At 71.1% G+C, this 55,554-nt stretch carries 53 protein-coding genes, 2 tRNA genes and 1 riboswitch (1 of these 56 only partly in view); of the genes, 28 read left to right on the forward strand and 27 right to left on the reverse strand.

The genetic code is table 11. The features are described from left to right. Positions 1 to 78: 78 nt before the first annotated feature. Genes treZ through glgX form a run of 3 tightly spaced genes read right to left on the reverse strand, consistent with a single transcriptional unit; the run spans position 79 to position 6,559 of the window. Positions 79 to 1,833, reverse strand: coding sequence for a malto-oligosyltrehalose trehalohydrolase (treZ, locus tag ITJ56_RS09045; protein ID WP_194629926.1), 1,755 nt, complete (start codon positions 1,831 to 1,833; stop codon positions 79 to 81). Continuing rightward, on the reverse strand, positions 1,830 to 4,331 hold the full coding sequence (treY, locus tag ITJ56_RS09050) for a malto-oligosyltrehalose synthase (RefSeq protein ID WP_194629928.1): 2,502 nt from the start codon (positions 4,329 to 4,331) through the stop codon (positions 1,830 to 1,832). The genes treZ and treY overlap by 4 nt, the downstream gene beginning before the upstream one ends. Next, positions 4,328 to 6,559, reverse strand: a complete 2,232-nt coding sequence (glgX, locus tag ITJ56_RS09055) for a glycogen debranching protein GlgX (RefSeq protein WP_194629930.1) — start codon at positions 6,557 to 6,559, stop codon at positions 4,328 to 4,330. Before glgX ends, treY begins: the two co-directional genes overlap by 4 nt. Positions 6,560 to 6,686: 127 nt before the next feature. On the opposite strand from glgX, the gene ITJ56_RS09060 reads away from it, so the two are divergent. The 4 genes from ITJ56_RS09060 (at position 6,687) to ITJ56_RS09075 (ending at position 11,142) form a co-directional block, all read left to right on the forward strand. Further along, positions 6,687 to 7,007 (forward strand): hypothetical protein, encoded by a 321-nt coding sequence (locus ITJ56_RS09060; RefSeq protein ID WP_194629932.1) that lies wholly within the window; start codon positions 6,687 to 6,689, stop codon positions 7,005 to 7,007. An 81-nt stretch (positions 7,008 to 7,088) separates the two neighbouring features. Then, a riboswitch (TPP riboswitch) is annotated at positions 7,089 to 7,200 on the forward strand. After that, on the forward strand, positions 7,195 to 7,833 hold the full coding sequence (locus ITJ56_RS09065) for an ECF transporter S component (RefSeq protein ID WP_027464637.1): 639 nt from the start codon (positions 7,195 to 7,197) through the stop codon (positions 7,831 to 7,833). (Overlaps the previous riboswitch by 6 nt.) Positions 7,834 to 7,850: 17 nt before the next feature. Beyond that, entirely contained in the window at positions 7,851 to 10,538 is a 2,688-nt protein-coding gene (locus tag ITJ56_RS18935; protein ID WP_323749768.1) for an ATP-binding cassette domain-containing protein, read from the forward strand. 4 nt (positions 10,539 to 10,542) lie between these two features. Further along, positions 10,543 to 11,142 (forward strand): ATP-binding protein, encoded by a 600-nt coding sequence (locus tag ITJ56_RS09075; protein WP_323749769.1) that lies wholly within the window; start codon positions 10,543 to 10,545, stop codon positions 11,140 to 11,142. A 77-nt stretch (positions 11,143 to 11,219) separates the two neighbouring features. Here ITJ56_RS09075 and ITJ56_RS09080 read toward each other — a convergent pair whose 3' ends face one another. Continuing rightward, a complete protein-coding gene (locus tag ITJ56_RS09080) occupies positions 11,220 to 12,641 on the reverse strand; it encodes an MFS transporter (RefSeq protein WP_194629945.1) in 1,422 nt (473 codons plus the stop codon). A gap of 102 nt (positions 12,642 to 12,743) precedes the next feature. Between ITJ56_RS09080 and ITJ56_RS09085 the strand changes: the two genes are divergently transcribed. Together ITJ56_RS09085 and ITJ56_RS09090 are read left to right on the forward strand one after the other, a co-directional pair. Further along, positions 12,744 to 14,183, forward strand: coding sequence for an LLM class flavin-dependent oxidoreductase (locus ITJ56_RS09085; protein WP_194629947.1), 1,440 nt, complete (start codon positions 12,744 to 12,746; stop codon positions 14,181 to 14,183). Next, a complete protein-coding gene (locus tag ITJ56_RS09090) occupies positions 14,180 to 15,448 on the forward strand; it encodes an acyl-CoA dehydrogenase family protein (protein WP_194629949.1) in 1,269 nt (422 codons plus the stop codon). The genes ITJ56_RS09085 and ITJ56_RS09090 overlap by 4 nt, the downstream gene beginning before the upstream one ends. Positions 15,449 to 15,464: 16 nt before the next feature. Here the strand turns inward: ITJ56_RS09090 and ITJ56_RS09095 are convergent, their stop codons facing one another. The 6 genes from ITJ56_RS09095 to ITJ56_RS09120 form a co-directional block, all read right to left on the reverse strand. Next, positions 15,465 to 15,809, reverse strand: coding sequence for a metallopeptidase family protein (locus ITJ56_RS09095; RefSeq protein WP_194630260.1), 345 nt, complete (start codon positions 15,807 to 15,809; stop codon positions 15,465 to 15,467). Between the two features lie 89 nt (positions 15,810 to 15,898). Further along, a tRNA-His gene (locus ITJ56_RS09100) sits at positions 15,899 to 15,974 on the reverse strand. A gap of 75 nt (positions 15,975 to 16,049) precedes the next feature. Next, the gene (gene orn, locus ITJ56_RS09105; protein ID WP_194629951.1) at positions 16,050 to 16,688 is read right to left on the reverse strand and encodes an oligoribonuclease; all 639 of its coding nucleotides are present in this window, start codon (positions 16,686 to 16,688) and stop codon (positions 16,050 to 16,052) included. Between the two features lie 10 nt (positions 16,689 to 16,698). Next, positions 16,699 to 16,860 (reverse strand): hypothetical protein, encoded by a 162-nt coding sequence (locus ITJ56_RS09110; RefSeq protein WP_194629953.1) that lies wholly within the window; start codon positions 16,858 to 16,860, stop codon positions 16,699 to 16,701. Positions 16,861 to 17,396: 536 nt separating this feature from the next. Continuing rightward, the gene (locus ITJ56_RS09115) at positions 17,397 to 18,638 is read right to left on the reverse strand and encodes an MFS transporter (RefSeq protein ID WP_194629955.1); all 1,242 of its coding nucleotides are present in this window, start codon (positions 18,636 to 18,638) and stop codon (positions 17,397 to 17,399) included. Beyond that, a complete protein-coding gene (locus ITJ56_RS09120) occupies positions 18,635 to 19,087 on the reverse strand; it encodes a MarR family winged helix-turn-helix transcriptional regulator (protein ID WP_194629957.1) in 453 nt (150 codons plus the stop codon). The genes ITJ56_RS09115 and ITJ56_RS09120 overlap by 4 nt, the downstream gene beginning before the upstream one ends. 61 nt (positions 19,088 to 19,148) lie before the next feature. Between ITJ56_RS09120 and ITJ56_RS09125 the strand changes: the two genes are divergently transcribed. Next, positions 19,149 to 19,439: a hypothetical protein gene (locus tag ITJ56_RS09125; protein WP_194629959.1), complete on the forward strand. Its 291-nt coding sequence runs from the start codon at positions 19,149 to 19,151 to the stop codon at positions 19,437 to 19,439. 29 nt (positions 19,440 to 19,468) lie between these two features. Next, positions 19,469 to 19,729, forward strand: a complete 261-nt coding sequence (locus ITJ56_RS09130) for a thioredoxin family protein (protein ID WP_194629961.1) — start codon at positions 19,469 to 19,471, stop codon at positions 19,727 to 19,729. On the opposite strand, the gene ITJ56_RS09135 is transcribed toward ITJ56_RS09130, so the two are convergent. From ITJ56_RS09135 to ITJ56_RS09145, 3 genes are read right to left on the reverse strand one after another with little or no spacing between them, the layout of a single operon-like run. Next, entirely contained in the window at positions 19,673 to 21,226 is a 1,554-nt protein-coding gene (locus tag ITJ56_RS09135; RefSeq protein WP_194629963.1) for a DUF6716 putative glycosyltransferase, read from the reverse strand. The genes ITJ56_RS09130 and ITJ56_RS09135 overlap by 57 nt on opposite strands. Beyond that, on the reverse strand, positions 21,223 to 22,095 hold the full coding sequence (locus tag ITJ56_RS09140; RefSeq protein WP_194629965.1) for an N-acetylneuraminate synthase family protein: 873 nt from the start codon (positions 22,093 to 22,095) through the stop codon (positions 21,223 to 21,225). Before ITJ56_RS09140 ends, ITJ56_RS09135 begins: the two co-directional genes overlap by 4 nt. After that, positions 22,092 to 22,922, reverse strand: a complete 831-nt coding sequence (locus ITJ56_RS09145; RefSeq protein WP_194629967.1) for a cytidylyltransferase domain-containing protein — start codon at positions 22,920 to 22,922, stop codon at positions 22,092 to 22,094. The genes ITJ56_RS09140 and ITJ56_RS09145 overlap by 4 nt, the downstream gene beginning before the upstream one ends. A 120-nt stretch (positions 22,923 to 23,042) precedes the next feature. On the opposite strand from ITJ56_RS09145, the gene ITJ56_RS09150 reads away from it, so the two are divergent. Further along, positions 23,043 to 23,115 (forward strand) — tRNA-Arg (locus tag ITJ56_RS09150). Positions 23,116 to 23,193: 78 nt separating this feature from the next. Here ITJ56_RS09150 and ITJ56_RS09155 read toward each other — a convergent pair. Both ITJ56_RS09155 and ITJ56_RS09160 read right to left on the reverse strand, forming a co-directional pair. Next, entirely contained in the window at positions 23,194 to 24,453 is a 1,260-nt protein-coding gene (locus ITJ56_RS09155; RefSeq protein WP_194629969.1) for a hypothetical protein, read from the reverse strand. Positions 24,454 to 24,542: 89 nt separating this feature from the next. Then, a complete protein-coding gene (locus tag ITJ56_RS09160) occupies positions 24,543 to 24,809 on the reverse strand; it encodes a hypothetical protein (RefSeq protein WP_194629970.1) in 267 nt (88 codons plus the stop codon). A 150-nt stretch (positions 24,810 to 24,959) separates the two neighbouring features. Between ITJ56_RS09160 and msrA the strand changes: the two genes are divergently transcribed. The 3 genes from msrA (at position 24,960) to ITJ56_RS09175 (ending at position 26,539) form a co-directional block, all read left to right on the forward strand. Continuing rightward, on the forward strand, positions 24,960 to 25,487 hold the full coding sequence (gene msrA, locus ITJ56_RS09165; protein WP_194629972.1) for a peptide-methionine (S)-S-oxide reductase MsrA: 528 nt from the start codon (positions 24,960 to 24,962) through the stop codon (positions 25,485 to 25,487). A 37-nt stretch (positions 25,488 to 25,524) separates the two neighbouring features. Next, positions 25,525 to 25,728: a methyltransferase gene (locus ITJ56_RS09170; protein ID WP_123294006.1), complete on the forward strand. Its 204-nt coding sequence runs from the start codon at positions 25,525 to 25,527 to the stop codon at positions 25,726 to 25,728. A 124-nt stretch (positions 25,729 to 25,852) separates the two neighbouring features. Beyond that, on the forward strand, positions 25,853 to 26,539 hold the full coding sequence (locus tag ITJ56_RS09175) for a single-stranded DNA-binding protein (RefSeq protein ID WP_194629974.1): 687 nt from the start codon (positions 25,853 to 25,855) through the stop codon (positions 26,537 to 26,539). 73 nt (positions 26,540 to 26,612) lie between these two features. Here ITJ56_RS09175 and ITJ56_RS09180 read toward each other — a convergent pair whose 3' ends face one another. Continuing rightward, the gene (locus ITJ56_RS09180; RefSeq protein ID WP_194629976.1) at positions 26,613 to 27,344 is read right to left on the reverse strand and encodes a hypothetical protein; all 732 of its coding nucleotides are present in this window, start codon (positions 27,342 to 27,344) and stop codon (positions 26,613 to 26,615) included. Between the two features lie 189 nt (positions 27,345 to 27,533). Between ITJ56_RS09180 and ettA the strand changes: the two genes are divergently transcribed. Further along, on the forward strand, positions 27,534 to 29,219 hold the full coding sequence (gene ettA / locus ITJ56_RS09185) for an energy-dependent translational throttle protein EttA (protein WP_194629978.1): 1,686 nt from the start codon (positions 27,534 to 27,536) through the stop codon (positions 29,217 to 29,219). Positions 29,220 to 29,224: 5 nt separating this feature from the next. Further along, positions 29,225 to 29,713, forward strand: coding sequence for an acyl-CoA thioesterase (locus ITJ56_RS09190; protein ID WP_194629980.1), 489 nt, complete (start codon positions 29,225 to 29,227; stop codon positions 29,711 to 29,713). Here the strand turns inward: ITJ56_RS09190 and ITJ56_RS09195 are convergent. Continuing rightward, positions 29,700 to 30,563, reverse strand: a complete 864-nt coding sequence (locus tag ITJ56_RS09195) for an acyl-CoA thioesterase (protein ID WP_194629982.1) — start codon at positions 30,561 to 30,563, stop codon at positions 29,700 to 29,702. The two genes, ITJ56_RS09190 and ITJ56_RS09195, sit on opposite strands and share 14 nt — an antisense overlap. Positions 30,564 to 30,656: 93 nt before the next feature. On the opposite strand from ITJ56_RS09195, the gene ITJ56_RS09200 reads away from it, so the two are divergent. Both ITJ56_RS09200 and ITJ56_RS09205 read left to right on the forward strand, forming a co-directional pair. Beyond that, a complete protein-coding gene (locus ITJ56_RS09200) occupies positions 30,657 to 31,358 on the forward strand; it encodes a hypothetical protein (RefSeq protein ID WP_194629984.1) in 702 nt (233 codons plus the stop codon). A 36-nt stretch (positions 31,359 to 31,394) separates the two neighbouring features. Continuing rightward, positions 31,395 to 32,237, forward strand: coding sequence for an NAD(P)H-binding protein (locus ITJ56_RS09205; RefSeq protein WP_194629986.1), 843 nt, complete (start codon positions 31,395 to 31,397; stop codon positions 32,235 to 32,237). A gap of 125 nt (positions 32,238 to 32,362) precedes the next feature. On the opposite strand, the gene ITJ56_RS09210 is transcribed toward ITJ56_RS09205, so the two are convergent. From ITJ56_RS09210 to pepN, 3 genes are all read right to left on the reverse strand, one after another. Continuing rightward, complete coding sequence (locus ITJ56_RS09210) at positions 32,363 to 32,842, reverse strand: globin (protein ID WP_228517443.1); 480 nt, start codon at positions 32,840 to 32,842, stop codon at positions 32,363 to 32,365. Between the two features lie 29 nt (positions 32,843 to 32,871). After that, entirely contained in the window at positions 32,872 to 33,936 is a 1,065-nt protein-coding gene (locus ITJ56_RS09215; RefSeq protein ID WP_194629988.1) for a mechanosensitive ion channel family protein, read from the reverse strand. A 75-nt stretch (positions 33,937 to 34,011) separates the two neighbouring features. Further along, entirely contained in the window at positions 34,012 to 36,591 is a 2,580-nt protein-coding gene (gene pepN / locus ITJ56_RS09220; protein ID WP_194629990.1) for an aminopeptidase N, read from the reverse strand. Positions 36,592 to 36,804: 213 nt separating this feature from the next. On the opposite strand from pepN, the gene ITJ56_RS09225 reads away from it, so the two are divergent. After that, positions 36,805 to 37,365, forward strand: a complete 561-nt coding sequence (locus ITJ56_RS09225; RefSeq protein ID WP_228517444.1) for a disulfide bond formation protein DsbA — start codon at positions 36,805 to 36,807, stop codon at positions 37,363 to 37,365. Between the two features lie 121 nt (positions 37,366 to 37,486). On the opposite strand, the gene ITJ56_RS09230 is transcribed toward ITJ56_RS09225, so the two are convergent. Then, positions 37,487 to 38,005 carry a GNAT family N-acetyltransferase gene (locus ITJ56_RS09230; protein WP_194629991.1) on the reverse strand — a complete coding sequence of 173 codons (519 nt, stop codon included), beginning with the start codon at positions 38,003 to 38,005 and terminating at the stop codon, positions 37,487 to 37,489. On the opposite strand from ITJ56_RS09230, the gene ITJ56_RS09235 reads away from it, so the two are divergent. The 3 genes from ITJ56_RS09235 to ITJ56_RS09245 are packed head-to-tail and all read left to right on the forward strand — an operon-like array spanning position 38,004 to position 40,224. Then, the gene (locus ITJ56_RS09235; protein WP_194629993.1) at positions 38,004 to 38,648 is read left to right on the forward strand and encodes a helix-turn-helix domain-containing protein; all 645 of its coding nucleotides are present in this window, start codon (positions 38,004 to 38,006) and stop codon (positions 38,646 to 38,648) included. The genes ITJ56_RS09230 and ITJ56_RS09235 overlap by 2 nt on opposite strands. 22 nt (positions 38,649 to 38,670) lie before the next feature. Beyond that, on the forward strand, positions 38,671 to 39,159 hold the full coding sequence (locus ITJ56_RS09240) for a ribose-5-phosphate isomerase (protein WP_194629995.1): 489 nt from the start codon (positions 38,671 to 38,673) through the stop codon (positions 39,157 to 39,159). 36 nt (positions 39,160 to 39,195) lie between these two features. Next, a complete protein-coding gene (locus ITJ56_RS09245; RefSeq protein ID WP_194629997.1) occupies positions 39,196 to 40,224 on the forward strand; it encodes an Fpg/Nei family DNA glycosylase in 1,029 nt (342 codons plus the stop codon). Here the strand turns inward: ITJ56_RS09245 and ITJ56_RS09250 are convergent, their stop codons facing one another. Both ITJ56_RS09250 and ITJ56_RS09255 read right to left on the reverse strand, forming a co-directional pair. Then, positions 40,225 to 41,694 (reverse strand): amidohydrolase, encoded by a 1,470-nt coding sequence (locus ITJ56_RS09250; protein ID WP_194629999.1) that lies wholly within the window; start codon positions 41,692 to 41,694, stop codon positions 40,225 to 40,227. It abuts the gene before it with no gap. Then, positions 41,691 to 42,335 (reverse strand): FMN-binding negative transcriptional regulator, encoded by a 645-nt coding sequence (locus tag ITJ56_RS09255; RefSeq protein ID WP_194630001.1) that lies wholly within the window; start codon positions 42,333 to 42,335, stop codon positions 41,691 to 41,693. Before ITJ56_RS09255 ends, ITJ56_RS09250 begins: the two co-directional genes overlap by 4 nt. A gap of 33 nt (positions 42,336 to 42,368) precedes the next feature. On the opposite strand from ITJ56_RS09255, the gene ITJ56_RS09260 reads away from it, so the two are divergent. From ITJ56_RS09260 to ITJ56_RS09270, 3 genes are all read left to right on the forward strand, one after another. After that, positions 42,369 to 43,772 (forward strand): serine hydrolase domain-containing protein, encoded by a 1,404-nt coding sequence (locus ITJ56_RS09260; protein ID WP_194630003.1) that lies wholly within the window; start codon positions 42,369 to 42,371, stop codon positions 43,770 to 43,772. Between the two features lie 132 nt (positions 43,773 to 43,904). Then, positions 43,905 to 44,237, forward strand: a complete 333-nt coding sequence (locus ITJ56_RS09265; protein ID WP_194630004.1) for a hypothetical protein — start codon at positions 43,905 to 43,907, stop codon at positions 44,235 to 44,237. 102 nt (positions 44,238 to 44,339) lie between these two features. Then, complete coding sequence (locus tag ITJ56_RS09270; protein ID WP_194630006.1) at positions 44,340 to 44,492, forward strand: hypothetical protein; 153 nt, start codon at positions 44,340 to 44,342, stop codon at positions 44,490 to 44,492. 81 nt (positions 44,493 to 44,573) lie between these two features. On the opposite strand, the gene ITJ56_RS09275 is transcribed toward ITJ56_RS09270, so the two are convergent. The 4 genes from ITJ56_RS09275 to ITJ56_RS09290 form a co-directional block, all read right to left on the reverse strand. Further along, positions 44,574 to 45,431 (reverse strand): EamA family transporter, encoded by an 858-nt coding sequence (locus ITJ56_RS09275; RefSeq protein ID WP_194630008.1) that lies wholly within the window; start codon positions 45,429 to 45,431, stop codon positions 44,574 to 44,576. 47 nt (positions 45,432 to 45,478) lie between these two features. Continuing rightward, positions 45,479 to 46,141, reverse strand: coding sequence for a response regulator (locus ITJ56_RS09280; RefSeq protein WP_194630010.1), 663 nt, complete (start codon positions 46,139 to 46,141; stop codon positions 45,479 to 45,481). 39 nt (positions 46,142 to 46,180) lie between these two features. Further along, complete coding sequence (locus tag ITJ56_RS09285) at positions 46,181 to 47,761, reverse strand: sensor histidine kinase (RefSeq protein WP_194630012.1); 1,581 nt, start codon at positions 47,759 to 47,761, stop codon at positions 46,181 to 46,183. A 222-nt stretch (positions 47,762 to 47,983) separates the two neighbouring features. Beyond that, positions 47,984 to 49,015 (reverse strand): LacI family DNA-binding transcriptional regulator, encoded by a 1,032-nt coding sequence (locus ITJ56_RS09290; RefSeq protein WP_194630014.1) that lies wholly within the window; start codon positions 49,013 to 49,015, stop codon positions 47,984 to 47,986. Positions 49,016 to 49,117: 102 nt separating this feature from the next. Here ITJ56_RS09290 and ITJ56_RS09295 point away from each other — a divergent pair, with 102 nt between their 5' ends. The 5 genes in view from ITJ56_RS09295 to ITJ56_RS09315 are tightly spaced (at most 20 nt apart) and all read left to right on the forward strand, a layout consistent with a single transcriptional unit that may run on beyond the window. Further along, positions 49,118 to 50,410, forward strand: coding sequence for an ABC transporter substrate-binding protein (locus ITJ56_RS09295; protein ID WP_194630016.1), 1,293 nt, complete (start codon positions 49,118 to 49,120; stop codon positions 50,408 to 50,410). 20 nt (positions 50,411 to 50,430) lie between these two features. Next, positions 50,431 to 51,309 (forward strand): carbohydrate ABC transporter permease, encoded by an 879-nt coding sequence (locus ITJ56_RS09300; RefSeq protein WP_194630017.1) that lies wholly within the window; start codon positions 50,431 to 50,433, stop codon positions 51,307 to 51,309. Beyond that, positions 51,306 to 52,274: a carbohydrate ABC transporter permease gene (locus tag ITJ56_RS09305; protein WP_323749770.1), complete on the forward strand. Its 969-nt coding sequence runs from the start codon at positions 51,306 to 51,308 to the stop codon at positions 52,272 to 52,274. The genes ITJ56_RS09300 and ITJ56_RS09305 overlap by 4 nt, the downstream gene beginning before the upstream one ends. After that, positions 52,274 to 53,677 carry a glycoside hydrolase 5 family protein gene (locus ITJ56_RS09310; RefSeq protein ID WP_194630019.1) on the forward strand — a complete coding sequence of 468 codons (1,404 nt, stop codon included), beginning with the start codon at positions 52,274 to 52,276 and terminating at the stop codon, positions 53,675 to 53,677. The genes ITJ56_RS09305 and ITJ56_RS09310 overlap by 1 nt, the downstream gene beginning before the upstream one ends. A 14-nt stretch (positions 53,678 to 53,691) precedes the next feature. Continuing rightward, positions 53,692 to 55,554, forward strand: the 5' portion of a protein-coding gene (locus ITJ56_RS09315) for an alpha-mannosidase (RefSeq protein ID WP_194630021.1). It continues 1,155 nt past the right edge of the window; only the first 1,863 of its 3,018 coding nucleotides appear in the window; its start codon is at positions 53,692 to 53,694; the stop codon falls past the right edge of the window.

Consider the following 55,554-nt stretch of genomic DNA (forward strand, 5'->3'; position numbering starts at 1 on the left):
CACCGCAGGAGGTCCTTCTCACATCCCAACGACTACAGCGAGTCGTCGCAGCTCAACCAACGTCCCTGGGCAGTACACCTAGCGCAGCACCACCACACCGCGTCCCCCGAAGCGGACGATGCCGCCATCGACCTCGGTCGCACCGAAGCCGTAGAGTTCCTCGCCGGTGGCGTCGGGCACGGGCACCTCGGCGGCGTCGTCGGCGAAGTTCACCACTACGTGCACCGGCGTGACGTCCGGGCCGAGCAGCCCGCGCGTGAGGACGAGCCAGCGGTGGCTCTCGTCGAAGCGCACCGCGTTCGCCTCGTACCGGTGGTCGACGAACGCCTGGTCGGTCCGGCGCAGGGCGATGAGGACCCGGTACGCGCGGAGGATCGCCGCGCCCCGCTCGGAGTGGACGTCCGCCCAGTCGAGCTTCGAGTTGGTGAACGTCGACGGGTCCTGCGGGTCGGGCACGGCCGACTCGTCCCACCCGTGGTCGGCGAACTCGGCGATGCGGCCGTCCGCGGTGGCCTTGCCGAGTTCCGGCTCGGGGTGCGACGTGAAGAACTGCCACGGGGTCGAGGCCGCGAACTCCTCGCCCATGAACAGCATCGGGGTGAAGGGCCCGAGCAGCGTCAGCGCCGCAGCGATCACGAGCCCTTCGTCGTCGAGGGTCGCCGCCAGACGGTCGCCAGCGGCGCGGTTCCCGATCTGGTCGTGGTTCTGGTTCGCGACGACCAGTGCCGTGGCAGGGGAGGTCCCGCGGTCGATCGGCCGACCGTGTCGCCTGCCGCGGAACGACGACCACGTGCCGTCGTGGAAGAAGCCGTCCTCGAGCACCTTCGCGAGCGCCGACAGCGGGGCGAAGTCGGCGTAGTAGCCGTTCGTCTCGCGGGTGAGCGCGACGTGCACCGCGTGGTGGAAGTCGTCCGACCACTGCCCGGCCAGCCCGTAGCCCGCGGCTTCGCGCGGACGGAACATGACCGGGTCGTTGAGGTCGGACTCGGCGATGAGTGACAGCGGTCGTCCCACGAACGAGGAGTACGCCTCGGTCTCGTCGGCCATCAACGCGAGCACGTGCGGTCGGGTGGTGTCGCGGATCGCGTGCACGGCGTCGAGCCGGAGCCCGTCGACGTGGTGGTCACGGAACCACATGCGCACGTTGTCGAGCACGTACCGACGGACCTCGGGGTGCTCGACGTTCACCGAGTCGCCCCACGTGTTGCCGAGCCCGGCGAGCAGGTACGGGCCGTACAGCGGCAGGTAGTTGCCGCTCGGTCCGAGGTGGTTGTAGACGACGTCCTGGATGACGCCGAGCCCCAGCGCGTGCGCGGTGTCGACGAACCGGTCGTAGGCGTCCGGGCCGCCGTACGGGGCGTGCACGGAGAACCAGCCGACGCCGTCGTAGCCCCAGTTCCACTCGCCGTTCACCGCGTTGACGGGGAGCAGCTCGACGAACTCGACCCCGAGCTCGACCAGGTGGTCCAGCTTCTGGGCGGCGGCGTCGAGCGTGCCCTCGGGCGTGTAGGTGCCGATGTGCATCTCGTAGATCACGGCGCCGCGGGCCGGACGTCCGGTCCACGACTCGTCGGTCCACGCGAACCGTGCGGGGTCGACGACCTCGGACGGGCCGTGCACGCCCTCGGGCTGGTACCGGCTGCGCGGGTCCGGTCGGACCGCGTCGTCGTCGCCGATGCGGAACCCGTAGCGGGCGCCGACGACCGGCATCACGGCGTCAGTGGACCACCAGTCGTCCTCACCGCGGGTGAGTGGGTACTCGACGTCGTCGACGACGAGCCGGACACGGTCCGGCTCGGGTGCCCAGACGGCGTAGCGATCGGGTGCGGTCATGCGTGACCCTCCAGGATGTCGATCTCGGCCTGCGCGTCGGTCTCGGCGGCGTCCGTCGTGCTGTCGGCGTCGGGCCGGGAGGCACCGTTCGCGTCGGACACGGCGGGCACCGCGTCGGCGTGGCCGGTTGCACCGATGGCGTCGGCGGGCACGAGCAGCGCGACCGGGTAGGTGGTGAGCAGCTCGGCCAGCGCGATCCCGCGGTCGGCGGGGACGTGTCGGCCGGTGAGCAGGTCGACGCGTTCGACGGGGACGGCGTGCACCAGCGTGTCGCCCCAGCCGCCGACCCGGCCGAGGCCGATCGGCAGACGTGTCGCGATCGTCACGGCACCGCCGCGGTCGAACGCGACGACGTGGTCCGCCGCGCTGCCGGTGGCCTCGAGCTCGAGGTACCTCGTGAACAGCTCCGGGTGGTCCCGACGGATGCGCAGTGCGCGGGTCGTCACCAGGAGCTTCGCGGCACCGTCGATGCCGATCGCCGGCAGGTCCTCGGGGCCGTCGTCGTCCGGACCGTCGAGCTCGGCGAGCACGTGGCGCCGCTCGGCGTAGTCGACCGGGCGACGGTTGTCGGGGTCGACGAGCGAGCGGTCCCAGAACTCGGTGCCCTGGTAGACGTCGGGGACGCCCGGGGCGGTGAGCTGGACGAGCTTCTGGGCGAGTCCGTTCGACCATCCGGCGGCGTCGATCTGCTCGTCGAGGGCGTCGAGCACGGCGACGACGCCCGGGTTGTCGAACGCGGCGTCCACGATCGCGTGCATCTGCTGCTCGAACGCCTCGTCGGGCTCCGTCCACGTGGTGCTGTCACCGGCTTCGCGGGAGGCCTTCTCGGCGTAGGCGTGCAGACGCTCACGGCTGGCGGGCCGGGCACCGACGATGGCCTGCCAGAGCAGGTCGGCGAACACGCGGTCCTGCAACGGCACGAGCGACTGCAGGCGCTCGAGCGTGGCAGCCCACTCGTCGCCCAGCTCGGCCAGCACCGCGATGCGGGCGCGGGTGTCCTCGCTGCGCTTCGTGTCGTGCGTGGTGAGCGCGGTCATCGTGTGCGGCCAGCTGCCGAGCCGTTCGCGCTGCGCCCGGTGGAAGTCCGCGACGGAGACCGCGAAGACGCTCGGGTCGCCACCGACCTCGCTCAGGGACGACAGGCGCGACGTGCGGTAGAACGCCGTGTCCTCGACGCCCTTCGCCATCACCATGCCGCTGGTCTGCTGCAGGCGGATCGCCGCCGCGTTCGTCGGGTCGATGAGCGCCGGTGCGATCCGGTCGATGACGTCGTCGAGGTCCGGACGGGCCTCGGCCGCGCGCTCGAGTGCGGTGATGAGGTGGTGCGCACCCTCGGGCAGGTACGTGCGGTACACATCGAAGGACGCCACGATCTCGGCGACCGCGTCGACGATGCGGTCGTGCGTGATGGTGTCCGTCGCGGCGGTCGGTGCGAGCAGGCGGGCGAGCCGCTGGACCTCGCTGCCGAGGATGCCGTCCGCGATGCCGCGCCGGGTGTCGTGCGTGAGCTGCTGCCAGTCGGCGGGCTCGGATCCGGACGCAGCGGTCAGGGCCTGTTCGCCCGCGGGGTCGACGAACACGCGGTCGAGTACCCCGAGGGCGTCGTAGCCGGTGGTGCCGTCGACCGGCCACGAGCTGGGCAGCTGTTCGCCGGGCTCGAGGATCTTCTCGACCAGCGTGTAGGCGCCACCGGTCAGCTCGGCCAGGTCCTGCAGGTAGCCGGCGGGGTCGTACAGCCCGTCCGGGTGGTCGATGCGGAGCCCGTCGACCAGTCCGTCGCGGAACCAGCCGCCGATGACGCCGTGCGAGGCCGCGAAGACCTCGGGTTCCTCGACGCGGATCGCGGCGAGGGTGTTCACCGCGAAGAACCGGCGGTAGTTCAGGTCGTGGTCGGCGCGCTTCCAGTGCACGAACGCGTAGTGCTGCCGCTCGTGCACGGTCTCGACGTCGTCGCCGTCCTGCACCGTGCCCGGCGCGGTCGGGTAGGCGGTGTCGCCGACCCGGAGCACGGGACGCTGTGGGTCCGACGTGTCGAGCCTGACCGCGTCGAGCAGCCGGTCGTCGAGCACGGGGACCCGGAGCCTGCCGTCGCCGGCGTCCCAGTCCACGTCGAACGCCCACGCCACGGGGGAGCCCTGGCCGAGTTCGAGCAGGGACCACCACCACGGGTTCGACTCGGGGGTCGCGACGCCGACGTGGTTCGGCACCACGTCGACGAGCACGCCGAGGCCGACGGCGTGCGCGGCCTCGGCGAGGGCACGCATCGCGTCGTCCCCGCCGCGGTCGGTGTCGACCCTGGTGTGGTCGACCACGTCGTACCCGTGGTTGGAACCGGACTCCGCCTGCAGCACCGGCGACAGGTAGAGCCAGTCGGCTCCGAGGTCGCGCACGTAGTCGACGAGGTCGCGGGCGGCGGCCAGGTCGAAGTCGACCGACACCTGCAGCCGGTACGTCGAGGCAGGGACACGACGCCCGGCTCCGACCGCGTTGCTGGTCATCGTGCTGCTCCGCTCTCCGCAGCGCCGGCGGCGTTCGCCGGGGTCACGGCGTCCTGCGGGGCGACCGGCGCCGGCGCGCCGGCGTGGTACTCGTCCTCGACCGAGGTGACGCTGACCTCGTGGTCGGGCTCGGCGCGGAGCACGATCATCGACCGGGCCGGCACGTCGAGCGGGGTGCTTGCCTCCAGGATCTCCTCGCGGGCGCCCGGGTCCGCGGTGTCGATGCGCACGGTCCAGCCGGGCGCGTACTCCTCGGGCGGCAGGGTGAAGGTCACGACGTCGTCGTGGGCATTGAAGTAGGTCAGGAACGCCACGTCGGTGACGCGCTCACCACGGGCGTCGCGCCCGCGGATGCCCTCGCCGTTCAGGTACATGCCGACGCTCTTGCCGAAGCCGGAGTCCCAGTCCTCTGGGTCCATGGCGTCACCCGAGGGGGTCAACCACACCACGTCGGGCAGCGGTTCGCCCTCGCCCCGGCGGACCGGACGGCCGTTGAAGTACCGGGTCCGTCGGAACGTCGGGTGGTCGTGGCGGAGCTTCACCACGTCGGCTGTGAACTGGATGAGGTCCTCGTCCGCGGTCTCCCAGTCGATCCAGCTGAGCTCGGAGTCCTGGGCGTAGACGTTGTTGTTGCCGGACTGTGTGCGGCCGAGTTCGTCGCCGTGGGCGATCATCGGCACGCCCTGGCTGAGCAGCAGGGTCGCCAGGAAGTTCCGGCGGCGCTGCACGCGCAGGGCGTTCACGGCTTCGTCGTCAGTCGGGCCCTCTGCGCCGGAGTTCCACGATCGGTTGTGGCTCTCGCCGTCGTTGTTGTCCTCGCCGTTGGCCTCGTTGTGCTTCTCGTTGTAGGCCACCAGGTCGTACAGCGTGAAGCCGTCGTGCGCGGTGATGAAGTTGATGCTCGCCTTGGGCGTGCGACCGTCGTGTTCGTACAGGTCCGCCGAGCCCGAGATTCGGGACGCGAACTCACCGAGGGTCGAGGACTCGCCGCGCCAGAAGTCGCGGACGGTGTCCCGGTACTTGCCGTTCCACTCGGACCACTGCGGCGGGAAGTTGCCGACCTGGTAGCCGCCGGGGCCGACGTCCCACGGCTCGGCGATCAGCTTGACCCGCGACACGATCGGGTCCTGCTGCACGAGCTCGAAGAAGGCCGACAGGCGGTCGACCTCGTAGAACTCACGGGCCAGCGCCGAGGCGAGGTCGAAGCGGAAGCCGTCGACGTGCATCTCGGTCACCCAGTAGCGCAGCGAGTCGAGGATGAGCTGCAGCGAGTGCGGGTGCCCGACGTTGAGCGAGTTCCCGGTGCCCGTGTAGTCCATGTAGTAGCGCTGGTCGTCGTCCATCAGACGGTAGTAGGCCGCGTTGTCGATGCCGCGGAACGACAGCGTCGGGCCGAGGTGGTTGCCCTCGGCGGTGTGGTTGTAGACGACGTCGAGGACGACCTCGATGCCGGCGCGGTGCAGCTCGCGCACCATCGTCTTGAACTCCTGGACCTGCTGCCCCTTGTCGCCCGAGGACGAGTACGAGGAGTGCGGCGCGAAGAAGCCGATGGTGTTGTAGCCCCAGTAGTTCGACAGCCCCTTGTCCTGCAGGGTCGAGTCGTTCACGAACTGGTGCACGGGCATGAGCTCGAGGGTGGTGACCCCGAGGCGCTGCAGGTGTTCGATCACCGCCGGGTGCGACACGCCGGCGTAGGTGCCGCGCTGCTCTTCCGGAACGTCGGGGTGGGTCTCGGTGAGGCCCTTGACGTGCGCCTCGTAGATGACCGTCTCGCCGTACGGGGTACGCGGTGCGCGGTCGCCCTGCCAGTCGAAGAACGGGTTGATGACGACGCCCTTCATCATGTGCGTGGCGGAGTCGTCGTCGTTCGTCGAGTCGGGGTCGCCGAACGTGTACGAGAAGAGGGACTGGTCCCAGTCGATCTCGCCGCTGGTCGCCTTGGCGTACGGGTCGAGCAGGAGCTTCGACGGGTTGCAGCGGGCGCCGTTCTCGGGGTCGTACGGGCCGTGGACTCGGAATCCGTACTCCTGCCCCGGGCCGACGTTCGGGAGGTACGCGTGCCAGACGTAGGCATCCACCTCGAGCAGGCGGACGCATTCTTCGTTGCCGTCGGAATCGAACAGACAGAGTTCAACGCGCTCGGCGATCTCGCTGAAGAGCGCGAAGTTCGTGCCGCTTCCGTCGTAGGTCGCCCCGAGCGGGTACGGGTTTCCGGGCCAGGTGTGCAAACGGTCCTCCAGGTGTAGTGGCGCCAACATATCGGCGTGGGCCGACCGCGTCCGCAGACAAGCCTCAGTTGTGGACACCCGGTGCACAGCGCGGCCTGTGGAGGAAGGGACGAGTAGCGTCACGCCCATGGCCAACATCGTCACGCAGATCGCAGAACAGGTCCGCCCGCTCGGGGTCTCCACGAACTACGGAGAGCCCGTCGAGGTCGGCGACCAGACCCTCATCCCCGTGTCCGTCAGCTGGTTCGGGTTCGGCGGCGGCGGGGAGGACGAGAACGGCGGCGGTGGTGGCGGTGGGCTGTCGGCCCCGGTCGGTGCGTACGTCCGTCGTCCCGGCAAGGACCTCGTGTTCGAACCGAACCCGATCTCCCTCATCGTCGTGGGCATCCCCTTCGTGTGGGTGGCCGGGCGTGTCCTGCGCAAGCTGGTGCGCGCGCTCAAGAAGTGACCCGATGACGGACGGGAGGCCCGTGGCGACACCGCCACGGGCCTCCCGTCCGTCACGCGGTCGCGACCGCGTCTAGACTGCTGGCACACACACGGGAGTCCGGGACCGCCGGGCTGAGAGGGAGCGAACGGCGCTCCGACCGTCGAACCTGATCCGGATCATGCCGGCGCAGGGAGGAGTCAGCACCATGCCTTCAGGCACGTCTACAACCGTCACCACCGCTCCGAGGCGATCGCTGCGTTGGCGGGTCGTCGACATCGTCGTCGCGAGCGTCCTCGCCGTGGCCCTCGGGGTCGTCTTCCGACTCTGGGAGTTCGGCTACGAGCCCATCAGCGCCGTCATGGACCTCGTGCTCCCCGGCACGAAGGCCCTGTTCGGCGGGGTCTGGCTGCTCGCCGGACCGATCGTCGCGATCGTCGTCCGGAAACCCGGCGCCGCGCTCTACGGCGAGATGGTCGCCGCCTCGGTCGAGGCGTTGTTCGGCACGCAGTGGGGGTGGCTGACGCTCGAGGCAGGCCTCGTGCAGGGCCTCGGCGCCGAGATCGTCCTCGCCCTGTTCCTGTACCGGGTCTACCGGCTGCCGGTCGTCGTGCTCGCCGGTGCCGCGGCCGGACTCGCGCTCGGCATCAACGACACCGTCCTCTGGTACCCGGGCCTTGACGTCGCGTTCAAGGTCGTCTACGTGATCTGCGCGGTGATCTCCGGCGCCGTGATCGCGGGGGCGGGCTCGTGGCTCATCGTCCGGGCACTCGCCCGCACCGGGGTGCTGTCGTCGTTCGCCGCCGGCCGCGAGCACAGCCGTCGCGAGCCGCGCGCCCTGGTGTGAGCGTGCCCGCTCCGTCGGTGACGTCCCCTTCCGCCGGCGGCGACGCCGGTGCCGGGCTCCGCGGAGCACGCATCGCCTTCCGTGCCTGGGGCTGGCGCTACCCGGAGCGGGACGCCTGGGCCGTCCGAGGTGTCGACCTGACCGTCGAGCCGGGGGAGCGGGTCGCCGTCGTCGGGCCGTCCGGTGCCGGCAAGTCGACGCTCCTGCGAGCGGTCGCCGGCGTGCTGCCCGACGAACCCGATGCCACCGACGACACCGCGGCGTCGGTGCAGGGAACACTCCTGGTCGACGAGGCCGACCCCCGCGCGGTCCGCGGGCGTGTCGGTCTCGTCATGCAGGACCCCGAGGCACACACCGTCATGTCACGCGTCGGCGACGACGTGGCCTTCGGCTGCGAGAACGCCGGCGTCCCGCGCGACGAGACGTGGGACCGGGTGCGGTCGGCGCTCGACGTCGTCGGCCTCGACCTGCCGCTCGACCGCTCCACCGCGCAGTTGTCCGGTGGGCAGCGGCAGCGGTTGGCGCTCGCGGGCGTGCTCGCGATGCGACCGGGGGCGCTGGTGCTCGACGAACCCTGCGCGAACCTCGACCCGGACGGCGTGGCGCAGGTCCACGACGCGGTCCGGGCGCTCCTCGACGAGACGGGAGCGACCCTGCTGGTGGTGGAGCACCGCATCGGCACCTGGCTCGACCTGGTCGACCGACTCGTGCTGCTCGAACCCGCCGGTGGTGTCGTCGCCGACGGTCCGCCTGCCCAGGTGCTGGCGGCCCACGGCGCTGCCCTGACGGCGGCGGGTGTGTGGGTGCCCGGTGCCGAGCCCGGGCGGGGTGCAGCCCGGCGGCACGGTCCGGCCGGCCGAGCGGGCGAAATGCCCGGGCCGGCCGAGGGAGCGACCGCGGCATTCCGCCCGCTCGGCGAGGGGGCGCCTGGCGAGGGGGCGCGTGAGACGACGTCGCCCGGCCGAGCGGGCGAGATGCCGCGGTCGGACGAGGGATTGACCGCGGCATTCCGCCCGCTCGGCGAGGGGGCGCGTGGCGAGGGGGCGCGTGACGAAGGGGCGTCGGTGCTGCTCGAGACTCGAGGGCTCGGCACGGCCCGGGGGAAGCAGGCGATCGGGAACGGCATCGACCTCGGGCTGCGGGCCGGGCAGGTCCTCGCCGTCACCGGACCGAACGGCGTCGGCAAGTCGACGCTCGGACTGACCCTCGCGGGCCTCCTGGCACCGGCGGGAGGCGAGCTCCGTGCCATGGACACCCTCGCCGACGGCATCGGGGAGGCCCCGCACGACTGGACGAGCCGCGAACTCGCCGCCCGGATCGGCACGGTGTTCCAGGACCCGGAGCATCAGTTCGTCGCCCGCTCCGTCCGTGAGGAGGTCGAAGCCGGTCCCCGTGCGGTCGGCGAGCCGGACGCTGCCGACCGGGCCACCGCGCTGCTCGACGAGTTCGGGCTCGCACACCTGGCCGACGCCAACCCCTTCACCCTGTCCGGGGGCGAACAACGACGACTCGCGATCGCCTCGGTCATCGCCGCCCGGCCGCCGGTCGTCGTGCTCGACGAGCCGACCTCCGGCCAGGACCGCGCCACGTGGCAGGCGGTCGTCGGACGGCTCGGGGCCCTCGCTGACGCCGGCACCGCGGTCGTGGCGGTCACCCACGACCGCGATCTCGTCCGGGCACTCGACGCCGACGAGGTCGTCCTCGGACCGGACGGCGCCCGGACCGTCGGGCGCGACCAGGGGCTGTCGGTTGCGACCACCCCGGGGACGGAGCGGACAGCGCTGGGTAGCCCCGGGCCTCCAGACCGAACCGACGCGGCGGACCGAACCGACGCGGCAGACCGACCCGACGGGACGGGCGCGGCGGACCGAACCGACGGCACGGGCGCGGCGGACCGAACCGACGGCACGGGCGCGGCGGACCGAACGGACCGGACGCGACGACCGCTGCCGGCGCGCGCGACCGGCATCCCAGGCGTCCAGCCGGTCGCTTCCCTGATCGGCGTGCTCGCCCTCGGCGTCTGCCTGGTGCTGAGCCTCGACGTCGTGTCGGCCGCGGTCGCCCTGGCACTCGAACTCCTGCTCCTCCCGCTCCTGCGCCTGCCGGTCCGGACCCTGCTGCTCCGACTCGCACCGGTGCTCGTCGCGGTCCCGCTGACGGCGGTGAGCATCGCGCTGTACGGCAGGCCCTCCGGTCGGGAGTGGTTCGACCTCGGGTTCGCGCACGTCACCGACGGGTCGCTGACGCTCGCGTTGGCGACCGCGCTCCGGGTCCTCGCGGTGGGGGTGCCCGCCATAGTGCTCTTCGTGCGGGTCGACCCGACCGACCTGGCCGACGGGCTCGCACAGGTGCTGCGGCTGCCCGCGCGCTTCGTGCTCGGCGCGCTCGCCGCCGTCCGCATGATGACGCTGCTCATCGACGACTGGCGACAACTCGCGATGGCGCGACGTGCCCGAGGCCTGGCCGACTCCGGACGGCTCCGCCGCGGAGCGACGATGGCGTTCGCGCTGCTCGTGCTCGCGCTGCGCCGGGCGACGACCCTGGCGGTGGCGATGGAGTCGCGGGGGTTCGGTGCTCCCGGGCGGCGGACCTGGGCGCGGGTCGCGCGGTTCGCCGGGCCGGAGTGGGCCATGATCACGGTGCTCGTCGGGATCGGCGCGGTGTCGATCACGGTCGCGGTGTCCGCGGGGACCTGGCGTGCCTGAGGCGGTGACGAAGGGCGAAACAGCGGCCGGCGGGACCGCAGCAGCAGATGGGGCCGCCGCAGCGAACGGGATCGCCGCAGCTGACGAGCTGGCCGACGGCATCGCCGCCGCTGCCGTCGGTGCCGCAGCCTTCTCGGGCCGTCGCCTGGTGGTGCTCGTCGACGGCCGGTCCGGCACCGGCAAGACGACCCTCGGCCGGCACGTCGCCGAGCGGCTCGGTGCGCAGCTCGTGCACCTGGACGACCTCTACCCGGGGTGGGACGGCCTGCGCGCGGCGGCCGATGCCGTGGTCCGCGATGTCCTCGGCGAGCCGAGCGGCTACCGGCGCTGGGACTGGACGACCGCACGACCGGCGGACTGGGTGCCCGCCGACCCGGACGCCCCGATCGTGATCGAGGGGTGCGGTGCGCTGTCCCGTGCGTCGGCACCCCTGGCCTCGTTGCGGGTGTGGCTCGAGGCCGACGACGCCGTGCGGTGGGACCGGGCGATCGGACGCGACGGCGAGGTCTTCGCGCGCGAGTGGGAACGGTGGGCCGCGCAGGAGCAGGCCTTCATCGCCGCAGAGCGACCTGTGGACCTCGCGGACGTGGTGCTGCGGACGTAGCGGCGGCGCGGCGGCGCGACGGCGGCAGGATTCGCGCTCAGCGACACGTCACGGCCTCCGCAGGCGAAAACGGTCGCTCAGCCCGAAACCCGGTCCGCGTCGGCGCCCGCCGCACCCGCACCCGCACCCGCGCCGCCTGCGTCCCCGCCCGACGCCGCGGCCCGCGCCTCCCGCCGCACCCGCGCCCGCGGATCCACCGCGAACACCGCCGCCACGATCGTCAGCACCGCGTACACCCCGAGGTACCCGCACAGGATCCACGGCGACCCGCCCCCGAGCTCCACGAACACGGCGGCCAGCAGCGGCGTCAACCCGACCGAGAAGATCGACCCGATCTGGTACCCGAGCGACATCCCCGAGTACCGCCGACCGGTCGGGAACTGCTCGGCGAACCATGCCGCCTGCGGCCCGTAGATGCTGTCGTGGAACACGCACATGCCGATCAGGGCCACGAACGGCAGCAGCACCAGGGGACCGGCGTCGAGGAACGCGAAGAACGGCCAGATGAGCACGGCGATCCCCACCGCCGACCAGATGGTGAGCGCCCGCCGCCCGACCCGGTCGGACAGCCAGCCCCAGAACGGCGTCGACACGAGCGACACCGCCGAGATCACGAGCACGGCCTGCAGGCCCGCATCGGAGCCCGCCGGCCCGCGAACGTTGCCGAGGTAGGTCAGCGAGAACGTCGTCAGGATCGAGTACAGCGCCGGCTGCACGAGCCGCAGCCCCGCGGTCACCAGGATCGACCGCGGGTGGTGCCGGATCGCCTGCAGGACCGGGAACCGTTCGACCCCGCCGGATGCCCGCAGCTCCTGGAACACCGGAGCGTCCTGCACCCCGAGTCGGATCACCAGGCCGACCGCCACGATCACCGCCGAGAACAGGAACGGCAACCGCCAGCCCCAGGCCAGGAACGCCTCGGTGCCGAGCAGCGTCCGCACGAGCGTGAACACCCCGGTCGCCAGGAGCATCCCACCGGCCGAGCCCATCTGCGTGAACGCCCCGAACAGGCCCCGGTGCCGCTCGGGCGCGTGCTCGACCGACAGCAGCGCCGATCCGCCCCACTCGGCACCGGCCGCGACACCCTGCAACAGCCGGAGGATCACCAGCGCGACGACGGCACCCGCCCCGATGGTGGCCGCGGACGGGATCACCCCGATCAGCGTCGAGGCGACGCCCATCAGCACGAGTGACGCCACGAGCAGCCGCTTCCGGCCGATCCGATCGCCCAGGTGGCCGGCGATGATCCCGCCGACCGGCCGGGCGACGAACCCCACGCCGTAGGTGGCGAACGACGCGATCACGCCGACCGCGGGGGTCACGGACGGGAAGAACGTCGGCGCGAACACCAGCGCCGAGGCCGTCGCGTAGAGGTAGAAGTCGTAGTACTCGGCGGTCGTCCCGACGAAGGACGCGAGGGCGACGCGACGCCGGGTCGCGGTGGTCGTCGGCTCAGGACGACGGCCGGGAGGCGCGGCTGCGGTGATCGGGGTCGGCATGCCTCAGGAGCATGGTCGGCTCCGTCTGCCCGCGGAACACCCCGCGTAACGCGAGGTCACGGCACTGTCGTCGAACGGTGCCCGCCGACCACGATGGGACGCATGAGCGATGCACCGAACCGCCCGCTGCGCTTCGCGGCCTTCGTCATGAACACGACATCGCACATCCAGCACGGCCTCTGGCGGCACCCCGACGCCCGCCAGGCCGACTTCGACGACGTCACGCTGTGGACCGACCTGGCGCGGACGCTCGAGCGGGGGAAGTTCGACGCGATGTTCTTCGCCGACGTCGTCGGCACGTACGGCCCGGGACGGGGCGACTACGCGACCAACCTGCGCGAGGGACTCCAGATCCCCTCGAACGACCCGTCGGTGCTGCTCTCCGCGCTCGCCGTGTCCACCGAGCACCTCGGGCTCGCCTTCACCTCGAGCGTCATCCAGGCACACCCGTTCGACTTCGCCCGCAAGGTGTCCACCCTCGACCACATCACCCGCGGCCGCATCGGGTGGAACGTCGTCACGAGCGCGCTCGACAGCGCCGCCCGGAACTTCGGCGCGGACCGGCTCGAGGAGCACGACGAGCGCTACGTCTGGGCCGAGGAGTACCTCGACGTCTGCACGAAGCTCTGGGAGGGCTCGTGGGAGGACGGCGCCGTGCTCAAGGACCCGGTGCGCGGGTACGCCGACCCCGAGAAGGTGCACCGCATCGACCACCACGGCAAGCGCTACGACGTGCAGGGTCCGCACCTCAGCGCACCGAGCCCCCAGCGGACTCCGGTGCTGTTCCAGGCGGGGTCCTCGCCGGCCGGCCGTGCCTTCGCCGCCCGGAACGCCGAGGCGCAGTTCATCCTGACCTCGAACCGCGACGCGACCGAGCAGCTCATCCGCGAGACCCGCGACCTGGCTTCGGCAGCGGGCCGTCGGCGGGACGACATAGCGTTCTTCCTCGGCCTGACGTTCGTCACCGGGTCGACCGAGGCCGAGGCGAAGGCGAAGGAAGCGGAGATCGACGAGTACCTGGCCGCCGACGGGTTCCTCGTGCACTCGAACCTCGGCTTCGACCCGGACACCGGCGAGCCGCTCGACCCGGACACCCCGCTGTCCGAGGTGCGGACGCAGGCCGGGCAGTCGCACCTGCAGTGGCTCCGCGAGGCGGCGGGCGACCGCGAGCCGACCATCGCCGACCTCGCCAGGCTGTCGGCGAAGCTCCGCGCCCGGGTCGTGGGGACGCCGGAGCAGATCGCTGACGAGCTCGCGGACTGGCAGCGGGTCGGCGTCGACGGGGTGAACGTCATCAACTGGACGCTCCCCGGCTCGTACGAGGAGTTCGTCGACAACATCGCGCCGACCCTGCAGGAGCGCGGGCTGATGCAGTCCGAGTACCGCGAGGGGACCCTGCGCGAGAAGCTCTTCGGTCACGCGCAGCTGCCCGACTCGCACCCGGCCAGGCGGTGGCGCGGGGCGTTCTCCGGCGGCGCCGGAGCCACCGCGCCCGCGACCACCCCGGACGACGCGACCCGTGCGGTGGAGGTGCCCGCGTGACGGACGCGACGACGACCGACGGACGCGGGACGGGCCTCCCGGCTGACCGCCTGGCGGCCCTGCGCGAGCGATTCGCGCCGCTGTTGGCGACCATCCGCGACGGCGCGGTCGAGCGCGAGCTCGCCTCCGCGGCCCCGGGTGACCGCCCGCTGCCGCACGCCGAGGTCCGGGCCCTCGCCGACGCGGGGTTCGGGCGGTTGCGCGTGCCGGAGGACCGCGGCGGCTTCGGGGTGACCCTGGTGGAACTCGCGCACCTGGTCGCGGACCTGGCGGCGGCGGACTCGAACATCGCGCACCTGTGGCGGGGACACTGCGGGTACACGGAGCTCGTGCTGCTGCGGCCATCGTCGGCCGGCGGGGACGAGTGGCTCCAGCGCATCGTCGACGGGGCGATCATCGGGAACGCGACGTCCGAGCGGACCGGCACGACGCTCGCCGACATCTCGACGACGGTGACACCCGCGGGCCCGGGGTCGTTCCGTCTCGACGGCACGAAGTACTACTCGACCGGCACGCTCTACGCGGACTGGATCTACCTGGCGGCGGACCGTGACGGGGAACGCGTGACGTTCGCCGTCGACGCCACCGCACCCGGCGTGACGGGCATCGACGACTGGGACGGGTTCGGGCAGCGGTTGACCGCGTCCGGCACGACCGTGTTCGACGGGGTGTCGGTCGACCCTTCGGTGGTGTCGGCCTACCGGGACGCCCCGCTCTCGCACATCCAGGCCTTCTACCAGCTGTACCTGCTGGCGGTCCTCGCCGGGATCGGGCAGGCGGTGTCCGAGGACGCCGTGGCCTTCGTCCGCCCGCGCACGCGGACGTACATCCACGCGAACGCTGCTCGTCCAGGCGACGATCCACAGGTGCTCGCCGTGCTCGGACGGCTCTCCGCCGGCGCCTTCACCGCCCGGTCACTGGTCGTCGCCGCGGCGGGGTTGCTCGACGGGGTCGTGGCCACGAACGTGCCCGGCGTCGGGGTCGACCGTGCCCTGCTCGATGCCGCCGAGAACGCGGTGTACCAGGCGCAGATCGAGATCGGGCCGAGGGTGCTCCGCTCGGCGTCCGAGCTGTTCGAGGTCGGCGGGGCGTCCGCGGCCGACCGGACACGTGCACTGGACCGGCACTGGCGGAACGCCCGGGTCGTTGCGTCGCACAACCCGGCGGTCTACAAGGAGCGGCTGGTCGGGGAGTACGTGCTGCACGGGCGGGGGCCGGTGGGGGCGTGGGAGAAGTACCACGAGGTGGGGCCGACGCGGTTCTGACGTGGGGCGTGCGGCGCTACGCCCAGCCGAGCTCGTGCAACCGCTCGTCGTCGATCCCGTAGAAGTGACCGATCTCGTGCACGAGCGTGGTGTGCACCTCGTCCTTGAGTTCCTCGACGGTGTCGCACTCGGCCAGGTGCTGCTTGCGGAACACCACGATGCGGTCAGGCAGTTCCCCGTAGCCGTACTGCCCGCGTTCCGTCGCGGCGATGCCGTCGTACACGCCGAACAGGTCGGAGCCGTCCTCGGGTTCGTCCTCGACCACGAACACCACGTTGTCGAGCCCGTCGACCATGTCGTCGGGGAGCAGGTCGAGCTCATCGGTCACGAGCTGCTCGAACGCGTCGGCGGACATCTCCATCACGGGGTCGATCGTGGCAGACCAACCTGGCGGAACGACGAAGGCCCCGATCCATCGGACCGGGGCCTTCGTCTGATCTTCATCAGTGATGGGGTGAATAACGGGTCTCGAACCCGCGACCTCCTAGACCACAACCAGGCGCTCTACCAACTGAGCTATATCCACCATGTTCGCACCGGCGGACCGGCGCGACCACTCAATAGTAGTACACGCGGCGAGTGGTGCGGACCACCCGTGTCGCTACTCGGCCGCGGGCTGGGCGAGCCGCGGCTCCCACTTCGCCACGACGTCGGCCTGCACGGCGCGCACGTCGTCGGTGCTCGGGCCGGGCTCGGCGACGAAGCCCGCGCGGCGGTAGTACTCGAGCTCGCGGATCGACTCGAGGATGTCCGCGAGCGCGCGGTGTCCGCCGTGCTTCTCCGGCGCATTGAAGTACACGCGCGGGAACCAGCGTCGGCACAGTTCCTTGATGCTCGACACGTCGACGCTGCGGTAGTGCAGGTGACCGTCGACCCGCGGCATGTACTTCGACAGGAACGCCCGGTCCGTGCCGATGGTGTTGCCGGCCAGGGGAGCGGAGCCCTCGGCCGGCACGTGCTGGAGGATGTACTCGAGCACCTGGTACTCGGCGTCGGCGAGGCTCACGCCGTTCGGGATCTCCTCGATCAGGCCCGAGGTCGTGTGCATGTTCGTCACGAACTCGTTCATGTTGTCGAGCGCGGACTGGTCCGGCTTGATCACGATGTCGAAGCCGGGGTGCACGGGCTCGAGGTCGAAGTCGGTGATGACCACGGCCACCTCGACGAGTTCGTCGACCTCGAGGTCGAGGCCGGTCATCTCGCAGTCGATCCAGACGAGGCGGTCATTCGCGGTTGCCATGGGAACGATCCTATTCCCGGGCCGCGGGCTGCCCGTACGCGGTGGTGACGATCGCCAGCGCCAGCGCCAGCGCCAGCGCCGCCAGCGCCAGCGCCAGCGCCAGATCCGCCAGCCCGTTCCGCGAGCCCGATCCGCGAGCGGGCGAAATGCCGCGGTCGCCCTGCGGATGCACCCGGGCATTCCGCCCGCTCGTCGGCGAGGCGGGCCGGATGCAGTGGGGGTGACCGCTTGGGGCCCGAGGCGACCCCGGCAAGCAGTCCCGCGCCTCCCGGCGATCGCCGCCACCCCGCCTGCTGCACCGCTCCCGCCTGCACCCGCCTGCGCGAGCGGGCGGAATGCCGGGGCCGTCGTGCGGACAGACGCGGGCATTTCGCCCGCTCGGCGGCGGCGGGGCTCCGGTCGCGCCGTGCCTCGCTCCATCCCTGGCCGAGCGGGTGAAATGCCGCGGTCACGCCGCAGGCGGACCCCGACGTTTCGCCCGTTCGTCGGTGAGGCGGGCCGCATGCGACGCAGGCGACTCCCTGGAGGCGCCTGGCGACCCCGGCGGGCCGCGCCGCGCCTGGAAGCCGTCGCGCACGGACGCACGGACGCACGGACGCACGAACGGGCGAAATGCCGGGGTGCCCACTGGGGACACTCCGGCATTTCGCCCGCTCGCGGTCAGCGAGGAGCGAGGAGCGGGCGGCGGCGAGTGCGAGCGCCCGGGGGCTACGCCATGTCGCCGGCGGTGATGGCTTCGGCCTCGACACGCTCGGGCTCGGCACCGTCGTCGACGCGGCGCAGGACCTTCGTGGTGCAGAGGATCACCACGAAGGCGACCGCGACGGACGCGCCCGCGAAGACGTACGCGGCCGAGGGGGAGTACGCGTCGGCGAGCAGGGTCGCGACGGGTGGGGCGACGGCGCCGCCGATGAAGCGGACGGCGGAGTAGGCGCTCGAGGCGACCGAGCGGGGCAGGTCCGTGGCCTCCATGACGCACTCGGTGAGCACGGTGTTCAGGACGCCGAGCACGAGTCCGCCGATCACCACGCAGACGATCAGACCCACCTGCGACCGCACGACGACGGCGGCGGCGAACAGGTCGAGTGCCAACAGCGGCAGGGCGACCTTCAGCACGGTGGTCCGGCGCATCCGAGCGGTGAGCATCGGGGCGACCCACACCGAGGTGATCGCGAGACCGACGCCCCATCCGAAGAACGTGAAGCCGATGCCGAGTGCGCCGAAGCCGAGCGGGAACGGCGTGTAGGCGAGCAGGACGAAGAAGCCGATGTTGTAGAAGAGCGCGGTCGCCGCCAGGGCTGCGAGCGCGGGCCGGGCCAGGGCGCGGAAGGGTGCCGAGAGCTTCGTGGGGGTGGGCTTCTCGAGGCTGCCGGTCTTCAGCAGCGCCACGATCGCGATGAAGGCGACGGCCATCAGGGTCGTGACACCGAAGAACGGTCCGCGCCAGCTCACTGAGCCGAGCAGGCCGCCGACGAGCGGGCCGACCGCGATGCCGAGGCCGAGTGCGGCCTCGTACAGGATGATCGCGGACGCGGTGCCGCCCGAGGCCGCTCCGACGATGGTCGCGAGTGCGGTGGAGATGAAGAGCGCGTTTCCGAGACCCCAGCCGGCGCGGAAGTCGATGATGCTCCACACGCTGTTCGAGGTGGCGGCGAGCACCGAGAACACCACGATGAGCGCGAGGCCGATCAGCAGGGTGCGCTTCGCGCCGATGCGGCTCGAGACCCAGCTGGTGAAGAACATCGCGACGCCGGTGACGGCCAGGTAGCTCGTGAAGAGCAACTCGGTCTGCGCGGCGGTCGCCTTGAGTGACGCAGCGATAGCGGGAAGGATCGGGTCGACGAGCCCGATGCCCATGAAGGCGACGACGCACGCGAAGGCGATCGCCCAGACCGCTGACGACTGCTTGAGGATCGAGCCGGACTGGCCGGCGGGTGCGTGGGTGTTCACGCGGGGATCTCCGTTCCGTTGTGGGGTGTTGTCCTGGTCCGCTGGGCGATGAGGGTCGCCGCGTGGTGCAGGACGTCCCAGTCGTCGTCGGTGAGGTCGGCGAACAGCGGGCCGACCGTGCTCGTGAGGGTGGCGCGCCAGGCGCCGAGTCGCTCGCGTCCGGCGTCGGTGAGCTCGATGAGCTGTCCGCGGGAGTCTTCGGGGTCGACGCTGCGGGTGACCAGACCGTCGGCGAGCATGCCGGTCACGAGTCGGGTCATCGTGGGTTGCGCCACGCGCGAGGCGACCGCGAGTTCGCCGAGCCGAAGGGGCGCGTCGGTCTCGAGGATGCCGAGCGTGCGCCAGACGGCGGCGGACGTCGTGTTCCCCGTCGACTGGACGGCGCTGCGGATCAGGCGGTTGACGGAGACGAGGAGTGTCTCGATCGTCTGTTCGCGCAGTGATTCCATAGCCGAACTATATAGCAGTGCTATGCACCCCGCAACAGGCGTGGCCTGGTAGAAGGGACGCATGAGCGACATCACCATCAACGAGGGCGACCAGTACACCGCGATCTTCCACGGCGGCCCCTTCGACGGCACGACCGACACCCGCACCGCCACGAGTGACGCGCTGGACGACGAGGTCACGGTGTTCGCCGACGTCGAAGGCCTGCAGACGGCCTTCACCTACCGCGCCACCGGACACCGCCACGTCCTCGACCAGATCTCGGTCGACTTCGAGCTCGTGCCGGGCGAGTCCGACCCCGTCGACGACCTGCAGGACCGCGGCGACCGGACCGGCGAGTTCGACCGGGAGTAGAACACCGCACCGCCGCGTTGCAAGACCACATGCAGCTCGACCTTTGGACGTCCGCTTTCTGCGCGCCGTGCGCCGCCGCCCGTCGGGTGTCGGCCGAGGCGTCGACGCTCGTCCACGGGCTGACCGTGACGGAACGCGACGTGGCGGGTCACCCCGACGACGCGGAGGACCTCGGCATCCGTTCGACTCCCACGATCATCGTGCGGCAGGACGACGGCACCGAGGTCTTCCGCTCACCCGGGGTCCCCACCCGGGACCAGCTCCTGCTCGCGGTCGCCAAGGCCCTCTGAGCGGCCGGCCGACGAGCGGTCGGCCGACGAGCGGTCGGCCGACGAGCTGTCGGCCGCTGCACGCCCCTGGGACGCACGCTGCGACGTCGGGGCCGCCACGGCGACGGGCTCCGGCGGATCCACCAGCGCGCTGAGCCGCCGCCCGAGTCGTTTGGCGCCCCGGATCGGCGCGCCGATCACCAGGGCGAGCGCCCCGAGTGCGGTCCGGTCAGCACCGCCGAGAGCGTTCTTCCGCTCCCACGCGCGCCGCAGCACGCCGCCCCGGCTCCGGCGAGCGGGCGCGCGGTCCACGAGTGTGCCCCCGTCCCGCTGGTCCATCAGGGCTGCGAGCCGGTGCTGCCAGTCGTCGTCGGAGTCCGGGTGGAAGTAGTTGTCCCGCATCCAGCTCGGCCGCACGGTGCCGAACCGGCCCTCGACCAGGTCGACCGCGTCGCCCTCCAGGCCGCTCGTCACGAAGACCTCGTTGATGAGGTGCCGCCCGATGCCGAAGTCGGTCAGCGTGAGGGCGGGCACGCCGCGGGCAGCAGCCTCGAGCACGGCGGTCGAGCTGATCGTGACGAGGGCCACCGCACGGTCGAGGTGCTCGGCCATCGGGCCGCTCTCCACCACGAGGTTCGACGGGGCGTCGGCGGGTACGAGGTCCGGGTACGGGTGCTCCTCGCGATGGGTCTGGTGCTCGCCTGCCGCGGCACGCGTCTTGATGACGACACGCCGCTCCGGGTGTGCCCGCGCCGTCTCGACGAGCCACCGCACGACGAGCGCCCGGTCGGCTCGCTCGAGCGGCACACTCGGCTGGGCCGCGAAGACGATGGAGTCGCGCACGCCGCCGGCGGCTGCAGCAGTCGCAGCAGTCGCGCCGGTCGCAGCGCTTGCGCCGGCACTCCGGGCGAACGGCAGCGTGGCGAGTGCGAAGTGCGGCTCGACCCCGCCCTCGCGCGCCGTCTCCTCGTAGGCCCGGACCTCTCGGTGACTGTGCAGCACGAACAGATCGGCCCGGGCGCGGAAGAAGATGCCCTTCCACTTCGACGGGAACGAGATCCCGGGCAACCCGGAGACCAGGACCGGCCGGTCGGGGATCCGACGGTGCACCTCGTCGATCACGAGTTCGGCGACCGGCCCGATCAGGGACACCAGGACGGCGTCCGGCGGGTCCTGCCGGAGTTCCTCGACGACGGTGTCGACGTCCTTCGGCGTCGGCGGCTGACGGTGCAGGTGCGCCAGACGCTCGTCGAGTCCGCGGAACGCCGCGCGCAGCTGCTTCGGACTCGCCGACCGCGGTGTGGCGACGGTCCGCAGCTCGAGGTCCCAGGCCGCCGGCGCGGTTGCCAGCAGGTGCGCGCCCCACTTCGCGAACGAGTCGGTGTCGACCAGCCCGACCACCCGTCGGACGCCTGGTGACGCATCGGACGGGAGGCGCGCCTCCCGTCCGCCCGTCGGCGCACCGCCGGTGCCGGTCGCGCCCACAGGCCTGCTGACGCCGCCGGTCGCGTCGGTCACGCGCCGACGCGACGCAGCTTCGCGAGCGGTGCCTGCTCGCCGGGGAAGATCCTCTTCACCCCGTCACCGAGGGCGGTCTCGATGATGCGGACGTCGCGCGCGAGCGTTTTCAGGCCGTGCGGCTCGAGCGACGCCGCGTGGTCCGAGCCCCACATCGTGCGGTCGAGGGTGATGTGTCGCTCGACGGCGGTGGCGCCGAGCGCGACGGCTGCGATGGAGATCTGCAGGCCGGGCTCGTGGCCGGAGTAGCCGACGGGCACGCCCGAGTAACGGTGGGCGAGGGTGTCGATCATGCGGAGGTTCGCTTCCTCGGCCGGCAGCGGGTACGTCGACGTCGCGTGCATGAGGACGAGTCGATCGGTGCCGAGGGCCTCCACGGCGGCGTCGATCTGCTCGAGCGTCGACATGCCGGTGGACAGGATGACGGGCTTGCCGGTGGTGGCGACGGCGGCGAGCATGCCGAGGTCGGTCACCGACGCCGAGGCGATCTTGTAGGCGACGACGTTGAGGTCCTCGAGGAAGTCCACCGACGGCTCGTCCCACGGGGACGCGAACCAGTCGAGGCCGCGCAGCGTCGCGTGGTCCCCGATCTCGATGTACTGGTCGCGGTCGAACTCGACGCGGTAGCGGTACTCGAGGTAGGTCATGTCGCCCCACGGGGTGCTCCGGGGGGTGTTCTTCATGTGCTCCGGCGTGGAGATCTCCGGCGTGCGCTTCTGGAACTTCACGGCCTGCAGGCCCGCGTCGGCGGCGACGTCGATGAGCTGCTTCGCGATGTCGACGTCACCGTTGTGGTTGAGGCCGATCTCGCCGATGAGGTAGGCGGGGTGCCCCGCGCCGATCGTGGACGTGCCGATGGTGACGGTCATGGTGCTCCGTTCGGTGCGGGGGTCGCCCGCGTCGGGGATGGTGCTGGGATCGGGGTCTGGTGGTGGTGTGGAGCGCGGTTCCGGTCCGTGTCGCCGGCCGCGTTCCGGTCCGCGTGTCGGTCCGGGGCGAGCGCCTCGGCGAGGGCTTCGGCCTGGGCTTCGGCGAGGGCGAGGTCGGCGGCGTCGTCGATGTCGATCGCGGCCGCGGGGTCGACGACGGCCAGCTCGACGCGACCGTGGAACCGGTGGCGGTTCTCGAGGAAGCCCGCCGTGCGCATCACGTAGAACGCGCCGGTCTCGCGGTACTCGGGCTCGCGGTCCTGACGGCGTGGACGAGTGGCGGCGTCGTGGTTCACCGCGACCGCGGTGCCGTCCGCGGCGAGGCGCCACAGGAACGCGTGCGACGGAGCGGCCGCGAAGACGGCGTCGGCGTGGCCGTTAACGACCCGGGCGACCGCGGCGTCGAGGTCGGCGGGCTCGATGAAGGGTGACGTGGCCTGCAGGAAGACGAGGACCTCGGGCAGGGGAGCCACGCTCGCGTCGAGTTCGTCGAGCACGTGCAGCAGCGCCGATTCGGACGATGCCTCGTCGCCGGCCAGATCGCCGGGGCGACGGACGACTCGGGCTCCGGCTGCGCGGGCCTCGGCGGCGATGGCGTCCCCGTCGGTCGACACGACCACGTCGTCGATGCGCGATGCACCCAGTGCCGACTCCACCGCACGACGCACCAGGGAACGACCGGCGACGGTGCGCAGGTTCTTGCCCGGGATTCCCTTCGAGCCGGCCCGAGCGGGCACGACGGCGAGGACGGTACCGGTGGAGCGCATGCTTCGGACGTTACGAAGCCCGGATGTCGCCGAGACGAACGGGGAGCAGACACGGGCGGAACCGTTCCGGAACCGCGCCGAGCCCGTGCGGCCGTGCCACCGCTAGAATCGACGTCGCTCGCCTCCGTAGCTCAGTGGATAGAGCAGGTGGTTTCTACCCACCGTGCCGCGGGTTCGATTCCTGCCGGGGGCGCCGAACACGAGAACGGGCCGCCATCCGATCGGATGACGGCCCGTTTTCGGACGTGTTGCTCGTCGCGCTGGCGCGGGGCTACTCGTCGTCGTCCGCGGCGCGGCGTCGGAGTTCGGCGGCGCTGATCGGCTGTGTGTAGGGCGCCTCGGAGGTTTCGCTCGCGTCCGTCGGCTCGGCCGGCGCCTGGTTCAGCCGCGTCGGGATGGACGTGGTGTTCGTCGTGCCGGGCGTCTCGACCTTGGGCGCCGACGCCGCTGAGACGCTGTTGGCGGGTGCACGGTTCACGTGTGCGTCCGCCGAGGTCGGCGTCGCGACAGCCGACGAACCGGATCGTTCCACGGTGGCCCCGGGGCGGTCGGTGCGCGGCGCCCGGTCGGTCTCGTCGAGTGCGCGGGTGGCTCCGGTCTCGCCGAAGGAGCGGGTGGCGGAGTCGTCGTCCACGACGCCGGTGTCGTCCGTGCGGCGGCTCGGGGTGGAGCGCGAAGGCGACGTCGGCGTGCCGAGCGCCGGACGCACGGGCGGCGCGGCGGTGTCGTCGTCGCCGTAGACGCGCGTGGTGTTCGCGCCGAAGGACCGCGTGGCGTTCGGGTCGGAAGTGCCTCGGTCGACAGAGAACGCCGGGGCCGCTGCAACTGCTGCGCCAGCCGGGGTGGACGACGGGGCTGCCGGAGCGGCGGAGGCCGTCGGAGTCGGCACCTGTCGCTGCGCCGGACGGAGGCTCGTCGTCGTCGGGGTGGGGCGCTCGCCCGGAGAGGCCGACGTCGAGGCCTGGGCGCGAGGAGCTTCGGCCTGGTCGGCGTTCCAGTCCTGCTGGCGCTTGATCAGCTCGGCATCGGGGTCAGGCGACTCGAACTTCCAGCGCTCGAGGTCCGCCTTGAAGAGCTTGCGTGCACGGTTCGGACGGGCCTGCCACTCGAGCAGACGGTCTCGGAACTCGGCGAGGGACTGCTCCGCCTGGAAGCTGAAGGTCGACGAGTTCTTCTTGATGTCGGCGATCTCGTGCTGGGCCCAGCTCGCGGCGAGCGGTGCACCCGGTACGGGCAGCAGGCGCAGGCGGATGTCGGCGTCTTCGGCCAGGTGGTCCGCGTACGAGCGTTCGTCGTGCCCGAGTGAACCCCAGGCGGCAGCCTTGCGCGCCGCTGAGACGATCGCGGCGACCGCCGCGTTCTTCGATTCACGCTCCTGGAGCGCCACGACCCGCTTCGTCGCGCTGCGCCCGATGAGCGCCGCGATGACACCCGCCACGATGATGGCGACGAAGGGGATCACAGCGCCCGAGAGCACCCGCCATCCTGTGTCGGACGAAGTCCAGTCGGTCAGGTCGTTCCACCAGTCCATGCGCGCACCTTACCCACGGAATGGGCAGGAGTCGGGGAGGCCGGTCGGTGTTCCGCGCATCCGACCGGAGATGATTCCAATCTGGAACATCATGACCACCGGAGGGTGTCCACGGCGTCGTCGGCGGACCAGACCTCGGGCAGTTCGACGAAGCGCCGCTCGGTCGCGATGTACCGGCGGGCCCGGAACGCGGTGTCACCGGCGACGTCGATCCGGTCGACGTACCCGACGATCTCGCCGTTGGCACGGGTCACCCGGCTGAGGTCGTCGCGGACGTCGAGGATGCGGTACTCGCCCCGGGCGCGGGCCAGCGGGAGGGTGCGGATCCGCAGTGCGGGTTCGGAAGTGGTCTGCATCGCTGGCCTCCTGGTCGGTGTGGTGACGACGCTACGGGCGGCCACCGACACGCCGAGGGACCTGTGCAGCGCTGGGGATCAGTGCTCCGACGGATCCGGTTGTGGAGGAGTGGACGGGCCACGCCGGTCGCCGGAAGGTAGGTTGTGGCCATGACGACGTTCGTGCTCGCAGGTGGATGTTTCTGGTGTCTCGACGCCGTGTACCGCACGCTGCAGGGCGTGCAGGACGTGGTGTCCGGGTACATCGGCGGCCGGGTCGCCGACCCGTCGTACGAGCTGGTGTGCACCGGCACGACCGGTCACGCCGAGGCGGTCGCCGTGACCTTCGACGAGGCGGTGATCCCGGCAGACGTCATCCTCGACGTGTTCTTCACGCTGCACGACCCCCGGCAGCTGAACCGGCAGGGCGCCGATGTCGGCACGCAGTACCGGTCGGCGATGTTCCCCGCGGACGACGCGCAGCGTGAGCTCTTCGCGCGGGCCGTCGAGCGTGCGTCCGAGATCTGGGACGGCGGGATCGTGACCACGATCGAGCCGCTCTCGACGTTCTTCCCGGCGGAGGAGTACCACCAGGACTTCTTCGCGAAGAACCCCGGTCAGGGTTACTGCCTCGCAGTGGCACTGCCCAAGGTGAACAAGGTCCGCAAGGCCTACAGTCAGTACATCCTGGCGTCCTGATCCCGGGGCGTCGGGGCCACAAGGAGGTGGTCGCACGATGACGAACAACACGGGGACCTGGGTCGCGATCGGTCCGGCCGGAGCGGTGGGCAGCATCCACCGCGCGGCGGACGGTTTCCAGGTCGAGCTCTACGGACGAGGACGGGCGGGCGGGCTCTACCCGTCACTCGAGTCGGCGAAGGGCGCGGTCCACGCCGCGCTCGGTCCGCTGGCGGCCCGGCCCGAGTTCCGAGCGCACTGACGCCCGGACGGTCGGACAGGAGGCCCGGGGGACTCGTCCTCCACAGGTCGCCTGTTCGGGTCCACACGTCACAGATGGAACCCGGGGCCGCTCCGGCAGCCCCGGGTTCCGTGACGATCGACGTATGAACGACATCATCACCGTCTGCGGAATCGTCGCCACCGAGCCGCGCCACCTCGTCACCGAGACCGGCATCGCCATCACGAGCCTGCGGCTCGCGTCACCCTCGCGCCGATGGGACCGGGCCACTGCTGCCTGGGTCAACGGCGCGACCAACTGGTACACCGTCACCGCCTTCCGCTCGCTCGCGTCGAACGTGTTCAAGTCCCTGAAGAAGGGTGACCGCATCGTCGTGGCCGGCCGAGTCCGCATCCGCACCTGGGAGCGCGACGGCCGCGGGGGCACCTCCGTCGAGATCGACGCCGACGGCATCGGGCACGACCTCGCCTGGGGCATCAGCAACTGGGTCCGCGTGCCGCGCCAGGTGGGCGACGCAGCCTCGGGCCAGAGCGGGATGCGCGGCGTCGACCCCCGCACGGGCGAGGTCCGAGAGCCCGCACCGGACACGAAGACCGGTCACCCGCACGAGCACGGCGCACCGGACCCCGCCGGACTGTCCGAGCACGCGTCGACCGAGCACGGTCCGGACGGAGCCGACGACGGCCTGCACGGCGCGCCAGCGCTCGGCGACGGTCCGGAGCCCGCCGGGTCGTCCGAGCGCGTGCTCGACGACGACGCTGCACCCTGGGAGTCGGTGCCGCCGCCCGACGACCAGCACCACCACGACGCGCACGACGCCGAAGCGGCCTGACCTGAGGCGCTGACTGGGTCAGTGGGTCGGGTCAGGCCGCCGGAGCTCCGCGCGGTTCAGCGGGCGGCGTCGGTCACCACTTCTGGGCGATCATCCCGATGCCGGAGACCTGCGCGGTGTCCCAGTTGCCACCGCGGGGCAGCCCGGTCACACGACCGTCGATCGTGAAGCTCGCACCCTGCACCCGCGGGCTGTTGGTCTGCTTCGCCTTCAGCCCGTGGAACGAGAAGCTCGTGTCCCACTTGCCGTTCAGGCCGGTGTTCGACTTGCGGTCGCCGACCGTGATGCGGGTGTTCTGCACCGTGGAGTGCACGACGTCGCCGTTCAGCCGGGCGTTGGCCTCGGCGTTGAAGAACAGGCGTCCGTCCAGGTTGAGCTTGAGGGTGCCGATCGTCTTGTGGTTCACGATCATCGTCGCGACGTCGTTCTTGTACCAGCGCATGCCGATCGGTGTGAGCTTGTTCGTCGCCGGGCCGAGGTAGCCGTAGGTGAACTTGCCGTTCTGCACCCGCTCCCAGATGTAGCGCGGCTTGCCCTTGCTCTGGGGCGATCCCTTGTCCGACTGGATACCGAAGGCGTAGGCGTTGTTGTGAGCGTCGTGCACGTTGATGTACGACGAGTACCCGGTGCCCGAGCCGGTCGCACTGATGCTCGCGGTGTACAGCAGGTACGGGTCGCCCTTCGGGACGGCACCGGCTGCGGATGCCGGTGCCACGGGGGCGACGAGCCCGACCGTGAGCGCGATCGCCCCGACGAAGGGGAGCGCCATGCGGCGGAGCCGCGAGGGGGTGGTCTGCGTGGTCATGGTCCTCGTCCTGTCCGTGGTCCTGATCCTGGTCCTCGTCGTGGTGGGTGACGGGCCCCCCGAGGTTGTGGGGCGAAGAGAGGTTACGTCGTGACGTGCCGTTTGCAACAGACCTGTCGTCAGTGCCGAAGTGGCGATCCGGCGTCGGGCGCGCGATGTTCCGGTGGTGTCACTACACTTGGGGCCGATATGGCTGAGTACATCTACCAGATGGTCCGCGCCCGCAAGGCGGTCGGCGACAAGCTGATCCTCGACGACGTCACGATGTCGTTCCTCCCCGGCGCCAAGATCGGTGTCGTCGGACCGAACGGTGCGGGCAAGTCGACGATCCTGAAGATCATGGCCGGTCTCGACCAGCCCTCGAACGGTGAGGCGAAGCTCACGCCGGGCTTCTCCGTCGGCATCCTCATGCAGGAGCCCGAGCTCGACGAGACCAAGACCGTGCTCGAGAACGTGCAGGAAGGCGTGGGCGAGATCCACGGCAAGCTCGCGCGGTTCAACGAGATCTCGGCGCTCATGGCCGAGCCGGACGCCGACTTCGACGCGCTCCTCGCCGAGATGGGCACCCTGCAGGAAGAGATCGACGCGGCCGACGCGTGGGACCTCGACTCGCAGCTCGAGCAGGCCATGGCCGCGCTCCAGTGCCCCCCGGGGGACGAACTCGTCACCCACCTGTCCGGTGGTGAGAAGCGCCGTGTCGCGCTGTGCAAGCTCCTGCTCCAGAAGCCGGACCTGCTCCTCCTCGACGAGCCCACCAACCACCTGGACGCCGAGAGCGTGCAGTGGCTCGAGCAGCACCTGCAGCAGTACCACGGCGCCGTCCTCGCCGTCACGCACGACCGGTACTTCCTGGACCACGTCGCTCAGTGGATCGCCGAGGTCGACCGCGGCCGTCTGTACCCGTACGAGGGCAACTACTCGACCTACCTCGAGAAGAAGCGCGCCCGCCTCGAGGTCCAGGGCAAGAAGGACGCCAAGCTCGCGAAGCGCCTGTCCTCGGAACTCGACTGGGTCCGGAGCAACACCAAGGGCCGTCAGGCGAAGTCGAAGGCCCGCCTCGCCCGCTACGAGGAGATGGTCACCGAGGCCGAGCGCACCCGGAAGCTCGACTTCGAAGAGATCGTGATCCCCGTGGGCCCGCGTCTGGGTTCGCAGGTCATCGACGCCGAGCACCTGCGCAAGCAGTTCGGTGAGCGCATCATCATCGGCGACCTGTCGTTCACGCTGCCCCGGAACGGCATCGTCGGCGTCATCGGCCCGAACGGTGTCGGCAAGACCACGCTCTTCAAGACGATCGTCGGTCTCGAGCCCCTCGACGGCGGCACGCTGAAGATCGGTGAGACGGTCGACATCTCCTACGTCGACCAGAGCCGCGGTGGCATCGACCCGAACAAGAACCTGTGGGAGGTCGTGTCCGACGGACTCGACTACATCCAGGTCGGCAAGACCGAGATCCCGTCGCGCGCCTACGTGTCGCAGTTCGGCTTCAAGGGCCCGGACCAGCAGAAGCGCGCCGGCATCCTCTCGGGTGGTGAGCGCAACCGTCTGAACCTGGCGCTGACGCTCAAGCAGGGCGGCAACCTGCTGCTCCTCGACGAGCCGACGAACGACCTGGACGTCGAGACCCTGGGCAGCCTCGAGAACGCGCTGCTCGAGTACCCCGGTTGCGCCGTGGTGATCACCCACGACCGGTGGTTCCTCGACCGCATCGCCACGCACATCCTGGCGTGGGAGGGCCTCAACGAGGACGGCACGCCGAACTGGTACTGGTTCGAGGGCAACTTCGAGGCGTACGAGGAGAACAAGGTCGAACGCCTCGGCGTCGACGCCGCCAAGCCCGGGCGCGCGACGTACCGCAAGCTCACCCGCGACTGACAAGCATGGCGAGACTGCACGCTCCGATCCGCATGCGGTGGAGCGACATCGACGCCTACGGTCACGTCAACAACTCCGCGATGCTGCGCCTCCTGGAAGAGGCGCGCATCGTGGGGTTCTGGGGTGCCGACCCCGACGAAGATCCCGGCACCAGCGACGGCAGCCTGCCCGAGCCGATCATTGACGGCCGACCCGGCTCCGGCACCATGACCGTGATCGCCGGGCAGCGGCTCGAGTACCTGGCGTCGATCCCGTACCTCCGCCAGCCGCTGGACATCCAGATGTGGATCGGGCGACTCGGGGGCGCGAGCATCGACGTCTCCTACGAGGTGTGGTCACCGGTCGGCCAGCAGCCGGCCGTGCTCTACACCCGGGCGACGACGGCGCTCGTGATGGTCGACGCTGCGACGAACCGCCCCCGTCGGCTGACCGACGTCGAGCGTGCCGCCTGTGAGCGCTACCTCGAGGAGCCCGTGCGGTTCAGCCGCCCGTAGGCACCCGCATCATGCCCTCCTGCGCGACGGTGGCCAGCAGCCGGCCGTCGCGCGAGAACATCCGGCCGAACGCGAGTCCCCGACCGCCCTGTGCACTCGGGGACTCCTGCGTGTACAGGACCCACTCGTCTGCTCGGCCGTCGCGGTGCCACCACATCGCGTGGTCGAGACTGGCGCTCTTCACCCCGGGAGTTCCCCAGGCCAGACCGTGCCGCCGCATCACCGGCTCGAGGATCGACAGGTCGCTGGCGTACCCGAGCACCGCGCGGTGCAGGGCCGGGTCGTCGGGCAGGTCACCCTGCACCCGGAACCAGACCGCCTGGTGCGGCACGTGCTCGCCCTGTACGTCGAGGAACACCGGACCCTCGACGTGCCGCAGATCGATCGAGCGCTCCGCCCAGGCCCGGGCGACGGGGTGGTCGATGGCGGACAGGATCGACGCGGCCGACGGCAGCGACTCCGGGGCGGGGGTGTCGACGGGGTAGGGGTCCTGGTGTTCGACACCGGTGTCGGGCACCTGGAACGACGCGATCATCGAGAAGATCGGCACCCCTCGCTGGTAGGCCTGCACGCGGCGGGCCGCGAACGAGCGGCCGTCGTGGATACGCTCGACGCCGAAGGTGATGGGCACGTCGATGTCACCCGGTCGTAGGAAGTACCCGTGCATCGAGTGCACGTCGCGGCCCTCGATGGTGGTCTGCGCGGCGACGATGCACTGCGCGAGCACCTGTCCGCCGAAGACCCGTCCGCCGGGTGACCAGTGGCTCGCACCGGTCAGGATCGTCTCGCCCGTGCTCGCACCGGTGTCCTCGAGTCGCAGGGTCCGCAGGAAGTCGGGTTCTCCGTTCACGTGGTGCAGTCTACGAAGGCGCACTCACCCGGCGTCGGAGGGCGCGAACGCCCAGCCGTCCGGAGGATCCCGGCCGGTAGGATCGGAACCGACATGGGCACCTCGTTCACGCTTCCCGACGCCGCCTCGCTCGGTGACCTCCGCACGTACCTCGGACGTGCCGCCCGGATCGAGGACGGCTCCGTCCGGCTCATCGCCGACTCCGGCGTCCTCGCGGTCTACACCGCGATCCTCTACCCGCTCGGGTTGCTCGACGAGCTGCCGACGGTCCTCGGTCTCCGCACGTTCTCGCTCACGGAGCCCGCGACGATCGACGCCGTGGTGCCGCTGCAGTCCTTGCTCGAGCGGCTCCGGCTGCTGGCCGAGGCGCAGGACGCCGAGCGCGCGGAGGGCGCCGACCCGACCCGGGCCACTCCGGTCGAGGTCGAGCTGCCGCACGAGGTCCACACCGTCACCTGGGCGGCGATCTCGCCGCCCCGCGGTGGCTGGGTGCCGCTGCCTGACGTCTCTCCCGAGCTCCTCCGCCGGGCGACCCGCGACGGCATCGCCGAGGTCGCCGACGCCGTGCCCTCGAACGCGGGCGAGGCGATCGTCCGCCGGATCCGCGCCGAGGTCTGGGGTCGACCGGTCCCCGGCATCGAGCACCTGCCTGCTGGCGCGGGTTTCGCGGGGGAGAGCCTCGGCTTCCTCGGGCACGACCCGGTCCGGCTGTTCGAGACCGGACCCTGGAGCCGGCTCACGACGTCCCGCGGGCACGTGCTCGTCAAGCGTCGCGCCTGGACCCTGAACCCGTAGCGACGGCGACCGCGGGCGGCGTGGTTGGCTGGCGGCATGCAGGTCTTCCTCACCGGTGCGTCCGGCTACATCGGCTCCTCGGTCCTCCGTTCCCTCGTCGCCCACGGTGACGAGGTCACCGCACTCGTCCGCTCGGACGAGAAGGCACAGCACGTCCGCGACGCCGGCGGCCGCGCCCTGGTCGGGGACGTCACCGACACCGAGGTGGTCGAGCGCCTGCTGCACGAGAGCGACGCCGCCGTCCACACGGCGTCGGCCCCCGGCGTCGACCCCGACTTCCTCCGGACGGTGATCGCCGCCTTCGCGGGGACGCCCAAGCCGTTCGTGCACACCGGCGGGATCTTCACCTTCGGCGACTCGACCGACATCTCCGAGCTGTCGCCGATCGACCCGCCGGCGCTGACCGGGTGGCGCGCGGCGAACGAGGCGCTGCTCCGTGCGAGCGAGGTGCGGAGCACGATCGTCGCACCGGGCATCGTGTACGGCCGTGGCGCGGGCATCCCGGCGATGTTCGTCAGCGACGGCGAGCAGCCGGTGTCGCTCGTCGGCGACGGTTCGCAGCGCTGGACGACGGTGCACTTGGACGACCTCGGCGAGCTGTACGTCCTGGCCCTGCACCGCGGGGAGCAGGACGGGTACGTCGTCGCCGCGACCGGGGACAACCCGACCGTGCGGGACATCGCCACGGCGGGTGCCCACGGTGCACCGGTCGTCGCCGAGAGCGTCGACGCCAGCCGCGACCGACTCGGCACCGACTACGCCGATGCACTGCTGCTCCACCAGGAGGCCTCCGGGGCGCACGCGCGCTCGGCCCTCGGCTGGCGGCCGACGCGGCCCTCGCTCGTCGACGACCTCGCCGCCGGTTCGTACGTGCGCTGACGCGTGGCGTTCCGCGGGTACGAGGCCGCTGGGGCAGCCGGACGGGAGGCCCGTGGCGACGCCGCCACGGGCCTCCCGTCCCGCTGCGGGCGTGTTCACTGCGCCGGCGTCGCGCAGGGCGCGCGTCAGTCGAAGGAGTTCGTCATCGCGTGGGCGGCGCGGTCCAGGTAGGCCCAGAGCTCGGCCTCGTCGAGGGGCGCGAGCTCGAGGGACTCGACCGCCTCGTGCATGTGGTGGAGCCAGCGCTCGCGAGCCTCGGACGTGATGCGGAACGGGTTGTGCCGCATCCGGAGGCGTGGATGGCCGCGCTGCTCGCTGTACGTGCCCGGCCCGCCCCAGTACTGCTGCAGGAAGGCGGACAGGCGCCAGATCGCACCCTCGAGGTCGTCGGCCGGGTACATCGGCCAGATGACCTCGTCCTGCTGCACACCCTCGTAGAAGCGACGGACGAGCCGGTCGAACGTCGGGGCGCCGCCGATCCGCTCGTACAGGGAGCCGGTGGCCGAGGCACCGTGCTCCCCGACCCGCAGCGTGATCGGCTGCGCGGGGACACCGGGGACACCGGGGCCGCCGAGCCCCGGGGGCGTGCCGAGCCCGCCGGGCATGCCGAGACCGCTCGGCGGTGTGGGGTCGGTCATCGGGGGTCCTTCCCGCTGTCGGGGTCGTCGGTGCGGATCGGCTGCCCGAGGATGTTGCGCTTGGCGCGGCGTGGCTTCGTGGGGGCGGGCGTCGGCTGGGTCCGCACCGAGCGGAGGCCGTTGATCGAGGTGGCGTTCTCCCAACCCTCTGGCATGATCATCGCCATGGCGGGCAGGGTGATGCCGAGTTCGTCGACGGCGCGCTTCAGGCGGGCGCGGAGTTCGCGGCCGACGACGTCGAGCTCGGAGGCGCGGGTCTTCACGACGAGTCGGAAGACCATGCCAGCGTCGCTGATCGACTGCAGCCCCCAGATCTCCGGCTTCTCGACGATGCGCTGGCGCCACCGAGGCTCCTGCGACATCGTCACGGCGGCCGCCAGCAGGGCATCCTGCACGGCGTCGATGTCGGTGTCGTACGGCACGGTGATGTCGACGAGGACGCGGGACCAGCCCTGTGACAGGTTGCCGACGCGCAGGATCTGACCGTTCGGCACGAACCACAGGATGCCGTTGACGTCGCGGATCTGCATGACGCGCAGGCCGACGTTCTCGACGACGCCCGTGGCCTGGCCGGTGTCGACGACGTCACCGACGCCGGCCTGGTCCTCGAGGATCATGAAGACGCCGGAGAGCAGGTCCTTCACGATGGACTGGGCGCCGACGGCGAGGCCGGCGGCGACGAGTGAGGCGCCACCGACGATGCCGACCGCGGCGTTGGGGATCGCGACGGGGATGATGATGGCCAACGCGATCACGACGACGATGACGGTCGCCAGGTTCTCCAGCACGCTGCCGAGCGTCCGGGTTCGCTGGACGACGCGAGCCGTCTGCACCGGCGAGGCGATGAGCGCCTGCGTGTCCTCAGCGCCCTGACGCTTCTTGACGCCGTTCACGACCCGGTCGACCACCTGCTTGATCATGCGGCGCAGGAACACGCGGACGAGGATCGCCGCGATGATCGTGATGACGATGGTGATCGGGACGTGCCAGGCATCGACGAACTGGGTGAAGGTGTTGGACGCCCACTTCGGGACGTCGGTGGTGTCTGCAGCCAAGGTCATATCCGGACGATGCTAAGCGGCGGGGCCTCGGCCTCCCTGGAGGAACGCCAAGACCCCGCCGGGTGGGACGACGGGTCAGGCGTCGGCGGCCTGGACCCGGAGTGCGCGCTCCGTGCCTGCGAGGCTCTCGGACACGATGCGGCGCAGGGCCGGCGTCTCCGGGTGCTCCTCGAGCCATGCAGCCGCAGCGTCACGGAGCTCGGTCGACGCGAGCGGTGCCGGGTAGAGGCCCGTGACGATGGTGTCGGCGATGTGGTAGCTGCGCTCGGCCCAGATGCGCGTGAGCACCTCGAAGTACCTCGGCACGAGGCCCTCGAGCACCACCGGGCTGTTCACGTGCTGGAACCCGACCGTGGTCTGGCGCACGATCGCGTTCGGCAGCTCGGACGAGTCGACGAGCGACGAGAACGCCGCCAGCTTGCCCTCGGCCGTGGGGATCGTCGCCCGGGCGCGGGCCGCTGCCTGCTCACCCGACGCCGTCTTGTCGGCGGCGAGCTCGGTGTCGATCTCGGCGTTGCCCGCAGCGCCCGCGAGCACGAGGCCCTCGAGCAGCTCCCAGCGCAGGTCGGTGTCGATCTCGAGGCCCTGCAGCGTGACCGATCCGTCGCGGAGGCCCTGCAGGGTCGCGACGTGCTCGGGCGTTGACGGGATCTGCGCGAAGAACTTCACGAACTGGAACTGCGCGTCCGAACCGGCCTCGGCCGAGGCGGCGAGCTGCCAGAGCGTGTCACCGACCGCGCGGACCGTGGTGTCGACAGTGCTCGGTGCCACGTAGTTGCGTGCGGTGAGCAGCAGCTGCGACAGCGTCGTGCGGATCGTCGTCGACTCGGTCTCGGTCGCGATGTTGCTGAGCACCAGGCGGACGTAGTCGCTCGCGGGGGATTCGGCGTCGCGCGTGGCGTCCCAGACGGAACCCCAGACGATCGAGCGGGCGAGCGGGTTCGCGATCGACGCGAGGTGCTCGATCGCGGTGCGCCGGGAGTGCTCGTCGAGACGGATCTTGGCGTAGGCCAGGTCGTCGTCGTTCAGGAGCACGAGGTCGCCGCGCTGCACGCCGACGAGCTCGGGGACCTCGGTGCGGGCGCCGTCGACGTCGATCTCGACACGGTGCACACGCTCGAGCTTGCCCCCGGCGGAGGCCGTGTCCGCGCCGAACGGGGCGGACTCGTCGGTGCGGAAGGCGTAGACGCCGATCGCCAGACGGTGCGGGCGCAGCGTCGGGTAGTCGGCCGCGGCCTCCTGCAGGACGGTGAACGACGTGATGACGCCGGACTCGTCGGTCTCGATCTCGGGGCGCAGCGTGTTGACCCCGGCGGTCTCGAGCCAGAGCTTCGACCACTCGGTCAGCTCGCGGCCGCTCGTCGCCTCGAGCTCGACGAGCAGGTCGCTGAGCTCGGTGTTGGAGTGGTGGTGCTTCTTGAAGTACGCGGACACCCCGGCGAAGAACGCGTCGATGCCGACCCAGGCGACGAGCTGCTTGAGGACCGAGCCGCCCTTCGCGTAGGTGATGCCGTCGAAGTTGACCTGGACGTCCTCGAGGTCGTTGATCGTCGCGACGATCGGGTGCGTCGAGGGGAGCTGGTCCTGGCGGTAGGCCCACGACTTCTCCATCGCCTGGAACGTCGTCCATGCCTCGGTCCACTCGGTGGCCTCGGCCGTGGCGATCGTGGACGCCCACTCGGCGAAGGACTCGTTGAGCCAGAGGTCGTTCCACCACTTCATGGTGACCAGATCGCCGAACCACATGTGCGCGAGCTCGTGCAGGATCGTGACGACCCGGCGCTCCTTGATGGCGTCGGTCACCTTCGACCGGAACACGTAGGTCTCGGTGAACGTGACGGCGCCCGCGTTCTCCATCGCGCCGGCGTTGAACTCCGGCACAAAGAGCTGGTCGTACTTCTCGAAGGGGTAGGCGACGTCGAACTTCTCCTCGAAGTACGCGAAGCCCTTCTTCGTGATGTCGAACACGTACTCGGGGTCGAGGTACGAGGCGAGCGACCTGCGCGCGAAGACGCCGAGCGGGATCGTCCGGCCGTCGCGGCTGGTGAGCTCGTCGCGCACGACCTCGTACGGTCCGGCGACGAGTGCCGTGATGTAGCTCGAGATGCGCGCCGTGGGCGGGAACGCCCAGGTGGCGACATCGCCGTCGACGTGAGGCTCGGGCGTCGGGGAGTTCGACACGACCTGCCAGCGCGCCGGCGCCGTGACGGTGAAGGAGAACTCGGCCTTGAGGTCGGGCTGCTCGAACACCGCGAACATGCGGCGCGAGTCCGGGACCTCGAACTGGGAGTACAGGTACACCTCTTCGTCCACCGGGTCGACGAAGCGGTGCAGGCCCTCGCCGGTGTTCGTGTACAGCGCGTCGCTGACGACCACGAGGTCGTTCTGCTCCTGCAGGTCGTCGAGCTGGATGCGGACGCCGTCGTTCACCGCGGCGACGTCGAGCGCCGTGCCGTTCAACGTGATCGACTGCACGGTCTTCGTGATGGCGTCGATGAAGGTCGACGCCCCGGCGGTCGCCGTGAAGCGCACGCGCGTGGTGCTGCCGAAGGTCTCCGCGCCGCGGGTCAGGTCGAGCTCGACGTCGTACGTCTGCACGGCGACGACGGCCGCGCGCTCCTGGGCTTCGATTCGGGTGAGGTTCTCTCCGGGCACGCAACGCTCCATCTTCGCTGGGGACGCGGACGATCGGTGTCCGCGTACGGGGCCCCGGACGGCGTCGTGCGCCGGCGGGACGATGGGTTCCAGCCTAGCGACGCCGCGTACGCTCGGATCGTGACCGAGACGACTGTGGACAACCCGACCGACCCCACCAGCGGACGCACCGCCGTGGAGTTCTGGTTCGACCCGAACTGCCCCTGGGCCTGGATGACGAGCCGCTGGGTGGGCGAGGTCGCCGAGCACCGCGACCTCGACGTGACCTGGAAGGTGATGAGCCTGTTCGTCCTCAACGAGGACCAGGACGTGCCGGACAGCTACAAGGAGCGCCTGCACGCGGGCCAGGTCTACCCGCGCATCGTCACGGCCGCGAAGCTCCGGCTCGGGCAGGACATCGTGAAGCCGCTGTACGACGCTCTCGGTGAGCACATCCACCACCGCCAGGAGAAGGACCCCGGGCAGGTCGTCCCCGCCGTGCTCGCCGAGCTCGGCCTCGACGCCGACCTGCTCGAGTACGCCTGGACCGACGAGGTCGACGCCGCGGTGCGCGCGAGCCACCAGGACGGCATCGACCGCGTCGGACAGGACGTCGGCACGCCCGTCATCGCCGTCGCGGGCACCGCGTTCTTCGGTCCGGTCATCTCCCCGGCGCCCAAGGGCCAGGAAGCGCTCGACCTGTGGGACGGCGTCGTCGCCGTCGCGAAGTACCCCGGCTTCTTCGAGCTCAAGCGCTCGCGCACGGTCGGCCCGATCTTCGACACCACCGACTGAGGCTCCGAAACCAGGTTCCGGACACAACACCGCGGTATCGCGTGGTTCAGTGTCCGGAACCTGGTTCCGTTCGCCGACGGGCGGACGGGAGGCGCGGCTCGCGCCCGCCCCGCCCGTCGCGTCAGACGAGTGGCAGGCGCATGAGCGTCAGGTCCAGCCAGCGGTCGAACTTGCGTCCGACCTCGGGCACGACCGCGACCGTGGTGAACCCGAGCCGCTCGTGCAGGGCGATCGACCCCGTGTTGGTGCTGCAGATGCCCGCGATCATCACGTGCCGGCCCTCGTCGGTGGCCCGTGCGACCAGGGCCTGCATCAGTGTCGTGGCGACACCCCGGCCGCGGTACGCCTCCACGACGTAGACGCTGTGCTCCACGGTCCGCTGGTACCCCTCGGGCGCCCGCCACTGCGAGTACGTCGCGTAGCCGGCCACGGCTCCGTCGACCTCGGCCACGAGCACCGGGTACCCGCCGTCCCGCCGCTCGGCGAGCCATCCGTCGAAGTACGAGCGCGGGTGCGGTTCGTCCTGCCAGATGGCGGTGGAATGCAGCACGGCGTCGACGTGCAGGGCGTGCACGACGTCGAGGTCGGTCGGCGTGCAGTCGCGGATCACGGCCCCGTTCGTCGCATATGCTGTCGTCATGTCTCACATCGTAGACGACCCCGCCGCCGATGATGCAACCGTCGCCGAGGACCCCGCCGTGGCGGACGAGCAGCGCGCCCTCGGGGACCGGCTCCAGCGCCTCCGCACCGAGCGGAAGTGGAGCCTGACCGAGCTCGCCGAGGAGTCCGGCGTCTCCCGCGCGATGATCAACCGGGTCGAGCGGGGGGTCTCCAGCCCGACCGCGACGATCCTCGGCCGGCTGTCCGGCGCCTTCGGCCTGACGATCTCGCAGCTCCTCGACGACGCCCTCGAGCACGAGGTGCCCAGGGTGACGGACCCCGACGAGGCGCGCGGGGTCCAACGCGGCGCGTCCGCCGATTCCTGGACCGATCCCGACACGGGGTACCGCCGCCGTCCGGTCTCGAGCGCGGCGTTCCCCGCTGACGTCACCGAGGTGCGCCTCCCGGCCGGCCGCGAAGTGGCCTACCCCGCGTCCGCCTCCGCGTTCCTGCGGCACTGCATCTGGGTCGTCGACGGCACGCTCGAGATCGTCGTCGGCGGCGAGCCGACGCGGCTGGCGGCAGGTGACCGGATCGAGCTCGGCGAGCCCGCTGACGTCGTCTACCGGAACCCGGGAGAGGAGCCCGTCCGGTACCTCGTCGTGGTGGTCCGGGCCACGTAGTCGCAGGAATATGATCGGTTCCATGCGCATCCACCTCGGAACGGACCACGCCGGCCTCGAGTTCAACAAGACCCTTGCGGCCCACCTGACGGAAGCCGGGCACGAGGTCGTGGACCACGGTCCGACCGAGTACGACGCGCTCGACGACTACCCCTCGTTCTGCATCAACGCCGCGCACGCCGTGGTGCAGGACCAGCGCGCCGGCATCCAGGCGCTCGGCGTCGTCTTCGGCGGTTCGGGCAACGGCGAGCAGATCGCCGCGAACAAGGTCGAGGGGATCCGCGCGGCACTCGTCTGGAACGAGTCGACGGCCCTCCTCGCCCGGCAGCACAACGACGCGAACGTGATCTCGATCGGCGCGCGTCAGCACACCGAGGCCGAGGCGATCCGCTTCGTCGACCTGTTCATAGCCGAGCCGTTCTCGGGCGAGGAGCGCCACGCCCGTCGCATCGCACAGCTCGCCGAGTACGAGACCACCGGGCACATCGCGGGCCGGCAGATCGACGCGTAACACTGCGCGTCAGGGGGACCGGGTAGAACAGTAGTCATGCCCGAGGGTCACTCCGTCCACCGCATCGCCCGTCAGTTCGCCCTGCACTTCGTCGGCCGGGTGTGCGAGGTCTCGAGTCCGCAGGGCCGGTTCGCCGCCGGTGCCGCGCAGCTCGACGGCACGCGCATGATCGCGGCGCGGGCCGTCGGCAAGCAGATGTTCCTGGAGTTCGAGGGCGATCTGTTCCTCCGCGTCCACCTCGGTCTGTACGGCGCGTGGGACTTCGCGGGGGACATCTCCACCGATGCCACGATGCGCAGCGCGAACGGCCGGATGGGCCAGACGAACCAGCACGGCACCGTGTCGGATGACCCGAGCGGCGACGAGCAGGACGCCGACCCCGACGGTGATCACGTGCCGGACGCCGACGGCGAGGACTCGTTGACCTCCATCGGGGCGCCGCGCCGTGCCCGCTACCGGATGGCCGAGCAGGAGAAGCTCGAGGACCCGATCGAGGCGTTCCCGCCGGACCCGGTCGGCGCGGTGCGCGTGCGCCTGCTCACCGAGGACGCCGTCGCCGACCTGCGCGGCCCGACCGCCTGCGTCGTCGAGGACCCGGCCGGCGTGCAGAGGGCGCTCGACAAGCTCGGCCCCGACCCGATGAACGACGACGGCCCCGACGCCGAGCGGGTGTTCGTCGAGAACGTCCGGAAGCGGAACGTCGCGATCGGCCAGCTGCTCATGGACCAGTCCGTCGTCTCCGGCATCGGCAACGTGTACCGCGCCGAACTGCTGTTCCGGCAGCGCATCGACCCGTACAAGACCGGCAAGAAGATCACCGTCAAGCAGGCCAGAGCGCTCTGGGCGGACTGGTCGAAGCTGCTCCACGACGGCGTCCGCATCGGCCAGATGATGACCATGGACGACCTGTCGCCGGACGATTACAAGGCGGCCCTGGCGTCCCGCGCCGACCGGCACTGGGTCTACCACCGCGCGGGGGAGCCCTGCCGGGTCTGCGGCACCGAGATCCGGATGGCCGAGATGGCCGGCCGCAAGCTCTACTGGTGCCCGAAGGACCAGAAGTAGCTACCGCTCCAGGTAGGTGAACCGTCCGGCCACCGCGGTCCCGAGCACGCGCATGTCGCGCAGATCGGACGACGACGCGGCGAGCGGGTCGGACTCGACGAGCACCAGGTCGGCCACGTCGCCGACGGACACCGAGACCCGGCCGTCCGTCGAGCCCTGCCACGCGACGAGTGCCGAGAGCCGCTCGGCCGGATGCCAGGGGTCCCGCCCGTCGCGGTTCCGCCCGACGGCGGCCGCCATCGAGATCCACGGGTCGAGCGGCGCGACGGGGGCGTCGGACCCGAGCAGCACGCGGGCTCCGGCGCGGGCGAGCGACGCGAACGCGAAGGCTCGGTCGGTGTGTCCGGCCCAGTGCCGCTCGGCGATGTCGCGGTCGTCCATCGCGTGCTCGGGCTGCACCGACGCGGCGACCCCGAGCCGGGCGAACCGGTCCACGTCGGTGTCGACGAGGAGCTGCGCGTGCTCGATCGTGCCGCGCGCCCCGACGGTCTCGAACACGTCGAGCGCCAGGGTGTTCGCGCGGTCACCGATCGCGTGGATCGCGGGGACGAGCCCGGCGTCGACCGCCCGGCGCGTGATCGCGACGAGGTCCTCGAACGGCCAGGCGAGCACCCCCGAGCCGTCGGTCATCGCGGCGGTCCGCGTGCCGAGCGAGCCGTCGGTCACGACCTTGAACGGCCCCATCGTGAGCAGGCCACGGGTGCCGTCGACGACGTCTCCGGTGCGGAGGCCGCGCGCGATGGCGTCGTCGAGCTCGTCGGGGTAGACCCCGGACGACACCCGGATCGCGTCGCCACCGGCGCGGATCCGCCGGCGCCAGCGGTCGAGCCCGAAGCGCATCTCGAGGTCGATCACGCCCGTCACCCCGCGGGCCGCCGCGGCCTCGGCAGCGTCCGCCACGTAGGCGTCGAGCAGGTCGTCCGGCACCTGCGACAGCGCACCGGTCACGTCGAACGCGTCCTGCTCGCGCAGGACCCCGTCCTCGCACGCCTCGAGCGGGCGGCCGACAGCAGCGGAGAAGTGCGCGAGCGCGAGGGCGTTGCACCAGACCGCGTGCAGGTCCGCGCTGATCACGACGACTGGGAGGCCCGGTGCGGCACGGTCGAGCAGCTCGCGTCGCGCGGGGCGCGGCCACAGACCGTCGCGGTAGCCGTGCGCGACGAGGACGCGGTCCGTGACGCCGGCGCGCGCGACGTCGGCGAGCAGGTCGGCGGTCGCCTCGGCGGAGTCGCAGCCGGTGACGTCGACACGACGACGGACGAGCGCCCACTGGTCGAAGTGCGTGTGGTGGTCACGGAGTCCCGGACCGAGCCAGGCGCCGGCCGCGTCGACGACGTCGGTGTCGACGCTCGTGGGGTCGAGCGTGCCGGTGGGCGCGATCTCGGTGACCCGGTCGTCGATGACGCGGACGTCGGCAGGGGCCCCGGAGGTGCCCACCCTGCGGACGGTGCGGAGCAGGATCTCGCTCATCGAGCCTCCTGGTCGTCAGCGCGCGCTCGTTCCATCTCGTCGGCGAGCGCCGGCGACGCGTAGGGGCCGTCGCCCCGCAGCCCGGCGACGATGCGGTCGATCACCTCGGGGGCCTTGTTCTGCGAGAGCTTGGCGCGGGCGTCGAACCGGGTGACCCGGATGCGGATCCCGACGGTGCCCTTGGCCATCCGGCGCGCGGTCTCCTCGTCGACCTGCAACGAAACGGGTGAGGGCATGACGCGCTCGAAGTGGTCGACGAGTTCGCCGAGCACCCGGAAGTTCTCGTCGTCGGACAGGATCTCGGGGGTACCCCACACGTGGGCGGTGACGTGGTTCCAGGTGGGGACGAACTGCTCCGGCGGGTACCAGGCGGGGGAGACGTAGCCGTGCGGCCCCTGGAACACGACGAGGACCTCGTGCTGCCCGAGTTCGTGCGCGACCTCGTCGGGGCGGCCGACGTGGGACACCAGGATCAGGGCGTCCGGGTCGTCGTCGGGGCCGGGGGGCTCGAGCAGCACCGGGTAGTGCGAGGCGACCAGTCCGGCCGTGGTGTGCGACACGATCGTCGCCCACGGGTTCCCGGTGATGAGGCGCCGGACCTCTTCGACGTCGGTCATCAGGAAGTGCGGTGTGTGGCGCATGGTCCGAGCGTGGCACATGGAAGGCTCGGGCACATGTCGAAGCGTGACGCCTACGAGTCCGTCCTGCCGTACATCCGCGAGTGGGTGTCGTACAAAGTGTGGCAACTCCGGGTGCCCGGAGTGCAGGTGGCGATCGGCTTCGCGGGCGAGGAGCTCTTCTCGCAGGCGTGGGGGTACGCGGACGTCGAGGCCGGGCGACGCCTGACGACCTCGGACCTGTTCCGCATCGCGTCGCACTCGAAGACGTTCACCGCGACGGCGCTCCTGCAGCTCGCCGAGCGCGGGTCACTCCGGCTCGACGACACCGCGGGCACCTTCGTTCCCGCACTCGTCGACAGTGCTTCCCCGCTGGCCGACGTGACGATCCGCGAGCTCATGGAGATGGGGGCCGGGGTCATCCGCGACGGGCACGACGGCGACTACTGGTCGCAGCTCCGCGCCTTCCCGGACGAGGAGGAGCTCCTGGCCCTGGTGCTGGACCGCGGGCAGAAGACCCCGGCGGGATCGGCGTTCAACTACTCCAACCTCGGCTACTCGTTGCTCGGGCTCGTCATCGCGGCGGTGTCCGGGCAGTCGTACGACGAGTTCGTCCGGAAGAACATCACGGAGCCGCTCGGGTTGACGAACACGGGCCCCGACTGGGATCCGTCCCGCGCCGGGGACTTCGTCGTCGGGTACTCGGGCTTCCACACGGCCCGGACCCGGCACCGCCTCGAGCACGTCGACACCCGTGCGATGGCGGCGGCGACCGGCTTCCACGGCACGGCGTCCGATCTCGTCCGGTACTTCTCGCAGCACGTCGTCGGGCAGGGGACCCTGCTCACCGACCACTCGAAGCGTCTGGCGCAGCGCCCGGCCTGGCGGTCGGCGGAGACCTCGGCGCCGAAGGGCTACGGGCTGGGGTTCCTCACCGAGCAGATCGGTGGCCGCGAGGTCCGCGGGCACTCGGGTGGCTTCCCCGGGCACATCACGCAGTCGCTGTTCGACCCGGCGTCCGGCATGGTCGTGTCCGTCCTGACGAGCGCGGCCTCGGGACCGGCGACGCTCCTCGCCACCGGCATCGTGCAGCTCCTCGACGCCGCGGCGGACGAGCGCGCCGAGGGGACCCCGATCCCGGCGGGAGTCGACGCGCGCTCGTTCACGGGGCGTTTCGCGAACCCGTGGGGTGTGACGGACGTCGCCGTCGTCGGGGATCGTCTGCTCGAGATCGACCCATCGGCGCCGGCCCCGCTGGAGTCACCCACGCGCCTCGAGGTCGTCGACGCCGACACGCTGCGGATGACCCACGGCAACCGTTTCGCCTCGGTCGACGAGGACGTCACCTACGACCGTGCCACCGACGGCACGGTCCGCTCGATCCGCGGTGGCGGCGGGATGACCTCGGAACCGTGGTCGATCCCGGACGAGGCACCGGAGGTCGCCGCCGGCCTCGCCTGAGACGAGTCGGTGGTCGGCGGGTCGCTCTCGGCACCTCGGCGGAGGCCCACGACACGCCCGTCCGGGGTGCGACGCTCGTCCAGACCGCGCGGCCGACTTGACTGTCGTTCGAACACACGTTCGAATACCACCGTGGGACGGCGTCGCGAGAACCGGTGGCAGCCCCCGGAACACCCGGAGGTCGAGCGTCCGCGCGCCTACTCGCTGTCCGAGGACGCCCGCGGCGCCGACGTCTGCCACGCCGTCACCCCGAAGCCGGTGTGGGCGTGGATCCAGTTCCCGACCTTCCACGTGCGGGTGAAGGCCTTCGCGAAGAGCTGGACCCGCGACGCCGTGCTGGTGGAGTGGGCGCAGTTCGGGCAGCAGGCCGAGGCGTGGGTGTGGCGCTCCGCCGTGAAGCACCGGACCCTGCGCGTCGACCAGGCTGACCGCGCGAACCGGAGTCCGCAGAACGCACTGCGTTGACTTCCCGGAGCACCCCGAGGATGGTTCAGGGAACACCGGTTCGGCAAGTAACTCACCGATCGAGACATTCGGTCCGAGTGCCGCTCCGGACGAGGAGGCACCATGAAGAACGCAGCGGTGCCGTCCTGGGTCGCCCACGTGCTCACCCCGCCCGAGGTCATCAGCGCCTACGTCGAGCGTCGGGTCAACGATCCGGCCCTCCTGTCGGGACAGCAGTCGGAGCCCACGTACGCGGACTTCCTGCGCGACGAGTAGACGGTCTTCTCAGGAGGCCCGGATCACGCACCGCGATCGGCGGACGTTGTCCGGGCCTCCTCTTCGTTCATCCCACCCTGTTCACGTGACGGGTCCGCCGCGTCGTCGGCGTGCCGAAAGCGTCACGCCGACGCTCGCGGCGGTGACGCAGGCCAGGGCGACGGTCTCGAGCACCGACAGCCCCTCGGCAAGCACCACGAGCCCGGCGAGGGCCGCGATCGCCGGGCCGAGGCTCTGCAGCACCCCGAAGACCCGCGTCGGCATCCGGCGCAGGGCGAGCATCTCGAGGGCGTAGGGGAGCACGCTCGACAGCACCGCGACGGCGCCGAAGACGATCAGGAGTGTCGGCTCCCGGACCACGCCGTCGATCGCGGACCGGAGTCCGAACGGCAGCGACACGAGCATCGCGACCACCATGGACACGACGAGCCCGTCGACCCCGGGGATCGCGGCGCCGACGTGCCGGTTCATCACGATGTAGCCCGCCCAGCAGACGGCGGCGAGGACCGCCCAGACGACCCCGCCCACCTCGGTGACGGCGGTCGGGCCGATGCCGAGCAGCACGACCCCGGCGAGCGCCAGCACGGCCCACAGGGCATCACGCCATCGCCGGGTGTGCACGAGCGACAGGGCGAGCGGCCCGAGGAACTCGATCGTCACGGCGACGCCGATCGGGATGCTCGCGAACGACAGGTAGATGAAGACGTTCATGCCGCCGAGCGCGAGCCCCAGGCCGACCGCGCCGAGCCACTGCGCCCGCGTCCAGTGCCCGACCCGGGGGCGGATCACCAGGGCGAGCACGACGGCGCCGATGACGAGCCGGAGCGTGGCGGCCCCGACGGCGCCGACGTCGTCGAAGTGGGTCTTCGCGATCGCGGCGCCGAGCTGGACGGACACCATCGCCGTGAGGGCCAGCAGGGGTGCGGGGACGCGGCTCATCCTCGGGCTCGGTTCATCTCCGGGCTCGGCTCATCTCCGGGCTCGGTTCATCCGAGGTAGGCGAGGACGGCGAGGACGCGGCGGTGGTCCTCCCCGGTGTCCTCGAGTGCGAGCTTGCCGAAGATGCTCGACACGTGCTTCTCGACGGCGCCGGTGCCGATCACCAGGGCGCGGGCGATCGCGGCGTTCGTTCGGCCCTCGGCCATCAGACCGAGCACGTCACGCTCGCGCGGTGTGAGGGCGGCGAGGGGGTCACGACGCCGGCTCATCAGCTGCGTGACGACCTCGGGGTCGAGCACGGTGCCCCCGGCGGCGATCCGGCGGACGGCGTCGTCGATCTCCTCGAGCCGGGTGACGCGGTCCTTGAGCAGGTACCCGATGCCGGTCGCGCCGGCGGCCAGGACGTCCTCGGCGTACGTGGCCTCGACGTACTGGGACAGCAGGAGCACACCGGTGCGCGGAGCGATCCTGCGGGTCTCGACGGCGGCGCGGACGCCCTCGTCGGTGAAGGTCGGCGGCATCCGGACGTCCATCACGACGACGTCGGGCGCACCGTCGGGCAGGGTCGCCAGGAACGCGCGGGCGTCGGAGTACTGCCCGATGACCTCGATGCCGGCCTCGTCGAGCACGCGGGCCAGCCCTTCGCGCAGCAGGACGGCGTCGTCGACGACGACGGCCCGGATGCGCGCTGCATCCGGGCCGTCTGTCATGCCGACCAGCCTAGTGGGAGCGCGGGGGCTCCCGTGGGGTCACGACCGCTGGTTCGCCGTCGTGGGCACGCCGTTCAGGGCGCCGAGGGGGATCCGTGCCGTGGCCTCGGTCGGGCCGCCCTCGGGGCTCGAGACGACGAGGTCGCCGTCGAGTGCCCGCATCCGGCCGATCAGGCCCGCGATGCCGTGGCCCTGCTGCGGTCGTGCGCCACCCCGGCCGTCGTCGGTGACGCTGACCGTCAGGTACCAGAGGCCGGACGCGTCGACCACGAGGCCGAGGTACACCCCGGCGGTGGTGGCACCGGCGTGCTTCATCGTGTTCGTCAGGAGCTCGCTCACGGTGAAGTACACGTTGCGCTGGATCTCGGTGGCGAGCTCGAGCCCCTCGGGCAGGCGGACGTCGAGTCCGACCGGGATCGGGGTGCGGGCGACGAGGGCCTCGAGCGCAGCGACGAGCCCGCGGTCGAGCAGGATCGGCGGGGCGAACCCGCGGGACAGCGCACGCAGTTCGTCCAGGGCGTCCTGGGCGTGCTCGGACGCCTCGCCGATGAGTTGCTTCGCCTTCTGCGGGTCCTTGTCGAACGCACGCTCGGCGGCGGACAGGTCCATCCGGAGTCGCACCAGGCGCTGCTGCGGGCCGTCGTGCAGGTCGCGCTCGATCTGGCGGAGTGCCTGTCCCTCGGCGGTGACGGCACCGGCGCGGGAGGCCTGTAAGCCGGCGACGCGCTGCTCGAGTTGCTCGGCACGGAAGCCGCCGAGCAGGCCGAAGTCGACCCAGTAGTGCGCGAGGACGGACCCGCGGGCCCAGAGCGGGAAGAGCACGACCGAGGCGGCCATCGACAGCAGCCCGAGGGCGCCGAACCCGACGACGGCCGCCGTGTCCCAGCCGGAGAACTGCGCGCTCAGCCCGTTGGCGAACGCCACCACGGCGAGCCCGACGGGCCAGAGGAAGCCGACGAACAGCAGGGCTCCGGCGCCCACGGTGAAGACCGCGACGAGCGGGTACACGACCGCGGCGTGCAGCAGGTAGAGCCAGTAGTGCGGGTTGGCGACGGCCGACCCGGTGCGGGTCCACCAGTTCTGCTGCCACCTGGGCGTCCAGTCCACCGGGCGGATCGGACGTCGGTCGGCCCAGCTCATGCGGAGCTTCTCGAACTGCCCGAGCCACCGCGCCACGAACAGCGCGATGAAGAACATGAGCAGGACGAACGGGTTGAACAGGTCGCGGAAGCCGCCGCCGAAGATCGCCGTCGGGAACGCGAAGTACAGGGTGCACAGCAGCACGGCGGTGAGCGCCATGTACCCGAAGTCCCGGGGCAGACGCTTCCACGCGTCGCGGTAGAACTGCCCGGCGGTCATGCCCGATCCCCGACCGGGACCACCGTCGACCGGTGCCGACCCGACGGGCGGGGTGGCGCTCCACGACGCGGGCGGGGGCTGCTGACCGCGCTGGTCGTCCTGGTCGTGCTGCTGGGGCTGACGCGGGTACTGGGGCATCGGTTTCGTGGCTCCAGGGGGCGCGGAATCGCCCAGCGGGACGGTCTGGGCCTGGTCGGGCGAGGGCGTGACGTCGTCCAGCGGGACGGTTCGCGCCTGGTCGAGGCGGTCGGTGTCGGTCATGACTCCAGCCTCGCGATCGCGGGGCCGTTCCCCCATCCTGCCCTCTCCCCACCCCGGGTGGGGTTATCCCCCCTCTTCCACGGTTCGCCGGGCTCGTGGCCGGGAGCGGCACGGCACCGGATCGCCGTACGGTGCGAGGTTGCAGACCTGGTGCAGGGCAGGAGCCGCTGCACGGTGTCCGGAACCTCGCACCGTTGCGCTGCGTTGGTGGGAGAGTCCGGGTCAGGCGGGGGCGCGGCCGGTGGACTCACGGACGCTCAGGGTCAGCGAGGGACCCGGGCGTGAGGGGAGCGGGGCGCTGGCGTCGATCTGCGCGCGCAGCAGGGTCGCCGCACGCTGCCCGAGCTCGACGGTGTCGCGCGTGAGCGAGGTGATCGCCGGCCGGACGAGCCGGATCATCGCCGAGTCGTCGAACGACACGATCGAGACGTCCCCGGGGACCGAGACCCCCATCTCGCTCGCCACCCCGAGCCCGGCGACGGCCAGCACGTCGTTGTCGTAGACGATCGCCGTCGGCCGCACGCTGCGGGACAGCAGGGCGCGGGTCGCGCTCGCACCGGCCTCGGCCGAGTAGTCCGTGGGCACCGACACCGCGTCCTCCAGGCCCTCGTCGGCGGCGAACGCCCGCACCCGGTCCGTGCGCATGGCGGTGTGCTCGAACTCCGGCCGCCCGGCGACGTGTGCGATCCGCCGGTGCCCGAGGGCGTGCAGGTAGCGCAGGACGGTGTCGGTGGCGTCCGAGTCGTCGATCCAGACCGTCGGCGCCGCACCCTCGGGTGCCGGGTGGGAACCGACGACGACGGTCGGCATGCCGAGGTCGGCGAGCATCGCGAGCCGGTCGTCAGCACGGCGCGGATCGATCACGATCACGCCGTCGACCCGGTGTCCGCGCCACCAGTCACGGTAGGTCTCGAGTTCCTCGGCAGCGTCACGGGCGACGAGCAGGTTCATGCCGACGTGCGTGCCGGCGAGTCCGAGCTGGATGCCCGAGATCAGGTCACCGAAGAACGACTCGGTACCGAGCGTGCGGGCCGGACGATTCAGCACGAACCCGATCGACCCGGCCTTCGCACCACCGAGGGCGCGCGCCGCGGTGTGCGGCTGCCAGTCCAGTTCGTGGGCGATCTCGCGCACCCGTCGACGGGTCTCGTCGGAGACGCCGGGGCGGTCGTTGAGGGCGAACGACACGGCGCTGATGGACACGCCGGCCCGCGCGGCGATGTCGGCGATCGTCGTTCGACGCTTGATGGACACGGGGTTGACTATAGCGCTTTAGTCCTCCACAGTGGCTCCCACACAGGGGTTCGGTGACAGGAACTGAACCGGTTCAGCAGGATGACGAGGGAGTCAGACGCCATGAGGACCACCACACGCGTGACGAGGGGCCGTGCCACTGCGCTGCTCGCGACGGCCGCCGCCACGGCGCTCGTCCTGACCGGCTGCTCGAGCGGCGGGAACGCCTCGGACACCGGCGACGGGAAGATCAGCGGCACCATCACGCTGCAGACCTGGGCGCTCACGCCGACGTACACGGACTACCTGGACGGGGTCATCGAGGACTTCGAGCAGGCCCACCCGGACGCGAAGGTCAAGCTGCAGGACCAGCCCGGCGACGGGTACGCCGACAAGGTGCTCAGCCAGGCGTCCTCGAACAGCCTGCCCGACGTGATCAACCTGCCGCCCGACATCGCCCTGCCGCTCGCGAAGCGCGGGTTCCTGCAGGACATCGCGAAGGACGACTCGACGCTCGACAGCACGTACGTCGCCGGCGCCCTGGACTCCTACGAGTACAAGGGTGTGGACGGCACGTTCGGGTACCCCTGGTACCTCAACACGGACGTCAACTACTGGAACTCGACGATGTTCGACAAGTGCGGCCTCGACGCGAAGAACCCGCCGAAGACCACCGACGAGCTCTTCACGCAGGCGAAGACCATGCACGAGAACTGCCCGACCGACTACCTGATGAGCCGGAAGCCCGGCCTCGGCGACTTCACGCTCGCCGGCGTCAAGGTGCTGAACGCCGACGGCACGAAGTTCACCTTCGCCGACTCGTCGAAGGCCGCCGACCTGATCGAGCGCTACGAGGACGCGTACCAGGACGGCTACATGCCCTCGAACGTGCTGAACAGCGACTACCTCGGCAACTCCACCCTGTTCACACAGGCCAAGGTCGCCTGGACCACGGGCGGTGCGACCTCACTCGCGGACTTCGAGAAGAACAACCCGTCGCTCAAGGGCAAGGTCACCGTCAGCCCGGCGCTCGACACCCCGCCGCTCTACGTGCAGGGCCTGTCGGTGTCGAGCAAGTCGAAGCACCTCGCCACGGCCGAGGCCTTCGCGAAGTTCATGACGAACGCGAAGAACCAGGAGGCGTTCGCCCACAAGGTGAACATCTTCCCGTCGACCACGTCGTCGCAGTCCGATCCGTACTTCTCGAAGGACGACGGCACGGTGAACGGCGAGGCCCGGGTCCTGGCGAACGAGGCCCTGAAGACGGCGAAGGTCATCAACCCGGTCGAGGCCAACTCCGCGATGACGGACTTCCTCGACCAGCAGATCGCCCTCGCGATGAAGGGCCAGGTGTCACCCGAGAAGGCGTTGCAGACCGCCCAGACCAAGATGAACAGCCTGCTGGCCAACGGCTAGTACGGAACGGGAGGATCGTCATGCGTGCGAACCGCTGGTACACGCCCTGGTTGCTCGTCCTGCCGGCACTGATCTGGCTCGTCGCGTTCAGCCTGTGGCCCTCGATCAACACCGTCCGGCTGTCGTTCACGAACGCCAGTCCGCTCGGCGGCGTCAGTCAGTGGGTGGGGGTCAAGAACTTCGAGACCCTGCTCGCCGACCCGCAGGTGTGGGAGGCGCTGCTCAACAGCGTCATCTACATGGCGATCTGCCTGCCGCTGCTGACGGTCCTCCCGCTCCTCATCGCGGTGCTCGTGCAGCAGAAGCTGCCCGGGATCGCATTCTTCCGCACGGCGTTCTACACGCCGGTCATCGCGTCCGCGGTGGTCGTCGGGCTCATCTGGACCTGGATCCTCGACGACCGCGGCGTCATCAACGAGATGGCGCAGGCGCTCGGCGTCGTGCAGGGCAGTGTGCCGTTCCTGACCGACCGGTGGCTGCTGCTCCTCAGCGCCATCAGCCTGACGGTGTGGAAGGGGCTCGGCTACTACATGATCATCTTCCTCGCCGCACTCGGGAACGTCGGCAAGGACCTGCACGAGGCCGCCGCCCTCGACGGCGCCGGTGCGGTCCGACGGTTCTGGTCGGTGACGATGCCCGGGGTCCGCGGCACGATGACGCTCGTCGGGATCCTGGTGTGCGTCTCCGCGCTCCGGGTGTTCAGCGAGCTCTACATCCTCACCAACGGCACGGGCGGGCCCGGCGGGCAGGACAACTCGCTCGTCATGCTCATCCAGCAGTACGCCCGCGGCTTCACCGGCAACCTCGGCTACGCGTCGGCCCTGAGCCTCCTGCTCTTCGTCGTGACCCTGATCCCGATGCTCGCCCTCGCCCGGATGAACAGCAAGGCGGACAAGTGACGAACACGACCAGCACGACCGAACCCGTCATCGGTGGCGCGCAGGGCGCAGCCAGCCCGACGCCGGACGTGACCGGCGCGACGGACGCTGGAGGGGCCTCCAGGCACAACCCGCGCAAGCGGCGACGCGCGACCTGGGGCGTCATGTCCACCCGCGAGAAGGTCATCCGCTACGTCCTGCTCATCGTGGTGCTCTTCATCACGGTCGGCCCGTTCCTGTGGCAGCTCTCCACCTCGCTCAAGGGCGCCGGCGAGGACATCTACACGGCGAACCCGTCGTTCATCCCGTCCGAGCCGACCTTCGACAACTACCTCAAGGTCGCGGCGGCGATCCCGGTCTGGCGGTACATCGGCAACTCGCTGCTCGTCGCCGCGATCGACGTGCTCGGCAACATCGTCTTCGCGACCCTCGCGGGCTTCGCCCTGGCCCGCCTGCAGTGGCGGCACCGGAAGCTCGTGCTCGGGCTCTTCCTCGGCACCCTCGTGCTGCCGGGCGAGGCGACGATCATCTCGCAGTTCGTCACCGTGAAGGACCTCGGCCTCGCCGACAACCTGGTCGGTGTCGCCCTGCCCGGCATGATCGCCGCGCTCAACGTGCTGCTCATGTTCAACGCCTTCCGGCAGATCCCCGAGGAGATCGACCAGGCCGCGGTGATGGACGGCGCGAACGCGCTGCAACGCCTGCGGTGGATCTCGCTGCCCGCCGTGCAGGGCACCATCGCCGTGATCGCGATCTTCTCGTTCATCGGTGCCTGGGACGACTTCCTGTGGCCACTCATCGTGCTGCAGTCGCCGGAGAACCTCACCCTGACCGTCGGGTTGCAGTACCTGCAGGGCACGTTCGCCACCGACCAGCGCATGATCGCGGCCGGCACCATGATCGCGTTCATCCCGATCGCCGTGATCTTCGCCGTCCTGCAGCGCTTCTTCTTCAAGGGCGTCGAAGAGGGCGGTGTGAAGGGCTGATGCGGTTCGGGGTCAACTACACGCCCTCGGTCGGCTGGTTCCACTCGTGGCTCGACTTCTCGGCCTCGGACACGGCGCGCGACCTCGAGGCCATCGCCTCGCTCGGAGCGGACCACGTCCGGATCTTCCCGCTGTGGCCGGTCGTCCAGCCGAACCGGACGCTCATCCGCCCCTCGGCGCTGCAGGACGTCGCGACCGTCGTCGACCTCGCCGGGTCGTTCGGGCTCGACGTCAACGTCGACGCCCTGCAGGGACACCTGTCGAGCTTCGACTTCGTGCCGTCGTGGCTGGACAGCTGGCACCGGCGGAACATGTTCACCGACCCGGACGTGGTCGCGTCGACCGCCGCGTACGTCCGGGCGCTCGCCGCGGCGGTCGCGGACAAGCCGAACCTGCTCGGCATCACCATCGGCAACGAGGTCAACCAGTTCGCGCACGCCCCGCACCCCGCCCCACACGACATCACGGCGGAGCAGGGGCACGTGTGGGCGGCCGCGATGGTCGCGGCGGCGCGGGACGGGCTGTCGGCCGGGTCGGCTGCGTCGGCCGCGTCGTCCGCGTCGGTCGGCCTGGAGGCGCGGCTCGACCCCGCCCCGTCGGTCGCGTCCGGCACCGGGTCGCGCCCCGGGCCGCTGGTCACCGTCGCGCAGTACGACGCGGCCTGGTACGACGACGCCCAGCCCTTCGGCCCGGAGCACGCGGCGGACCACGGTGACGCCACGGTCACGCACTCGTGGGTGTTCAACGGATCGGCGGCCCTGCACGGCGCACTCGGGGCGGGGTCGGTGCGGCACGGGGAGTACCTGCTCCAGCTCGCCGCCGCCTGGAACCGCGACCCCGCCCGGCCGAACTGGCTGCAAGAGGTGGGTGCCCCCACCAACGTCGTCGACCCCGTCGATGCCGCCGCGTTCACCGAGCAGACCATCCGGCACGTGCTCAGCGCCCAGCAGGTGCTCGGGGTGACGTGGTGGTGCTCGCACGACGTCGCCCGGTCGCTCGCCGACTTCCCGGAGCTCGAGTACGACCTCGGGCTGTTCACGAACGACGGCCGGCTGAAGCCCGCGGGACAAGCGTTCTCCGCCGTCGCCCGTGCCGAGTCCGTCCGCGATCCGTCGCCGTCCGCTGCGCCGCCCGCGACCGCGCTCGTCCTCGACGACGTGCTGCCCGACGGCGCCGTCCGCCACGGCACCCGCGCCGACTGTGCCCCCGGCGGCCGGTTCGCCGCCGCGTGGCTGGCGCTCGCCGAAGCCGAGCCCGACGGTCGCGGCCCGCAGGTCGTCCTGCGCTCCCGGCTGTCCGACACGGCGCTGCTGGCCGCCCGCGGCATCGAGCACTGCGTCGACGTGCCGTCCGACCTCGACACCACCACCGTCCGCGTCGCCCACCCGGCGACCACGCCCTGACCCCGGAAGGCCCCATGCACGACGACATCCCCCTCACCACCGGACGCGCCCGACGGGTGCTCGACGAGCGGATCACCCCCGCGGTGCACGCCACCACGACAGCCCTCGAGGCCGCCTGGCACGAGCTGCCGGGGGAACCGATACCGCCGACGGATGGACTGGCGCTCACGTTCACGCCGTACGAGGTCGGCACCCCGTGGGGCGCGGCCTGGGGCACGACGTGGTTCCGGCTGACCGGGACGGTACCGACCGCGTGGGCCGGCCGCCGGGTCGAGGCGGTCGTCGACCTCGGCTTCGACAAGAACATGCCCGGGTTCCAGTGCGAGGGACTCGTCTACCTGGCCGACGGCACCCCCGTGAAGTCGATCAACCCGCGCAACCAGTGGGTCCTGGTCACCGAACGGGCCGAGGGCGGCGAGACCGTCGAACTGTTCGTCGAGGCCGCGTCGAACCCCGTCCTGCTCGACTACCACCCCTTCCTGCCGACACAGGAGGGCGACGTGCAGACCTCGTCCTCGAAGCGCCTGTACGCCACCCGACGGATGGAGCTCGCCGTCTTCGAGTCCGAGGTGCACGAACTCGCCCTCGACGTCGACGTCCTGCTCGAACTGCAGGCCGAGCTGCCCGCCGGACCCCGGCGCATGCGGATCCTGCAGGCCCTCGACGACGCCCTCGATGCGCTCGACCTGCAGCACATCCCGGAGACCGCCGGAGACGCCCGTGCGGCGCTCGCCGAGGTGCTCGCCGCTCCCGCCGAGGCCTCGGCGCACACGATCTCCGCCGTCGGGCACGCCCACATCGACTCCGCCTGGCTCTGGCCCGTGCGCGAGACCATCCGCAAGGTCGTCCGCACCACGTCGACCATGACCGAGCTCATCGACCAGACCGATGACTTCCTGTACGGCATGTCGAGCGCGCAGCAGTACGCGTGGATCAAGGAGCACCGCCCCGAGGTCTACACCCGGGTCAAGGCCGCGGTCGAGGCCGGCCGGTTCCTGCCGATCGGCGGCATGTGGGTCGAGTCCGACACCGTGATGCCGACCGGCGAGAGCATCGTCCGGCAGTTCTCGCAGGGCCAGCGGTTCTTCGAGCGCGAGTTCGGCATCCGGCCCAAGGGCGTCTGGCTGCCGGACAGCTTCGGGTACTCGCCGGCGCTGCCGCAGCTCATGCGCCGCGCGGGCTTCGAGTGGTTCTTCACGCAGAAGATCTCGTGGAACCAGGTCAACAAGTTCCCGCACCACACGTTCCTGTGGGAGGGCATCGACGGGTCGCGGGTGTTCTCGCACTTCCCGTCGATGGACACCTACAACTCGCGGCTGTCCGGCAGCGAGGTCGCGAAGGCCTCCCGCCAGTTCCGCGAGAACCGGCTGGCCACCGGGTCGATCGCCCCGGTCGGCTGGGGAGACGGTGGCGGTGGCACGACCCGCGAGATGACCGGCACCGCCGCACGTCTGGCGGACCTCGAGGGCAGCGCGAAGGTCCGCTGGGAGCACCCGGACACGTTCTTCGACCGCGCGAAGTCCGAGCTGACCGATCCGCCCGTGTGGGTGGGGGAGCTCTACCTCGAGCTGCACCGGGCCACGCTCACGTCGCAGCACGGCACGAAGCAGGGCAACCGCCGGTGCGAGCAGCTGCTCATCGAGGCCGAGCTCTGGGCCGCGACCGCCGCAGCCCGCACCGACTTCGCCTACCCGTACGACGAACTCGACGCCCTGTGGCAGCAGGTCCTGCTGCAGCAGTTCCACGACATCCTGCCGGGCACCTCGATCGCCTGGGTGCACCGCGAAGCGGTCGAGCGCTACGCCGAGACGGCCGCGGCGCTCACCGCGATCATCGACCAGGCGCTCTCGGCGCTCGCCGGCACCGGGGACGCGGCC

Source organism: Curtobacterium sp. VKM Ac-1376, assembly GCF_015351025.1.
Taxonomy (GTDB): domain Bacteria; phylum Actinomycetota; class Actinomycetes; order Actinomycetales; family Microbacteriaceae; genus Curtobacterium.

Excerpts from the sequence above, each read along its gene's own strand:
- treZ (WP_194629926.1), bottom strand. The coding sequence starts at position 1,833 with ATGACCGCACCCGATCGCTACGCCGTCTGGGCACCCGAGCCGGACCGT.
- treY (WP_194629928.1), bottom strand. The coding sequence starts at position 4,331 with ATGACCAGCAACGCGGTCGGAGCCGGGCGTCGTGTCCCTGCCTCGACG.
- ITJ56_RS09060 (WP_194629932.1), top strand. The coding sequence starts at position 6,687 with ATGGCCAACATCGTCACGCAGATCGCAGAACAGGTCCGCCCGCTCGGG.
- ITJ56_RS09065 (WP_027464637.1), top strand. The coding sequence starts at position 7,195 with ATGCCTTCAGGCACGTCTACAACCGTCACCACCGCTCCGAGGCGATCG.
- ITJ56_RS09080 (WP_194629945.1), bottom strand. The coding sequence starts at position 12,641 with ATGCCGACCCCGATCACCGCAGCCGCGCCTCCCGGCCGTCGTCCTGAG.
- ITJ56_RS09085 (WP_194629947.1), top strand. The coding sequence starts at position 12,744 with ATGAGCGATGCACCGAACCGCCCGCTGCGCTTCGCGGCCTTCGTCATG.
- ITJ56_RS09095 (WP_194630260.1), bottom strand. The coding sequence starts at position 15,809 with ATGGAGATGTCCGCCGACGCGTTCGAGCAGCTCGTGACCGATGAGCTC.
- orn (WP_194629951.1), bottom strand. The coding sequence starts at position 16,688 with ATGGCAACCGCGAATGACCGCCTCGTCTGGATCGACTGCGAGATGACC.
- ITJ56_RS09120 (WP_194629957.1), bottom strand. The coding sequence starts at position 19,087 with ATGGAATCACTGCGCGAACAGACGATCGAGACACTCCTCGTCTCCGTC.
- ITJ56_RS09125 (WP_194629959.1), top strand. The coding sequence starts at position 19,149 with ATGAGCGACATCACCATCAACGAGGGCGACCAGTACACCGCGATCTTC.
- ITJ56_RS09130 (WP_194629961.1), top strand. The coding sequence starts at position 19,469 with ATGCAGCTCGACCTTTGGACGTCCGCTTTCTGCGCGCCGTGCGCCGCC.
- ITJ56_RS09140 (WP_194629965.1), bottom strand. The coding sequence starts at position 22,095 with ATGACCGTCACCATCGGCACGTCCACGATCGGCGCGGGGCACCCCGCC.
- ITJ56_RS09145 (WP_194629967.1), bottom strand. The coding sequence starts at position 22,922 with ATGCGCTCCACCGGTACCGTCCTCGCCGTCGTGCCCGCTCGGGCCGGC.
- ITJ56_RS09155 (WP_194629969.1), bottom strand. The coding sequence starts at position 24,453 with ATGGACTGGTGGAACGACCTGACCGACTGGACTTCGTCCGACACAGGA.
- ITJ56_RS09160 (WP_194629970.1), bottom strand. The coding sequence starts at position 24,809 with ATGCAGACCACTTCCGAACCCGCACTGCGGATCCGCACCCTCCCGCTG.
- msrA (WP_194629972.1), top strand. The coding sequence starts at position 24,960 with ATGACGACGTTCGTGCTCGCAGGTGGATGTTTCTGGTGTCTCGACGCC.
- ITJ56_RS09170 (WP_123294006.1), top strand. The coding sequence starts at position 25,525 with ATGACGAACAACACGGGGACCTGGGTCGCGATCGGTCCGGCCGGAGCG.
- ITJ56_RS09175 (WP_194629974.1), top strand. The coding sequence starts at position 25,853 with ATGAACGACATCATCACCGTCTGCGGAATCGTCGCCACCGAGCCGCGC.
- ITJ56_RS09180 (WP_194629976.1), bottom strand. The coding sequence starts at position 27,344 with ATGACCACGCAGACCACCCCCTCGCGGCTCCGCCGCATGGCGCTCCCC.
- ettA (WP_194629978.1), top strand. The coding sequence starts at position 27,534 with ATGGCTGAGTACATCTACCAGATGGTCCGCGCCCGCAAGGCGGTCGGC.
- ITJ56_RS09190 (WP_194629980.1), top strand. The coding sequence starts at position 29,225 with ATGGCGAGACTGCACGCTCCGATCCGCATGCGGTGGAGCGACATCGAC.
- ITJ56_RS09200 (WP_194629984.1), top strand. The coding sequence starts at position 30,657 with ATGGGCACCTCGTTCACGCTTCCCGACGCCGCCTCGCTCGGTGACCTC.
- ITJ56_RS09205 (WP_194629986.1), top strand. The coding sequence starts at position 31,395 with ATGCAGGTCTTCCTCACCGGTGCGTCCGGCTACATCGGCTCCTCGGTC.
- ITJ56_RS09210 (WP_228517443.1), bottom strand. The coding sequence starts at position 32,842 with ATGCCCGGCGGGCTCGGCACGCCCCCGGGGCTCGGCGGCCCCGGTGTC.
- ITJ56_RS09215 (WP_194629988.1), bottom strand. The coding sequence starts at position 33,936 with ATGACCTTGGCTGCAGACACCACCGACGTCCCGAAGTGGGCGTCCAAC.
- ITJ56_RS09225 (WP_228517444.1), top strand. The coding sequence starts at position 36,805 with ATGACGAGCCGCTGGGTGGGCGAGGTCGCCGAGCACCGCGACCTCGAC.
- ITJ56_RS09235 (WP_194629993.1), top strand. The coding sequence starts at position 38,004 with ATGTCTCACATCGTAGACGACCCCGCCGCCGATGATGCAACCGTCGCC.
- ITJ56_RS09230 (WP_194629991.1), bottom strand. The coding sequence starts at position 38,005 with ATGACGACAGCATATGCGACGAACGGGGCCGTGATCCGCGACTGCACG.
- ITJ56_RS09240 (WP_194629995.1), top strand. The coding sequence starts at position 38,671 with ATGCGCATCCACCTCGGAACGGACCACGCCGGCCTCGAGTTCAACAAG.
- ITJ56_RS09245 (WP_194629997.1), top strand. The coding sequence starts at position 39,196 with ATGCCCGAGGGTCACTCCGTCCACCGCATCGCCCGTCAGTTCGCCCTG.
- ITJ56_RS09250 (WP_194629999.1), bottom strand. The coding sequence starts at position 41,694 with ATGAGCGAGATCCTGCTCCGCACCGTCCGCAGGGTGGGCACCTCCGGG.
- ITJ56_RS09255 (WP_194630001.1), bottom strand. The coding sequence starts at position 42,335 with ATGCGCCACACACCGCACTTCCTGATGACCGACGTCGAAGAGGTCCGG.
- ITJ56_RS09260 (WP_194630003.1), top strand. The coding sequence starts at position 42,369 with ATGTCGAAGCGTGACGCCTACGAGTCCGTCCTGCCGTACATCCGCGAG.
- ITJ56_RS09270 (WP_194630006.1), top strand. The coding sequence starts at position 44,340 with ATGAAGAACGCAGCGGTGCCGTCCTGGGTCGCCCACGTGCTCACCCCG.
- ITJ56_RS09275 (WP_194630008.1), bottom strand. The coding sequence starts at position 45,431 with ATGAGCCGCGTCCCCGCACCCCTGCTGGCCCTCACGGCGATGGTGTCC.
- ITJ56_RS09280 (WP_194630010.1), bottom strand. The coding sequence starts at position 46,141 with ATGACAGACGGCCCGGATGCAGCGCGCATCCGGGCCGTCGTCGTCGAC.
- ITJ56_RS09285 (WP_194630012.1), bottom strand. The coding sequence starts at position 47,761 with ATGACCGACACCGACCGCCTCGACCAGGCGCGAACCGTCCCGCTGGAC.
- ITJ56_RS09295 (WP_194630016.1), top strand. The coding sequence starts at position 49,118 with ATGAGGACCACCACACGCGTGACGAGGGGCCGTGCCACTGCGCTGCTC.
- ITJ56_RS09300 (WP_194630017.1), top strand. The coding sequence starts at position 50,431 with ATGCGTGCGAACCGCTGGTACACGCCCTGGTTGCTCGTCCTGCCGGCA.
- ITJ56_RS09310 (WP_194630019.1), top strand. The coding sequence starts at position 52,274 with ATGCGGTTCGGGGTCAACTACACGCCCTCGGTCGGCTGGTTCCACTCG.